Origin of the sequence: Nocardia sp. NRRL S-836, from assembly GCF_001279525.1 — a bacterium.
Lineage (GTDB): Bacteria > Actinomycetota > Actinomycetes > Mycobacteriales > Pseudonocardiaceae > Lentzea.
Map to the genome: position 1 here is coordinate 1 of NZ_LGDY01000137.1, position 40,828 is coordinate 40,828.

Annotated in this window: 34 protein-coding genes; 17 read left to right on the top strand and 17 right to left on the bottom strand. The window is 70.8% G+C overall.

Annotated features, from left to right (window positions below):
* Positions 1 to 209: 209 nt before the first annotated feature.
* Positions 210 to 1,217: a Gfo/Idh/MocA family oxidoreductase gene (locus tag ADL03_RS37360; RefSeq protein ID WP_053738355.1), complete on the bottom strand. Its 1,008-nt coding sequence runs from the start codon at positions 1,215 to 1,217 to the stop codon at positions 210 to 212.
* A gap of 195 nt (positions 1,218 to 1,412) precedes the next feature.
* Between ADL03_RS37360 and ADL03_RS37365 the strand changes: the two genes are divergently transcribed.
* Positions 1,413 to 2,699: a bifunctional o-acetylhomoserine/o-acetylserine sulfhydrylase gene (locus tag ADL03_RS37365; protein WP_053738356.1), complete on the top strand. Its 1,287-nt coding sequence runs from the start codon at positions 1,413 to 1,415 to the stop codon at positions 2,697 to 2,699.
* Entirely contained in the window at positions 2,699 to 3,709 is a 1,011-nt protein-coding gene (locus tag ADL03_RS37370; protein ID WP_053738357.1) for a homoserine O-acetyltransferase, read from the top strand. The genes ADL03_RS37365 and ADL03_RS37370 overlap by 1 nt, the downstream gene beginning before the upstream one ends.
* Here ADL03_RS37370 and ADL03_RS37375 read toward each other — a convergent pair.
* Positions 3,672 to 4,358 carry a TioE family transcriptional regulator gene (locus tag ADL03_RS37375; protein ID WP_053738358.1) on the bottom strand — a complete coding sequence of 229 codons (687 nt, stop codon included), beginning with the start codon at positions 4,356 to 4,358 and terminating at the stop codon, positions 3,672 to 3,674. The two genes, ADL03_RS37370 and ADL03_RS37375, sit on opposite strands and share 38 nt — an antisense overlap.
* A 79-nt stretch (positions 4,359 to 4,437) precedes the next feature.
* On the opposite strand from ADL03_RS37375, the gene ADL03_RS37380 reads away from it, so the two are divergent.
* Positions 4,438 to 5,544, top strand: a complete 1,107-nt coding sequence (locus ADL03_RS37380; RefSeq protein WP_053738359.1) for an erythromycin esterase family protein — start codon at positions 4,438 to 4,440, stop codon at positions 5,542 to 5,544.
* Here ADL03_RS37380 and ADL03_RS37385 read toward each other — a convergent pair.
* Positions 5,516 to 6,022, bottom strand: a complete 507-nt coding sequence (locus ADL03_RS37385) for a hypothetical protein (RefSeq protein WP_053738360.1) — start codon at positions 6,020 to 6,022, stop codon at positions 5,516 to 5,518. The two genes, ADL03_RS37380 and ADL03_RS37385, sit on opposite strands and share 29 nt — an antisense overlap.
* Positions 6,023 to 6,142: 120 nt before the next feature.
* On the opposite strand from ADL03_RS37385, the gene ADL03_RS37390 reads away from it, so the two are divergent.
* The 3 genes from ADL03_RS37390 (at position 6,143) to ADL03_RS37400 (ending at position 8,678) form a co-directional block, all read left to right on the top strand.
* On the top strand, positions 6,143 to 7,261 hold the full coding sequence (locus ADL03_RS37390; protein WP_053738386.1) for a sensor histidine kinase: 1,119 nt from the start codon (positions 6,143 to 6,145) through the stop codon (positions 7,259 to 7,261).
* On the top strand, positions 7,258 to 7,911 hold the full coding sequence (locus ADL03_RS37395) for a response regulator transcription factor (protein ID WP_082373803.1): 654 nt from the start codon (positions 7,258 to 7,260) through the stop codon (positions 7,909 to 7,911). The genes ADL03_RS37390 and ADL03_RS37395 overlap by 4 nt, the downstream gene beginning before the upstream one ends.
* 62 nt (positions 7,912 to 7,973) lie before the next feature.
* Positions 7,974 to 8,678, top strand: a complete 705-nt coding sequence (locus ADL03_RS37400) for an alpha/beta hydrolase (RefSeq protein ID WP_053738361.1) — start codon at positions 7,974 to 7,976, stop codon at positions 8,676 to 8,678.
* 450 nt (positions 8,679 to 9,128) lie between these two features.
* Here ADL03_RS37400 and ADL03_RS50005 read toward each other — a convergent pair whose 3' ends face one another.
* Positions 9,129 to 11,468, bottom strand: coding sequence for a phospholipase A2 (locus ADL03_RS50005; RefSeq protein ID WP_053738363.1), 2,340 nt, complete (start codon positions 11,466 to 11,468; stop codon positions 9,129 to 9,131).
* A gap of 57 nt (positions 11,469 to 11,525) precedes the next feature.
* Positions 11,526 to 12,101, bottom strand: coding sequence for a TetR/AcrR family transcriptional regulator (locus tag ADL03_RS37415; RefSeq protein ID WP_053738364.1), 576 nt, complete (start codon positions 12,099 to 12,101; stop codon positions 11,526 to 11,528).
* Positions 12,102 to 12,263: 162 nt separating this feature from the next.
* Here ADL03_RS37415 and ADL03_RS37420 point away from each other — a divergent pair, with 162 nt between their 5' ends.
* From ADL03_RS37420 to ADL03_RS37435, 4 genes are all read left to right on the top strand, one after another.
* Positions 12,264 to 13,049: an SGNH/GDSL hydrolase family protein gene (locus tag ADL03_RS37420; RefSeq protein ID WP_053738365.1), complete on the top strand. Its 786-nt coding sequence runs from the start codon at positions 12,264 to 12,266 to the stop codon at positions 13,047 to 13,049.
* A 139-nt stretch (positions 13,050 to 13,188) separates the two neighbouring features.
* On the top strand, positions 13,189 to 14,781 hold the full coding sequence (locus ADL03_RS37425; RefSeq protein ID WP_053738366.1) for a carboxyl transferase domain-containing protein: 1,593 nt from the start codon (positions 13,189 to 13,191) through the stop codon (positions 14,779 to 14,781).
* Positions 14,782 to 14,783: 2 nt separating this feature from the next.
* Positions 14,784 to 16,697, top strand: a complete 1,914-nt coding sequence (locus ADL03_RS37430; protein ID WP_053738388.1) for a biotin carboxylase N-terminal domain-containing protein — start codon at positions 14,784 to 14,786, stop codon at positions 16,695 to 16,697.
* A gap of 5 nt (positions 16,698 to 16,702) precedes the next feature.
* Complete coding sequence (locus ADL03_RS37435) at positions 16,703 to 17,854, top strand: acyl-CoA dehydrogenase family protein (RefSeq protein WP_053738367.1); 1,152 nt, start codon at positions 16,703 to 16,705, stop codon at positions 17,852 to 17,854.
* Between the two features lie 44 nt (positions 17,855 to 17,898).
* Here the strand turns inward: ADL03_RS37435 and ADL03_RS37440 are convergent, their stop codons facing one another.
* Complete coding sequence (locus ADL03_RS37440; protein ID WP_053738368.1) at positions 17,899 to 19,434, bottom strand: acyl-CoA dehydrogenase family protein; 1,536 nt, start codon at positions 19,432 to 19,434, stop codon at positions 17,899 to 17,901.
* Between the two features lie 214 nt (positions 19,435 to 19,648).
* Here ADL03_RS37440 and ADL03_RS37445 point away from each other — a divergent pair, with 214 nt between their 5' ends.
* Entirely contained in the window at positions 19,649 to 20,956 is a 1,308-nt protein-coding gene (locus tag ADL03_RS37445) for an FAD-binding oxidoreductase (RefSeq protein WP_053738369.1), read from the top strand.
* Positions 20,957 to 22,189 carry a cyclopropane-fatty-acyl-phospholipid synthase family protein gene (locus ADL03_RS37450; RefSeq protein ID WP_053738370.1) on the top strand — a complete coding sequence of 411 codons (1,233 nt, stop codon included), beginning with the start codon at positions 20,957 to 20,959 and terminating at the stop codon, positions 22,187 to 22,189.
* Between the two features lie 74 nt (positions 22,190 to 22,263).
* On the opposite strand, the gene ADL03_RS37455 is transcribed toward ADL03_RS37450, so the two are convergent.
* The 4 genes from ADL03_RS37455 to ADL03_RS37470 all read right to left on the bottom strand — a co-directional run bounded on the left by ADL03_RS37455 (position 22,264) and on the right by ADL03_RS37470 (position 26,989).
* Positions 22,264 to 23,097: a S1C family serine protease gene (locus tag ADL03_RS37455; protein WP_053738371.1), complete on the bottom strand. Its 834-nt coding sequence runs from the start codon at positions 23,095 to 23,097 to the stop codon at positions 22,264 to 22,266.
* A gap of 66 nt (positions 23,098 to 23,163) precedes the next feature.
* Positions 23,164 to 25,191 carry an EAL domain-containing protein gene (locus tag ADL03_RS37460; RefSeq protein WP_053738372.1) on the bottom strand — a complete coding sequence of 676 codons (2,028 nt, stop codon included), beginning with the start codon at positions 25,189 to 25,191 and terminating at the stop codon, positions 23,164 to 23,166.
* A 236-nt stretch (positions 25,192 to 25,427) separates the two neighbouring features.
* Complete coding sequence (locus ADL03_RS37465; RefSeq protein ID WP_053738373.1) at positions 25,428 to 25,895, bottom strand: GNAT family N-acetyltransferase; 468 nt, start codon at positions 25,893 to 25,895, stop codon at positions 25,428 to 25,430.
* A complete protein-coding gene (locus tag ADL03_RS37470; protein WP_053738374.1) occupies positions 25,892 to 26,989 on the bottom strand; it encodes an LLM class flavin-dependent oxidoreductase in 1,098 nt (365 codons plus the stop codon). The genes ADL03_RS37465 and ADL03_RS37470 overlap by 4 nt, the downstream gene beginning before the upstream one ends.
* 194 nt (positions 26,990 to 27,183) lie before the next feature.
* On the opposite strand from ADL03_RS37470, the gene ADL03_RS37475 reads away from it, so the two are divergent.
* Positions 27,184 to 28,884: an FAD/NAD(P)-binding domain-containing protein gene (locus tag ADL03_RS37475; RefSeq protein ID WP_053738389.1), complete on the top strand. Its 1,701-nt coding sequence runs from the start codon at positions 27,184 to 27,186 to the stop codon at positions 28,882 to 28,884.
* Here ADL03_RS37475 and ADL03_RS37480 read toward each other — a convergent pair.
* The 3 genes from ADL03_RS37480 to ADL03_RS37490 form a co-directional block, all read right to left on the bottom strand.
* Positions 28,873 to 29,340: a flavin reductase family protein gene (locus ADL03_RS37480; protein ID WP_053738375.1), complete on the bottom strand. Its 468-nt coding sequence runs from the start codon at positions 29,338 to 29,340 to the stop codon at positions 28,873 to 28,875. The two genes, ADL03_RS37475 and ADL03_RS37480, sit on opposite strands and share 12 nt — an antisense overlap.
* Positions 29,337 to 29,825, bottom strand: coding sequence for an NADPH-dependent FMN reductase (locus tag ADL03_RS37485; protein ID WP_053738376.1), 489 nt, complete (start codon positions 29,823 to 29,825; stop codon positions 29,337 to 29,339). The genes ADL03_RS37480 and ADL03_RS37485 overlap by 4 nt, the downstream gene beginning before the upstream one ends.
* Before the next feature lie 67 nt (positions 29,826 to 29,892).
* Positions 29,893 to 31,548, bottom strand: a complete 1,656-nt coding sequence (locus ADL03_RS37490; protein ID WP_053738377.1) for an FAD-binding dehydrogenase — start codon at positions 31,546 to 31,548, stop codon at positions 29,893 to 29,895.
* Positions 31,549 to 31,620: 72 nt separating this feature from the next.
* Here ADL03_RS37490 and ADL03_RS37495 point away from each other — a divergent pair, with 72 nt between their 5' ends.
* On the top strand, positions 31,621 to 31,917 hold the full coding sequence (locus ADL03_RS37495) for a hypothetical protein (RefSeq protein ID WP_053738378.1): 297 nt from the start codon (positions 31,621 to 31,623) through the stop codon (positions 31,915 to 31,917).
* Positions 31,918 to 32,219: 302 nt separating this feature from the next.
* Positions 32,220 to 32,663: a DUF6098 family protein gene (locus ADL03_RS37500; RefSeq protein ID WP_082373809.1), complete on the top strand. Its 444-nt coding sequence runs from the start codon at positions 32,220 to 32,222 to the stop codon at positions 32,661 to 32,663.
* On the opposite strand, the gene ADL03_RS37505 is transcribed toward ADL03_RS37500, so the two are convergent.
* Entirely contained in the window at positions 32,647 to 33,336 is a 690-nt protein-coding gene (locus ADL03_RS37505) for a hypothetical protein (protein ID WP_053738380.1), read from the bottom strand. The two genes, ADL03_RS37500 and ADL03_RS37505, sit on opposite strands and share 17 nt — an antisense overlap.
* A 100-nt stretch (positions 33,337 to 33,436) precedes the next feature.
* Here ADL03_RS37505 and ADL03_RS37510 point away from each other — a divergent pair, with 100 nt between their 5' ends.
* Positions 33,437 to 33,961 carry a hypothetical protein gene (locus ADL03_RS37510; protein ID WP_053738381.1) on the top strand — a complete coding sequence of 175 codons (525 nt, stop codon included), beginning with the start codon at positions 33,437 to 33,439 and terminating at the stop codon, positions 33,959 to 33,961.
* A gap of 246 nt (positions 33,962 to 34,207) precedes the next feature.
* Positions 34,208 to 37,444: a S8 family serine peptidase gene (locus ADL03_RS37515; protein ID WP_053738382.1), complete on the top strand. Its 3,237-nt coding sequence runs from the start codon at positions 34,208 to 34,210 to the stop codon at positions 37,442 to 37,444.
* 53 nt (positions 37,445 to 37,497) lie between these two features.
* Here ADL03_RS37515 and ADL03_RS37520 read toward each other — a convergent pair whose 3' ends face one another.
* The 3 genes from ADL03_RS37520 to ADL03_RS37530 form a co-directional block, all read right to left on the bottom strand.
* Positions 37,498 to 37,773: a hypothetical protein gene (locus tag ADL03_RS37520; protein ID WP_157529635.1), complete on the bottom strand. Its 276-nt coding sequence runs from the start codon at positions 37,771 to 37,773 to the stop codon at positions 37,498 to 37,500.
* Between the two features lie 100 nt (positions 37,774 to 37,873).
* Positions 37,874 to 39,220, bottom strand: coding sequence for an MFS transporter (locus ADL03_RS37525; RefSeq protein ID WP_053738384.1), 1,347 nt, complete (start codon positions 39,218 to 39,220; stop codon positions 37,874 to 37,876).
* An 88-nt stretch (positions 39,221 to 39,308) separates the two neighbouring features.
* Positions 39,309 to 40,388, bottom strand: coding sequence for a mechanosensitive ion channel family protein (locus ADL03_RS37530; RefSeq protein WP_197288990.1), 1,080 nt, complete (start codon positions 40,386 to 40,388; stop codon positions 39,309 to 39,311).
* Positions 40,389 to 40,828 lie beyond the last annotated feature (440 nt).

A 40,828-nucleotide genomic window follows, 5' to 3' on the forward strand; every position in this document is an offset into this window, starting at 1 on the left:
AGCAACGCCTTCGGCGTTTCGGGGGGACTCCGTCCCCCTCGACCCCCTGACAACTGATCAAAGACTGGCCAGCGCCGCGCGTGGGTAGATGGCACGCCTGGTGCTTTGGGCGGCTTGCTGTTGCGTTGGTGCTTGCGGGAGGTTCTTGTGAAAAGACGGCTCGGGCCTTCGGCCCTCGATACCTGGACAGCCGGGCCTTCGGCCCTCGGTTACAGGCGGACTGAGTCGCCGGTGATCGCGGACTGCTTGGCGGCCTCGATGACCTCCAGGCCTGTCACGGCGTCCTGCGGTGACACGGGGGCCACACCGGCTGCGATCGACGCGTAGAAGTGCTGGTACGCACCGGGTTCGGTGCGGTGGGGTTGGCCGCCGAGCGTGCCCCAGGCGGACTCCGGCTCCTCGCCCCAGCCTGGACCGCCAGGGGTCTCGCCCGCCTTCAGGCGCTCTTCCTGAGGATCCATGCCGTACTTCACGTACGCGGCGTCGTGGCCCAGGACGCGGAAGCGGGGGCCCTGGTCCGCGGCCAGGGCGCTCATCCACAGGTGGGAGCGGACCCCGGCCTCGTGGGTCAGGGCGAGGAAGACGTCGTCGTCGGCTTTGGCGCCGGGGCGGACGGTCGCGATCTCCGCGTGGACCGAGAGCGGGCGGCCGAACAGGGCCACGGACTGGTCGATCAGGTGGGTGCCCAGGTCGAAGAGGATGGAGCCGAGGTCGGCGGGGTCGCCGGACTCCTTCCACGACGACTTGATCTCGGGGCGGTAGCGCTCGAAGCGGGACTCGAAGCGGTGGACCTCGCCCAGGGCGTTGGTGGCCAGGAGGGATTTGACGGTGCGGAAGTCGCCGTCCCAGCGGCGGTTGTGGAACGGGACCAGCATCAGGTCGCGGGACGAGGCGATCGAGGCCAGGGCGCGGGCCTCGGCGGCTGAGGCGGCGAAGGGTTTGTCGACCACCACGTTCAGGCCGTGTTCCAGGACCTGGCGGGCGTGGGTGGCGTGGAAGCGGTTCGGGGTGGTGATGACCACCAGGTCGAACGCGCCGGACCAGACCTCGTCCAGTGACGACAGCAGGCGGGTGGAGGGGTAGCGGGAGCGCACCTCGGACTGGCGTTGCGGGTTGGCGGTGACGACGGCCGAGAGTTCCAGGCCCGGGGTGGTGGAGATGAACGGGGCGTGGAAAGCGGCCCCACCGAGTCCGTAGCCGACCAGAGCTGTGCGCATGTGATCAGCCTAAGCGGTCCCACCTGGTGGACGGGGTGTCGCGTGGGCCGAACGGACCCCTACGGTCAGCAACCATGACGCTGCTGCTCGTGAGGCGACGCCACGTGGACTACGTGCGCGTCACCAGCATGGCGTGTCGTCGCTCCGGCTGACCACGCCCACTCCCCCCGGCAACGAACCAACTGGAGCACAGCCATGTCCTGGTCATTCGAGACGACGCAGATCCACGCGGGCGCGGCGCCCGACCCGGCGACCGGTGCGCGGGCCACGCCGATCTACCAGACCACCTCCTACGTCTTCCGGGACACCCAGCACGGGGCCGACCTGTTCGCGCTGGCTGAGCCCGGCAACATCTACACGCGCATCAACAACCCCACGCAGGACGTGCTGGAGCAGCGCGTCGCGGCGCTCGAGGGCGGGATCGCGGCGGTCGCGTTCGCCTCCGGGCAGGCGGCGGAGACGGCGGCGATCCTCAACCTGGCCAAGGTCGGGGACCACCTCGTGTCGAGCGCGTCGCTCTACGGCGGCACGTACAACCTGTTCCACTACACGCTGCCCAAGCTCGGCATCGAGGTGTCCTTCGTGGAGGACCCCGACGACCTCGACGAGTGGCGGGCCAAGATCAGGCCGAACACGAAGCTGCTGTTCGGTGAGTCGCTGGCCAACCCGCGCAGCCACGTGCTCGACATCGAGGGGATCGCGGCGGTCGCGCACGAGAACGGCATCCCGCTGATCGTCGACAACACCGTGCCGACGCCCTACCTGCTCAGGCCGCTGGACCACGGCGCGGACATCGTCATCCACTCGGCCACGAAGTACCTGGGCGGGCACGGCACGGCCATCGCCGGTGTCGTGGTCGACGGCGGCAAGTTCGAGTACGGCCCGGAGAAGTTCCCCGACTTCCACGAGCCGGACCCCAGCTACCACGGGCTGCGGTACTGGCCGGTGCTCGGGCACGGGGCGTTCGCAGCGAAGCTGCGGGTGCAGGGGCTGCGCGACACCGGTGCGGCGATCGCGCCGTTGACGAGCTTCCTGGTGATCCAGGGGATCGAGACGCTGTCGCTGCGGATCGAGCGGCACGTGCAGAACGCGCAGGCGCTCGCCGAGTGGCTGGAGGAGCGGGACGAGGTCGCGAAGGTCCACTACGCGGGGCTGCCGTCGTCGCCGTTCCACGCCAACGCCACGAAGTACCTGCCCAAGGGTGCCGGCGCGGTGGTGAGCTTCGAGCTGCGCGGCGGGGTCGAGGCGGGACGGGCGTTCGTGGACGGGACGACGTTGTTCAGCCAGCTGGTGAACATCGGTGACGTGCGGTCGTTGATCGTGCACCCGGCCTCGACCACGCACAGCCAGCTCACGCCGGAGGAGCAGCTCGTCGCGGGCGTCACACCGGGGCTGGTGCGGCTGAGCGTCGGCCTGGAGGGGATCGCGGACCTCAAGGCGGACCTGGAGGCGGGCTTCACCGCGGCGAAGTCCGAGTTGTAGTGGGCGGCTGGCGCTTCGGCGACCCGAACGGGCGGCGGAAGTGGTTCAGCCACAGCGAACCGTTCGCCGGGTTGCCGGGTTTCCAGCTCGCGTACGAGACGTGGGGGACCTTGAACGCGGAGGCCTCCAACGCGGTGCTCGTGCTCCACGCCCTCACCGGGGACAGCCATGTCGCCGGGGGCGTGGAGCCGGGTCACCCCACGCCGGGCTGGTGGGACGCACTCGTCGAGCCGGGGCCGCTGGACGGGTGCTTCGTGGTGGCGCCCAACGTGCTCGGCGGGTGCCAGGGCAGCACCGGGCCGTGGCAGCACCCGGCGTTCCCGCGGATCACCATCCGCGACCAGGTCGCGGCGGAGGTGCTGCTGGCCGACCACCTGGGCATCGGGCAGTGGGCGGCGGTGCTCGGCGGGTCCATGGGCGGCATGCGCGCGGTCGAGTGGGCCGTGGGCGAACCGGACCGGGTGCGGTCGCTGCTCCTGCTGGCCACCACGGCGGCGGCGTCCGCCGAGCAGATCGGGCTCGCGTCGGCCCAGCTGCACGCGATCAGGGCCGATCCGCACGAGGGTCTCGGTGTGGCACGCAGGATCGCGCACCTCAGCTACCGCAGCGAGCAGGAGCTGCAGGCGCGGTTCGGCCGGGAGGTGCAGGAGGACGGCAGGTTCGCCATCGAGTCCTATTTGGACCACCACGCGCAGAAGCTGGTCCGGCGGTTCGACGCCGCCAGCTACGTCACGCTCACCGATGCGATGAACTCGCACGACGTGGGCCGCGGCCGGGGTGGCGTGCAAGCGGCGCTGCGCCGGGTGACGGCGCGGACCGTGGTGGCCGGTGTGGACTCGGACCGGCTGTACCCGCTGGCCCAGCAGGCGGAGCTGGCGGCGGGCATCCCCGGCGCCGACGACCTGCGGGTGATCACCTCGCCGTACGGGCACGACGCGTTCCTGATCGAGAGCGACCAGGTCGGCGCGCTCGTCAGCGAACTGGTGCCCGCGCGGTCAGGTAGTCGTTGAGCCGCGCGGAGGCGGCGAGCATCGCCAGCCCCCGCGCGGTCAGCCTGCTCCGCCAGTCGGTCAGCGCGGCGGCCACCGTGTCGGTGCCACCGGCCGTGCGGATCTGCCGCACCACCACCGCGATCCGCGCCAGCGGGTGACCGCCGCGGCGCAGCAGGTGGGCCAGCTCGGCGTCACGGACGTCGGCGGCGGAGAACACGCGGTAGCCGGTGGCCTCGCGGCGCGGCGTGAGGACGCCGGCCTCCTCCCACGCCCGCAGCGTCGCCGGGGTCACGCCGAGCCGGCGCGCCAGCTCACCGATCGAGCACGGCCGCGCGACCGGTTCCACGTCGGTCAGGTCGGCCACCGCGCGGCTCACCGAGTCGAGCGTCTCGCGGTCGCGCAACAGCCGGTGGTGGCCGCGGTCGAGGGTGGTCAGCACGTCGTCCAGCGAACCGGTGTGAACGGCGTTCATGATCTGCCCGGCCACGGCGTGACCGAACGCGGGGACCAGCGCGAGGAACGTGCGCAACGCCGCCGCGTGCACCTCGGTGTAGACGCGGTAGCCGGACTCGGTCCGGTCGGCTGCCGGGATGAACCCGTCGCGCTCGTAGTTGCGCACCGCCTGGGTCGAGATGCCGTGCTCGCGCGCTAGGTCGGCTGGACGCACGGTTGAGACTTTAGCGGGCCTTTGCAGCCGCTACCGCGGAAAAGTTTCAACAGAGGTTTCAAAGATACGATTGACCCACATGAGCCAGGACATCCGCGAGTTCATCCACCCCTTCACCGAGCTGCTGGCCTTCGGCGAGCCGACGCACCTGGAGCACGCCCACACCTGGATCCGCAACGAGCTCTTCGAGCAGCTGGCCGCCGCGGGCTTCCGCTCGATCGCGCTGGAGACCTGCCGGGTCAGGGGCCTGCTGGTCGACGACTACGTCAAGGGCGGTCCCGGTGACCTCGACACCGTCATGGAGGAGGGCTTCAGCCACCGCTTCGGCGAGTGGCCCGCCAACCGCGAGCTGGTCGCGTGGCTGCGCGAGTACAATCGGGACCGGCCGGCCGACGAGCAGCTCACGTTCCACGGCGCCGACTTCCCCGGCGAGACCACCAGCGTGCCCAGCCCGCGCCCGTACCTGGAGCACGCCCGCGACTACCTCGGCCTCGACGCGGACTTCAGCACCGACGACGAGAGGTGGAGCCGCGACGAGGCAGTGCTGGACCTGACGAGGTCACCCGGACAGTCCGAAGAGGCCGTCCGGTTCCGCGCGCTCGGCCAGGCCATGCTCGCCGAGCTGCACAACCGGCCGCACGACGAGGGCTGGCAACGCGCGGAGACCCACCTGACGGCCGCGCTGAGCCTCCTGCGCTACCACCGGGAGTGCGCGGAGCCCAACCCGCTGGGCGTGCGCCTGAACCGCCTGTGTCAGCAGCGGGACGGCGTGATGGCCCGCAACCTGCTGGAGATCCGCCGGATCGAGGCGGGCCGCGGCCCGACGTTCGTCTTCATGCACAACGCCCACCTGCAACGCACGAGCAGCTCGATGGAGATGGCGGGCGAGCGGATCGAGTGGCTCTCCGCGGGCGCGCTCGTGGCACCGGTCCTGGGTGACCAGTACACGGTCATCGCGGGCACCCTCGGCCGCAACGACACGTTCGGGCTCGGTGAACCGGACAAAGGCACCTTCGAAGGCTCGCTGCAGGACCGCTTCACCACCTGGGGCCTCGCGGACAAGCCCACCGGGACGGTGCGCGCGGACACCCGGCCGGAGATGGGCTACTTCCCCGTGGACCGGCACCTGCTCGACGGCGTGGACGCCGTGCTGCACGTCAGGGTTGGTCGTCCAGTGACGCGGTGATCCACGTCGCGACGGGCAGGTCGCGCGTCTCGCACTCGATCGCCAGCTTGAGGGTCCACCGCAGGGCTTGCAGCACCACGGTCGCGAGCTCCTGCGGTGCCCCGTTGGCCAGTGCGATCTCGATCTGCTCGGAGGCCGCGTCCTGGTCGCCGTGCACCTCGGCCAGCAACGCGCGGATCGCCGTGCGGACCGGCGGGTCGGCGTCGTCGATCTGGACCTCGCGGCCGTCCTCGTCGAAGACCTGCATCTTCACCGGTGTCGCGCCGCCGGAGCCGAGCGAGCCGACCATGGAGCTGCACTCGGCGAACAGGAGCAGCACGAGCTCGCGGATCTCCTCGTTGCCCTCCGGTGACCCGCTGAGATAGCCGGTCACGAGGTCCACCGCCACAGCGTCCTCACCGGCCCTGGCAGCCGCCAGCGCCTCGCCGGCCACGGCGGTCAGCCGTGCCCAGCGATCCGGGTCCTGTGGTGGTCTCACAGGTACTGCCTACCGCGCGGCCCAACACAATCGCAATGCCCCATCTTGATCAGAGTGCTACCGGGGTATGTCACTCCGCAGGTCAATGTGGTCGCGAGCGGCTGCACCTAGGCTCGGGTGGTGTTGCGCACGCTGTACCGCACCGTCTTCGGCATCGACCGCACCCGAGTGCTCGTGAAGGCACTGGGGCGGTTCCGCAAGCCGTTCCACGGGGCGCTGCTGGTCTACGCGCTCGTGTTCGCGGTCGTCGGTTCCGCCCGGTACGTTGCGCTGGAGGACCCGGACGGGTGGTGGCCGGCCGTCTTCGCGTCGGTGTTCCTGCCGTACGTGCTGCTGATCTGGTCGCCGCTCCACGCGTGGCGCCTCGCCGCGGCCACGCTGTTCCCGGTGGCCACGCTGATCGGCTGGACCGGCGTGGCGGACTTCCAGTACTGGACCCTGCTGCCACTGGTGGCGTGCGTCGCCGCGTTCTACTCGGGCGGGGTCACGGCGACCGCCACCGTGCTCACCATGGCGGCGGTGGGCTTCTCCGAGTCGCAGCACCACGACGCGGTCCTCGCCGTGCCGATCATCACCGGCGTGCTCTACCTCTTCGGTGCGCGCGGCCGTGCGGAACGCGAGCTGGAGGAACAACGCGGTGAGAAGGCCGCCCTCGAAGAACGTGCGCGCATCGCGAGGGAGATGCACGACGTGGTGGCCCACCACATGTCGATGGTGGTGGTGCGGTGCGAGACCGCGCCCTACCGCCTGCAGGGCCTCAACGAGGCCGCCCAGCGGGAGTTCGAGGAGGTCGGTCAGGTCGCCCGGGAGGCCATCGCCGACATGCAGCGGCTGCTCGGTGTGCTCAGGACGGACGGCCAGACGCCGGAGAAACAGCCGCAGCCGGGCATCAGCCGCATCCCGGAGCTGGCCAGGCCCGGAGACGAGGCCGAGGTCGACGTGGACGACGTGCCGGAGGCGGTCGGGCTGACCGCCTACCGGATCGTGCAGGAGGCGCTGACGAACGCGACCAGGCACGCGCCCGGCTCGAAGGCGTCCGTGCACGTGCACAAGAGAGACGGCCAGCTGGACGTGCTGGTGCGCAACACCGCGGGAGGACCGTCCAGGGGCGGTGGCAGTGGTCAGGGTCTGATAGGCATGCGTGAACGTGTGGCGGTGCACGGCGGCACGCTGACCGTGAAGTCGACCGACGACGGCGGGTTCATGGTGCGGGCGAGGATTCCGTTGGGGGACAAGTGATCAGGGTGGTCGTGGTGGACGACCAGGAGATGGTGCGCGAGGGTTTCTCCGCGCTGCTCGACGCACAGGACGACATCGAGGTGATCGGGTCGGCGGGCAACGGCGCGGACGGTGTCGCGCTGGCCCGCGGAACCGAACCGGACGTCGTGCTGATGGACATCCGCATGCCCGGGATGGACGGTCTGCACGCCACCCGCCTGCTGCTCGACGGCGGCAGCGAGTCGAAGGTGCTCGTGCTGACCACGTTCGACCTCGACGACTACGTCTACGAGGCGTTGCAGGCCGGTGCGAGCGGGTTCCTGCTCAAGCACTCACCGGCCCGTGAGCTGCTCAATGCCGTGCGCGTGGTGGCCGCGGGTGACGCGTTGCTGGCGCCGTCGATCACGAAACGCCTGATCGAGGACTTCGTGCGGGCCCGCCGCACCGACCGCGTCCGCCCGGCGCGGCTCGCCGTGCTGACCGAGCGGGAGACCGAGATCCTCGTGCTGGTCGCGCAGGGCCTGTCGAACGCCGAGATCGCCGCGCACCTCGTGCTCGCCGAGCAGACCGTCAAGACGCACGTGAGCCGCGTGCTGACCAAACTGGACCTGCGCGACCGGGCGCAGGCGGTCATCGCGGCCTACGAGAGCGGGCTCGTGGTACCGGGGTAGCACGCGGATTCGGCACGCCAGCGTGACGATCTCCGGCGGGTCGCCTCCCTAGTTTCGGGTCCATGCGCCGAAGCCTGCTGGTCCTCCTGCTGATCGTGATGCCGTCCGTCGCGCCGTCGACGGGCGAGTGGCGGTCGGACGTCGCCCGTCGCGTGGCGGTCGTCGGTGACCTGAGCACCGCGCGTGACGTCGTGGTGATCGTGCCGGGGTCCGACGTGGACGTCGACCGGTTCGACCGCACGATCGGCCGGAACGCGACCGACCTGTACGAGGCGGCCGGTCGCGACGACCTCGCCGTGATCGCGTGGCTCGGCTACGCCACGCCGCGGGGGCTCGGCGTGGACGCGGCCACGGGACGGCTGGCGCGAGCGGGTGCGGCCGCGCTCGTCGACTTCGTGCGCGCGTTGCGGACCAACGCGCGCATCCACGTCTTCGGCCACAGCTACGGCTCGGTCGTGGTGGCACTCGCCGCGCCCGAGCTCGACGTCGCCGACGTCGTGTTCAGCGGGAGCCCCGGCGTGCGGGCGGGGTCGGTCGCCGACCTGCGGACGAACGCCAAGGTGTGGGTGCTGCGCAACGCCGGTGACTGGATGCGGTTCGTGCCCGGCGTGCGGCTCTTCGACCTCGGCCATGGCACCGATCCGGCGTCGGACCGCTTCGGTGCCACGGTGCTGCGCTTCGCCGGCGGCACCCACGCGAGCTACTACGAGCCCGGCACCGGCACGCTGGCCGCGCTGGCCCGCATCGCCGTGGGGGAGCAGCCGTGAGCAGGAACCCGGTCGTCACGATCGCGCTGGCCGGTGTCGTGGCCGGTCATTGGCTCACGACGACGCTCGTCGACACGCCCACCGGGATGCTGATCGGGCGGCCGGTGTGGTCCCACTGGGCCGACCCGGTGCTGAACGCGTTGGTGCTGCTGGTGGTTGTGGGCGCTGCGGCGGTGCCGGTCCGGCGGCTCCTGGTGCAGGCGCTGGTGCTGCTGGGGTGCTGGGCCGCTGTCCTGTTCGGACTGGTGCTGCGCGGCGTCGACCAGGACACCGCGCACAGCATCGGTGTCCTGGTGGTCGAGCCGCTGTGGTTCGTCGGCGCCCACCTGGTCGTGGTGGCGCTGAAACCGTTGCTGCGCATACCGGTCGTGCGTGGCGGGTGGGTGAGCGAGAACGCGCTGGCGGTCCTGCTCGTGCACCAGAGCGCGCTGGTCACGGTGACGCTGGTGTTCAGCGCGTGGGGACCGCTGCCGGGACTCCAGGAACCACCGGCTGGTCAGGGCTGGCTGTGGCACCGGCTGCTGTGGCTGCCGGTGTGCGCGGCCGTGACCTGGGGATGGCTGCGAGCACTGCGAGCCCGATCGCCACGGCGTGCAGCACCACGACCGGCGGCGCCGGCTGCGGCGCCAGCATCGGCGGTACGCACGACAGAGCCGTGAGCAGCCACGGCAACCGCGTGTCACAGCTGCCCGTGCGGGCGGTGTGGATCAGGTACCAGCCGAGCAGCAGGTGCACGACGTTCTGCAACGGGTCCACCGGCAGCAGCACCAGCACACCGTCGCCGAGGAAGCCCGCCACGACGAACCCGAGCACGCCCAGCATCCCGAAGCTCACGCCCAGCACCGTGGCGAGCCGGGTCCGGTGCGACTCGTGGGACAGCCGCGGGAACCGGACCATCTCGCGCTCGAACCGGTGGAACAGCAGGGGCAGCGGCAGCAGCAGGAACACCAGCCAGCTCGGCGCGTGCGTGAGGCCGAGCAGCCCCACGACCGCGCCGACCGCGACGAGGTAGGCCAGGTACACGGTCATCGGTGCCCGGCGCGCGAAGCTCACGACGTGCCAGGCGCGGCCCTCCAGCCACACCGACACGTGCCCGCGGGCCAGCAGCGCGAGGCAGACCTGCGCGACCCCGAGCACCAGCACCGACCGCGGGTAGTCGCTGAAGAACACCAACGCGGGCAACGTGACCGCCCCCACCGCCGCCAGCACCCTGCCGGAGATCCGCTGCAACGTGCCGTCGGCGTAGAAGAACCCGACCTGCTGCATCAGCACCGCGCCGACGACCAGGTTCACGTACCCGCCGGTGCGCCAGTCCGTCGACGTGCGCGCGACCTCGACCGCCAGCGTCACCAGCGCGAGCACGAACGGCGTGGCGCGGCGGTGGTGGCGGTGCAACCAGGCGGCCGCCGGTGTCGCCGCGACCGCGAGCAGGTAGACCCCGAGGAACCACAACGGGTGCGTGATCAGCCTGCTGTAGGCCTCGACCCGCACGTCCAGCAGGTTCAGCGCCGTGAACAGCACCACCCACAGCAGCACGAACCCGAGCACCGGCCGCAGCAGCCACGACGTCCGGCTCGACACCCAGCACCCGAAGCCGCCCTCGTGCGCCTGCCACGACCGCAGGTTCGCGTGCCCGCCCGCGAAGAAGAACAACGGCACCGCCTGCAACGCCCACAGCCACGACGTGCCGGAGCCGCGCAGATGTGCCAGCGTCGCAACGGTTTCCCCGAGCACCAGCAACGCCAGGCTGAACAACCGCAGGAAGGTGGCGTACCGGTCTGTGTCCAATTGCCGCTGCTTCGCAGACGGCGGCGAGTTCGCCGGGAAGTCGGCCATCCGGCCGCCGCTCCACCGCGAATTGGGCTCCGCCGAATCCGCGGCGGAGGGGCGACCGGACGACCGACGCGAACTCGCGGATGCCGGGTCGGGTGCCAAGGCAGGCGCCGAGGTAGGTGTCGGGGCGGGTGCCAGCGCGGATGACGGGGCAGGCGCCGAGGTGGGTGTGAGGGCGGGTGCCAGCGCGGATGACGGGGCAGGCGCCGAGGTAGGTGTTGGGGCGGGTGCCAGCGCGGATGGCGGGGCAGGCGCCAAGGTGGGTGTGAGGGCGGGTGCCAAGGTGGGTGGCAGGGTGGGGTGGTCGTCGCGGCGGCGGCCGTGTAGCCGGGCGAGCAGCAGGAACACCACGATGGCGCTGCCGAACGCCCACGCCACAACGGGTTCGTGGCCCGGCGGGCCCCAGCGCTGCCGCCACGAGTTGAACCGCAGCCCCAGCGCGTAGGTCTCGGCGACCACGTGGCAGGTCGTCCTGGCGCCGCGCGGGTTGAGCTCGCACTGCGTGTGCAGGTCCGCCGTGAGCCGGTCGTCGAGCGCCCTGCGCGCCTGCGGCCCGAGCGCGTGGCCCTTGTGCTCCGCGTACCGCAGCAGGTCGTAGCCCATGTCGTGTGCGCGGCACGCGACGCTGAAGTCCCACTCGGTGTCACCGGCCGGGCCGGAGCAGCCGCCGGAGAGGTCGATCACGCGCAGCGTGCCGTCCGCCCCGCGGACGGTCCTGGGGTCGCGCACGATCTCCGCCGCGAAGTCGCCGGGCAGGTCGAGCCGGGGATCGTGGGTCGCGGACGGTTCGGTGAGCGAGCGCACCGCGCCGGCCGCCGCCACGACGTCACCGCCGGGTGTGCCGCCGTCCCCGGTCGCCGGGCGCGACGCGACCACCCCGACGACGAACACGGCGAGGGTGATGACCGTGAACCGGAACCAGGCCGGCAGCCGGAGGAGGAGTGTGCGGGCGCCCATTGTCGCGCCAGGTTACGGAACGGTCTCGGCTGATCGCCAGTCCGCCAGGTCAGGCGGCTACGGCGAGTTGACCGCCGCGGGCGTGAGCGACGCGAGTGCCATGCGCGACAACAGGGCGGCCATCTGGTCGCGGTCGAGGTGGGCGCTGTGCGGGGTCGAGTTGATGAGCCCGAACACCGCGTGCGCCGCGGCACGGGCGGTCGGCTCGTCGAACTCCGGCACGGTCCGCCGGATCGTCTCCACCCACACCTCGACGTAACGGCGTTGCAGCGCGCGCACCCGCCGGCGGTCCGGGTCGGTGAGGTTCGCGAGGTTGCGCATCTGCACGGTGATCAGCGCCGGGTCGTCCAGCGCGAAGTCGACGTGCCAGCCGACCAGGTCGCGCAACGCCTCCTCGGCGTTGGCCGCGGCGTCGACGCGGGACTGGCCGCCGTCGAGCAGGCGCTCCGAGATCGACGTCAGCATCTCGCCGAGCATGGCGTCCTTGCTGCGGAAGTGCCGGTACAGCGCGGGCCCCGAGATGCCGACGGCCGCGCCGATGTCGTCGATGCCCACGCCGTGGAAGCCGTGCCGCGCGAACAGTTCCGCGGCGGCGGTGAGGATCTGGTCCCGACGTGAGGGTTTCTCGGCCACGCCGGAAGGTTAGCAGTCGTTCACTTTTACGTCTGATGGGTGAAATTCACGCGGCTAGCGGAGCCAATTGTTGACTATTGACCAATACTTCACAGGGGCCTTACCCGTAAGTAACCATTGCCGTGCACAGCATCACCCCTGCGGCCCCTTCGGGAGTCTTCGATGCGTCCTGCTCACCTCATCGCCTCGGTCGTCACCGCCGCCGCGGCAGTCATCGCGCTCGCGAACCCCGCCAGCGCCGCCCCGGTCAACTACGTCGCGCTCGGCGACTCGTACGCCTCGGGCCTGGGAACCGGCACCTACGACGGCGCGAGCGGCAGCTGCAAGCGCGGCCCGCTCGCGTACCCGGCCCTGTGGGCGGCGGCCACAGCCCCGGCGTCGTTCCGCTCGGTCGCCTGCTCCGGCGCCCGCACCGGCGACGTCATCAGCCAGGCGGCGGCGGTCACCACGGCCACCAACCTCGTCACCGTGCAGGTCGGCGGCAACGACGCCGGCTTCACCGACGTGATCACCACGTGCACGTTCGGCTCGGACACCGACTGCGTGAACCGGGTGAACCAGGCCAAGACCTACGCCGCCACCACGCTCCCCGGCCTGCTCACGAACGTGTACAGCACCATCAGGTCGAAGTCCCCGTCGGCACGCGTCGTCGTGCTCGGCTACCCGCGCATGTACAAGGTGCCCGGCACCTGCAACGTCGGGCTGAGCGACACCAAGCGGGCCGCGATCAACACCGGTTCCGACGCGCTGCACAACACCATCAGCGCACGGGCCGCGGCGGCCGGGTTCACCTACGTCGACGTGCGCGGGGCGTTCACCGGGCACGAGATCTGCTCGTCGAGCTGGTGGCTGAACAGCCTGAGCTGGCCGGTCGAGGAGTCGTACCACCCGAACCGGGCCGGTCACGCGAGCGGCTACCTGCCCGCACTGCGGTCGGTCATCGGCTAGCCGAATTCCGGTGCGTGGGAGTGCCGTAAGTGGGCGGTGACCTGCCCTCCGGCCGCTCCCCACCCGCCGTGGTGGACCGTGAGGTGAGCGGGCGTTAACATGGCCGTGTTAACGCCCGCTAACCTGAGGTCTGGGGAGCATGGACGCACCGGTCCTGCGCAGCGCCGCCGAGCCATCGGACCGCTACGCCAAGGAGCACGCCGCGCTCGTCGACGAGCTGCGCGGCAAGCTCGCCACCGCCGCCCTCGGCGGCCCGGAGAAGGCACGTCAGCGCCACGTCGACCGCGGCAAGCTGTTGCCGCGCGAGCGGGTGGACACGCTGGTGGACCCCGGCTCGCCGTTCCTGGAGCTGTCGCCGCTGGCCGCGAACGGCATGTACGGCGACGAGGCACCGGCCGCCGGCATCATCACCGGCGTCGGCAGGGTGTCCGGCCGGGAGTGCGTGATCGTCGCGAACGACGCCACGGTCAAGGGTGGCACCTACTACCCGATCACGGTCAAGAAGCACCTGCGCGCGCAGGAAGTGGCGCTGCAGAACAACCTCCCGTGCGTCTACCTGGTCGACTCCGGTGGCGCGTTCCTGCCGAAGCAGGACGACGTGTTCCCCGACCGCGAGCACTTCGGCCGGATCTTCTACAACCAGGCCACGATGTCGGCCAGGGGCATCCCGCAGATCGCCGCCGTCCTGGGCTCGTGCACCGCGGGTGGCGCGTACGTGCCCGCGATGAGCGACGAGGCGATCATCGTGCGGAACCAGGGCACGATCTTCCTCGGCGGTCCGCCGCTGGTGAAGGCCGCGACCGGTGAGGTCGTCAGCGCCGAGGACCTCGGTGGCGGCGAGCTGCACTCGCGCACGTCCGGCGTGACCGACCACCTCGCGGAGAACGACGCGCACGCGCTGCGGATGGTCCGCTCGATCATCTCCACGCTCGGGCCGCGCGCGCAGCGCCCGTGGGACGTCGCGCCGGTCGAGGCACCCGCGGTGGACCCCGGCGACCTCTACGGCGTGGTGCCGACCGACTCCCGGACGCCCTACGACGTGCGCGAGGTGATCGCGCGGATCGTCGACGGGTCGAGGTTCCAGGAGTTCAAGAAGGAGTACGGCGCCACGCTGGTCACCGGCTTCGCGCGCATCCACGGCCACCCGGTCGGGATCGTCGCGAACAACGGCATCCTGTTCGGCGAGTCCGCCGTCAAGGGCGCGCACTTCATCCAGCTGTGCGACAAGCGGTCCATCCCGCTGGTGTTCCTGCAGAACATCACCGGGTTCATGGTCGGCCGCGAGTACGAGGCCGGTGGCATCGCCAAGCACGGCGCCAAGATGGTGACCGCGGTGGCGTGTGCTCGGGTCCCGAAGTTCACCGTGATCATCGGCGGCTCGTTCGGTGCCGGCAACTACTCGATGTGCGGGCGGGCGTACTCGCCGCGGTTCCTGTGGATGTGGCCGAACGCGCGGATCTCCGTGATGGGCGGCGAGCAGGCGGCCTCGGTGCTGGCGACGGTCCGGCGCGGCCAGCTCGGTGACGAGTGGTCGGCGGAGGACGAGGAGGCGTTCAAGGCGCCCATCCGCCAGCAGTACGAGGACCAGGGCAACCCGTACTACTCGACCGCGCGGCTGTGGGACGACGGCGTGATCGACCCGCGTGACACGCGCACGGTGCTCGGGCTGGCGTTGTCCACCGCGGCGAACGCCCCCATCGACGATGTTTCCTACGGCGTCTTCCGGATGTGATGATGTTCGACAGCGTGCTGGTGGCGAACCGCGGGGAGATCGCGGTCAGGGTGATCCGCGCGTTGCGGTCGCTCGGGATCCGTTCCGTCGCCGTGTACTCCGACGCGGACGCCGAGGCGTTGCACGTCCGGATGGCCGACGAGGCCGTGCGGATCGGGCCGGCGGCGGCCCGCGAGAGCTACCTCTCCATCGAGAAGATCGTCCAAGCCGCCGTCTCCGGCGGCGCGCAGGCGATCCACCCCGGCTACGGCTTCCTGGCGGAGAACACGGCGTTCGCGGCGGCCTGTGCCGAGGCGGGCATCGTGTTCGTCGGACCGCCCGCGGCGGCGATCGACGCGATGGGCGACAAGATCCGCGCGAAGCTGACCGTGTCGGCGGCGGGCGTGCCAGTGGTGCCCGGCCGCACCCAGGCGGGCATGACGGACGACGAGATCGTCGACGCGGCACTGGAGATCGGTTTCCCGGTGCTGCTCAAGCCGTCCGCGGGCGGTGGCGGCAAGGGCATGCGGCTCGTGCACGAGGAGTCCGCGCTGCGCGAGGCGATCGAGTCGGCACGGCGGGAGGCACGCGGGTCGTTCGGCGACGACACGCTGCTGATCGAGCGGTTCGTCACGAACCCGCGGCACATCGAGATCCAGGTCCTCGCCGACACCCACGGCAACGTGATCCACCTCGGTGAACGCGAGTGCAGCCTCCAGCGGCGGCACCAGAAGATCATCGAGGAGGCGCCGTCGCCGTTGCTCACGCCGGAGCTGCGCGAGGCGATGGGCGCCGCGGCCGTCGACGCCGCGCGGTCCTGCGGGTACGTCGGCGCGGGCACGGTCGAGTTCATCGTGGACGGTGCGTCCGGCGACTACTTCTTCATGGAGATGAACACCCGGCTGCAGGTCGAGCACCCGGTGACCGAGGAGGTCACGGGCGTCGACCTGGTCGAGTGGCAGCTGCGCGTCGCGTCCGGCGAGGTGCTGGACGTCGCCGTCGAGCTGACCGGGCACTCGGTCGAGGCCCGCGTCTACGCCGAGGACCCGGCGCGCGGCTTCCTGCCGACCGGTGGCCGGGTGCTGGCACTGCGCGAGCCCACGTCGGTGCGCGTCGACTCCGGGCTGTACGAGGGACTCGTCGTCGGCTCCGACTACGACCCGATGCTCGCCAAGGTGATCGCGCACGGCCGCACGCGCGAGGAGGCGTTGCGCCGCCTGGACCACGCGCTCGGTCAGATGGTGCTGCTCGGCGTCACGACGAACATCCCGTTCCTGAGGGCGTTGCTGCGTGATGAGGACGTGCGGTCCGGCGCGCTCGACACCGGTCTGGTCGAACGCAAGCTGGACGCGCTGACGTCGCAGGACGTCCCGGACGACGTGTACGTGGCGGCCGGCCTGGAGCGCTCGCTCGATCCGCGTGGCGACGACCCGTGGGACCAGCTGTCCGGCTGGCGCGTCGGCGAGCACGCCTGGACGACGTGGCGGATCAACGACGTCGACGTGCGCGTGCGCGGCGACGAGGTCGTGGTGGGCGCCGGGGAACCGGTCAGGGCACGGGCCCGCAGGGACGGCGCCGACCTGCTCGTCGGCTCGCGCCGGTACGCGGTCGCCCGTGACGGCGACGTGCTGTGGCTGGGCCACGACGGCGCGTCCTGGGCGTTGACCGAGGCCGAGTTCCTGGTGGGGGCGTCCGGCGGCGCCGCTGCCTCCGGCGGCCCGGTGAAGTCGCCGATGCCGGGAACCGTGCTGGTCGTGCGCGCCCAGCAGGGCGAGGAAGTGACCGCCGGGCAGGCGTTGTTCGTGGTCGAGGCCATGAAGATGGAGCACACCGTCACCGCACCGGTCGACGGCGTGCTCGCCGAGGTGAACGTGCAAGCAGGTCAGCAGGTCGCACTCGACCAGGTGCTGGCCACCGTCGTCTCTCACGAGGAGTGACACCCATGTTGGACTTCAGGCTCCCGAGCGAGTACGAGGACCTGCGCAAAACCGTCGAGGAGTTCGCCCGCGACGAGGTGGCCCCGGTCATCGGCGACTACTACGAGCGCGGCGAGTTCCCGTACCCCGTCGTCGCGAAGATGGGCGCGATGGGCCTGCTCGGCCTGCCGTTCCCCGAGGAGCACGGCGGGATGGGCGGCGACTACTTCGCGCTGTGCCTGACGCTGGAGGAGCTCGCGCGGGTCGACTCGTCCGTCGCGATCACGGTCGAGGCGGCCACCTCGCTGGGCGCCATGCCGATCTACCGCTTCGGCACCGACGAGCAGAAGGCGGAGTGGCTGCCGTCGCTCACGTCGGGCCAGAAGCTCGGCGCGTTCGGCCTCACCGAGCCCGGCAGCGGTTCGGACGCGGGCGCGCTCGCGACCACCGCGCGGCTCGACGGCGACGAGTGGGTCATCAACGGCACCAAGGCGTTCATCACGAACTCCGGCACCGACATCACCGGCCTGGTGACGGTGGCCGCGGTGACGGGCACGCTGCCCGACGGCCGCAAGGAGATCTCCTCGATCATCGTCCCGTCCGGTACCCCGGGCTTCACGGTGTCGAAGAAGTACTCGAAGGTCGGCTGGTGCGCCTCGGACACGCGCGAGCTGTCGTTCTCCGACTGCCGGGTGCCCGCGGCGAACCTGCTGGGCACCCGCGGCCGCGGGTTCGCGCAGTTCCTGCGGACGCTGGACGAGGGCCGCGTCGCCATCGCCGCGCTGTCGGTGGGCCTGGCCCAAGGCTGTGTCGACGAGTCGGTGAAGTACGCCCACGAGCGTGAGACGTTCGGCGCGAAGATCGGGACGTACCAGGCGATCCAGTTCAAGATCGCCGAGATGGAGGCACGCGTGCACACGGCGCGGCTGGCCTACTACGAGGCCGCGTCCCGGATGCTGCGCGGGGAGCCGTTCAAGAAGCAGGCAGCCATCGCGAAGCTCGTGTCGTCGGAGGCGGCGATGGACAACGCCCGTGACGCCACGCAGATCTTCGGCGGCTACGGCTTCATGAACGAGTACCCGGTGGGCCGGTTCTACCGCGACGCCAAGATCCTGGAGATCGGCGAGGGCACCTCCGAGGTGCAGAAGATGCTGATCGCCCGCGAGCTCGGCCTCTGACGCCCGGCCGGCGCGGTCGCCGACCGCGCCGGCACCCGGTCCCGTCAGAGCTTCGGCACCGCCCGCTCGACGATCGAGGCGAAGTCGGTGTTCCTGGGCAGCGTGCCGAAGGCCACGCCCCAGTCGCCGCCGAGCCGGGAGCTGATGAACGCGTCCGCGACCGCGGGGTGTCCGTGCTTGACCAGCAGTGCGCCCTGCAGGACCAGCGCCATGCGTTCCACGACGCGGCGCGCCTGCGACTGGTCCACATCGGACAGCGTCCCGCCGAGCTCGTTGAGCGCCTTGTCGATGCGCGGGTCGACCCCGCTGACGACGCCCAGGAACTCCTGCACCGACTCGGGTTCCCTGCTCATCGCCCGCAGCACGTCGAGCGCGGCGACGTTGCCGGAGCCCTCCCAGATCGACATCAGCGGCGACTCGCGGAACAGCCGCGGCATCCCGCTGTCCTCGATGTAACCGTTGCCGCCCAGGCACTCCAGCGCCTCGGCCGCGTGCACCGGCCCGCGCTTGCACACCCAGTACTTGGTCACGGCGAGCCCGAGCCGCGGCCGGTGCCGCGCGAGCCACATCGCCGCCGTGGTCGCCGCCTCCGACTCCACGGCCAGGTCCGCGAGCACGTTGCGCATCGCCGGCTGGTCGACCAGGTACTGCCCGAACGCCTTGCGGTGCGCCGCGTGGTGCGCCGCCTGCCGCAGCCCGGCCCGCATCCCGGCCGCCGACCCCAGCACGCAGTCCAGGCGGGTCGTGTTGACCATCTCGATGATCGTCCGCACGCCCCGGCCCTCGTCGCCGACCCGCCACGCGAACGCCTCGTCGTACTCGACCTCCGCCGAGGCGTTGGACTTGTTGCCGAGCTTGTCCTTGAGCCGCTGCAGGAAGAACCGGTTGCGGGTGCCGTCCGGCAGCACGCGCGGCACCAGGAAGCACGTCAGCCCGCCGGGTGCCTGCGCCAGCGTCAGGAACACGTCCGACATCGGCGCCGACGTGAACCACTTGTGCCCGGTGAGCACGTAGCCGTCGGTGACCGGACGCGCGACCGTGGTGTTGGCGCGGACGTCCGACCCGCCCTGCTTCTCGGTCATCGACATGCCCGCGATCAGGCCGCGCTTGCCCAGCGGCGCCTTCAGGCCGAAGTCGTACTCGCGCGAGGTCAGCAGCGGCTCGTAGACCTCCGCCAGCTCCGGTGCCACGCGCAGGGCGGGCACGGCGGCGTAGGTCATCGAGACCGGGCAGCCGTGGCCCGCCTCGGCCTGCGACCACACGTAGAACCGGGCCGCGCGCTCCAGGTGAGCGCCGTCGACGTAGGCGTGCAGGCCGTGGCTCACGGCGACGCCCATCAGGTCGTGCCACGCCGGGTGGAACTCGACCTCGTCGATCCGGTGCCCGTACCGGTCGTGCGTGTGCAGCACCGGCGGGTGGGTGTTCGCGAGCCGGCCGCGCTCCTGCCACTCGGCACTGCCCGCGAGCCGGCCCAGCTCGTGCAGCTCGGCGTCGTCGGCCCAGCCCAGCAGCGCGGGGTCGTCCGCGACGTCGTGACCGGTCAGCGGGGGAACCTGGTTGGTCACCTCGTGCGTAGCCATGCCCCGCACGGTACTACTCGGCAGTAACTTTGGGCAGTCCCGCGAGCGGCACGCCCGCCGACCACATGCCGGGACGCCGCACCGCGTCCCGTGCCCCGGTCATGTCCGGATGATCCCCTCATCGGTGACTTTCGGCGCCCTCCCGTGGAAGATCACTGGCCCATTGGCGTAATTGGGCGTGCCAACGGCGCTGACGAGGAATAACGTCCACGTCGTGAGTGACCATGGGCACAGCTCGGCCGTGGCTGCGTTGACAGCGCAGTACGCCGCGATGCGCGAAGGTGCGCCGGTGCGGCTCGCGAAGAAGACGTCGAACCTGTTCCGGTTCCGCGCGGACCAGTCCGGCGGGCTGGACGTCGGCAGGTTCGACCGGGTGCTGTCGGTGGACCCGGTCGGACGCACCGCTCAGGTGCAGGGCATGACCACCTACGAGGACCTCGTCGCCGCGACGCTGCCGCACGGCCTCATGCCGCTGGTGGTGCCGCAGCTCAAGACCATCACGATCGGCGGGGCGGTGGCGGGGCTGGGCATCGAGTCCACGTCCTTCCGCAACGGCCTGCCGCACGAGTCGGTGCGCGAGCTGGAGATCCTCACCGGCGACGGTGAGGTCGTGGTGGCGAAACCGGACGACGACCTGTTCCGGGCGTTCCCGAACTCCTACGGCACGCTCGGCTACGCGCTGCGGCTGGAGATCGAGCTCGAACCGGTGCGGCAGTACGTGCGGTTGCGGCACGTGCCGTTCGGGTCGTTCGAGGAGTGCGCGGCGGTGATCGAGGAGGTCTGCGCGGACGGTTCGGCGGACTTCGTCGACGGCACCGTGTTCTCCCGCGGGGAGATGTACCTGACGCTGGGGCACTTCGTCGACATCGCGCCGTACACGTCGGACTACACCGGCAACCAGATCTACTACCGCTCCATCCAGCAGCGGCGGACCGACCACCTGACGATCCACGACTACCTGTGGCGCTGGGACACCGACTGGTTCTGGTGCTCACGGGCGTTCGGCGCGCAGAACCCGGTGGTCCGGCGCCTGTGGCCGAAGCGGTACCTGCGTTCGGACGTCTACCGCAAGCTCGTGGCCAAGCACCGGCAGCTCAGGCCACGGGTCGACGTCGAGCCGGTGATCCAGGACGTGGAGATCCCGGTGTCCACGCTGCCCGCGTTCCTCGACTTCTTCGACCGCGAGATCGGCATCTCGCCGGTGTGGCTGTGCCCCGTGCGCCTGCGCGACACCACGGGCTGGCCGCTGTACCCGATGGACCCGGACGTGCTGTACGTCAACGTCGGGTTCTGGTCGGAGGTCCCGGTGCGCCCGGGAGAACGGATGGGTGACCGCAACCGGCTCATCGAGCGCGAGGTGGCGCGGCTGGGCGGCCACAAGTCGCTGTACTCCGACTCCTACTACGAGGAGGACGAGTTCTGGCGGCACTACAACGGTTCGCACTACCGGTCCGTGAAGTCGCGGTACGACCGGACGAACCGCCTGCCTGATCTGTACGCCAAGTGTGTCAGGGGACGATGAATGCGGTTGGCCTCTCTCTTTCAGCGCATCACCGGCGGCAACGACGTCCGCTTCCAGGCCTACGACGGCAGCACCGCCGGCCCGGCGTCCGCCTCGGTGTCCATCGACGTGAAAACGCCGGAAGCCCTGTCCTACCTGGCTTCCGCACCCGGTGAGCTCGGTCTGGCCCGCGCCTACGTGACCGGCCACCTGGAGATCCTCGGCGACGTGCACGCGGGCCTGTCGCAGCTCTCCGAGCTGTCGTTGCGGGAGGTCCCCTGGGTGCAGCGGGTCGAGCTGCTGCGGCTGCTCGGCAAGGTCCGGCTGTCGCACCGCGTGGCCCCGCCGCCGCAGGAGACCCGCCTGCACGGCCTGCGCCACTCCAAGGCCCGCGACCAGCAGGCCATCGCCCACCACTACGACGTCTCGAACCAGTTCTACGAGTGGATCCTCGGCCCGTCGATGGCCTACACCTGTGCCGTCTACCCGACCGCGGAGTCCACTTTGGAACAAGCCCAGTTCGCCAAGCACGACCTGGTGGCGCGCAAGCTCGGGCTGAAGCCGGGCATGCGCTTGCTCGACGTCGGCTGCGGCTGGGGCGGCATGGTCATGCACGCCGCACGCGAGTACGGGGTGCGCGCGATCGGCGTCACGCTGTCGCGCAACCAGGCGGAGTGGGCGCAGAAGGCCATCGTCGAGGCCGGGCTGTCCGACCTCGCCGAGGTGCGCCACCTCGACTACCGCGACGTGCGGGAGTCCGGGTTCGACGCGGTGTCGTCCATCGGCCTGACCGAGCACATCGGCAAGGCGAAGCTGCCGGCGTACTTCTCGTCGCTGTACCGCAAGCTCAAGCCGGGCGGGCGGATGCTGAACCACTGCATCACCCGGCCGGACAACAAGCAGCGGGCGCTGTCGGGGCCGTTCATCAACCGGTACGTGTTCCCGGACGGCGAGCTGGTCGGGCCGGGGCACCTCGTGTCGCTGATGCACGACACCGGCTTCGAGGTGCGGCACGAGGAGAACCTGCGCGAGCACTACTCGTTGACGCTCGCCGCCTGGGGCCGCAACCTCGACGAGCACTGGGACGAGGCCGTGGACGAGGTGGGCGAGGCGCGGGCCCGGGTCTGGCGGCTGTACCTGGCCGCGTCCCGGCTGGGCTTCGACCGCAACAACATCCAGCTGCACCAGGTGCTCGGGGTGAGGCTGGACGGGACGAACGCGCACATGCCGTTGCGGCCCGACTGGCTGTCCTGATCCCGGACACGGGCCCAGGCCGCGGAAGCCGGTGCTTCCGCGGCCTGGGACCTCCCGGCCTGGACTCCGGGTCGTCAGCCGAGCTTGCCGACGATGGTCTTCGCCGTGTTGGACGGGATCGCGAACCCGATGCCGACGCTGCCGGCCGCACCGCTGCTCGACGCCGGCGAGTAGATCGCCGAGTTGATCCCGACCAGCTCGCCGGCGGCGTTCACGAGCGCGCCACCGGAGTTGCCGGGGTTGATCGACGCGTCGGTCTGGATCGCCTGGTACGACACGGAAGCCGCCCGGCGGCCCTCACCGGGCACGGTCACCTTGCGGTCCAGCGCGGAGACGATGCCGGTGGTCACGGTGCCCTGCAGGCCCGACGGCGAACCGATGGCCATCACGCCGTCACCGATCTTCACGTCGTCGGAGTCCGCCCACGTGATCGGCGTCAGGCCGGACACCCCGGAGGCCTGCAGCACGGCGAGGTCGGAGGACGGGTCGGTCGAGACGACGGTGGCGGGCACCTCGCGGCCGTCGTTCAGCGTCACCGTGACCGAGCCGCCGGCGGAGGCGACGACGTGGTTGTTGGTGAGGATCCGGCCGTCGGCGGTGAGGATCACGCCGGAGCCGAGGCCGTTGCCGACGTTGACCTGCACGACGGACGGCAGGACCTTGGCGGCGACGGAGCTCCAGTCCGTTGTGGACTGGTTGGCGACCGTCTGCGCCACGACGGAGGGCGGTGCCTGCGGGCTGTCCGGCGAGGCGATCACCGCACCGGTGACACCTCCGAACAACCCGGCGACGAGTGCCGCCGCGGTCAGTGCCGGGGCCGTGCGGCGCCAGAACTTCGGCGCCGGCGCAACGGCTGGCTGCGGCTGAACCAGTGTCCCGCTCATAGCGGGGAAGCTCTGCTCGGTCATGACCTGAGAATGGACCGCGATCATGTGAGCAACCTGTGCGGAAACCCGTGCTGTTGCTGATAAGAATTATGTGAGAAGGAGCTGGGAGACCTCGTCGGCGGTCAGCGTCGGCCCGAGGTGCGGTCCCTGCCCGCCGGTCACGCCCAGCTCGGCCAGCCGCGCCGCCTCGAACGGTGTGCGCACGCCGTCCGCGTGCAGCGGCACGTCGAGGATCGAAGCCCACCGCAGCAGCGTCACCGACGCGCTCTCCTCGACCCGGTTCGCGTCCTCGGCCAGGCCGTGCACCACGGCGCCGGCGAACTTCACGCCGCTCAACGGGATCAGCCGCAGCCGGTCGATACCGCCGTTGACCTCGTCGAGCACCAGCCCGGTGCCGCGTTCGGCGAGGATGGTCAGCTCTTCCAGCTGCTCGTCGGTCAGCGCGGCGGGCAGGCGTTCGTTCAGCTCGAAGCGCAGCTGCGTCGCGGGCAGCCCGGTGCGTTCCAGCACCCGTGCCACCTCGGCCACCAGCTCCGGTTCCTGGCACAGCCGCAGCGGCAGGTCGATCGTCAGCACCGGCGCCTGCGCGCCCAGCTCCGCGTACCAGCGCCCGGCCTGCCCGCAGGCCTCCTCCAGCGCCCAGCGCACCAGCCGCACGATCATGCCGTTCTCGGAGCTCTGGTCCACGAACGTGTCCGGGCACAGCAGGCCGTGCACCGGGTGGTCCCAGACGATCTTCGCTTCGAGCGCGAGCACCGAGCCGTCGGCCAGCGAGCGGACCGGCAGGTAGTCGACCCGGAACCGGCCCTCCTCCAGCGCGCCGGGGATCGACGCGGCCAGCGCGTACCGCTCCTTGTCGCGCAGGTCGCGTTCGCGGTCGTACAACGCCCACTGCGCCTTGCCGTCGCGCTTGGCCCAGCCGACCGTCACGTCCGCGGCCCGCAGCAGGTCCGCCGCGTCACCGCCGCGCGCCGCCCGTGCCACGACACCGACGCTGCACGTGACGCCCACGCCGTGCGCGCCGATCCAGGTCGGCTCCTCCAGCCGTGCGGTGAACTCCTCGACCAGCGCGACCACGCCCGCCACGTCCCGCGGGTCCTTGATCAGCACGCCGAACTCGTCCTCGCCGATCCGCGCGACCTTGCCGACCCCGTCGAACACCGCCCGCAGGTGCGCGGCGACGCCCATCAGCACCCGGTTGCCCGCCTCGTGGCCGAACGCGTCGTTCACGCCGCGGAACCCATCGACGTCGACCTGCACGAGCGCGAGGGCCTCGGGACCCTTCGTGCCGGCCGCGCCCTCCAGCCAGCCGAGGAACTGCGCCCGGTTCGGCAGGCCGGTCTGCATGTCGTTGAGGCTCTGCCGGACGAGCTGCGTCTGGAGCGCGCGCATCTCGTTCATGTTCTCGATCATCGTGACGAAATACGGCGGCGACTCGTCGTTCTCTCGCACCAGCGAGATCGCCATGTGCGTCTGGATCGTCTCGCCGTCGCTGCGCACCATCCGCTTCTCGACCACGACGTGGTCGAGCTCGGTCTGCAGCAGCCGCTGGCCGATCTCGCGCAGCGCCGCGCGGTCGTCCGGGTGGGCCAGCTCGCGGCCGGTCATCCCGAGCAGCTCGTCGCGCTGGTAGCCCAGCATGGTCTGCGCGGCCTCGTTGACGTCCGCCACGAGGCCGTCGAGGTTCACGACCACGATCGGGAACGCGGAACCGCGGAAGATCGCCCGGAACTTCGCCTCGCTCGCCCGCACGGCGCTCTCCGCGCGGTGCATCGCGTTGAGCGCGGCCGTGCGCGTGAGCTCCTGCTGGTCGAGGGTGCGGTCGCGCAGGCCCTCCGCGAAGCCGGCGGCCAGCGCGCCGAGCTGCGCCGGGGTCACGGGCGTGTGCTCGCCGAGGTGGGTGAGCGTCAGCTCCAGCGTGGTCGAGGAGATCAGGTCGTTCGCCACCATGGAGCGCCCGATCCGGCGGGCGTCGTCGACATCACCGGTGAGCAACCGCTCGACGTACCCGCCGAGCAGTCGCACGAGCTTCTCGCGCGTGAGGTTCGCGAGAAGGGTGGTGGAGATCGCCGCCGCCCAGCGAGCGGCGGGCTCTCGGCTGTCGACCGTGTTCATTCCGCTCAGGTGGCCATTCGTGGGGACCGGTGTGATCTGGTGATCGATCGTCGGGCGCCGATCGACACGCCGCGCAACCCACTTCCGTCGGATTCGGTCGAACGGGTGAAGCTTCGTTCATCACCACTACCGGGCGTGGGTCCGACGTGCAAGCTTACTGATCACTTGGAGCGTGTCCAACTGAACCGCGAGTTTCGGTCGGAGTACCGCGAATTCACTCGTTCGAACTAACGAAATCATCCGAGCGGCTTTTCGAACGCCAGGTGGCTCATTGTCAGGGGGTCTGTCGCAAGATCGAACAACGGTGTGTAACCGGTCGCCAGGTACAGCCCCTTCGCCTCCGGCTGGAGCGGCCCGGTCGTGAGGTAGATCCGCCGGTAGCCGAACGCCAGCGCCTCGTTCTCCAGCTCCACCAGCACCCGGCGCGCGAGCCCGCGCCTGCGGTGCCGCTCGTGCGTCCAGATCCGCTTCAGCTCGGCGGTCTCGTCGTCGAACCGCTTGAACGCGCCGCCCGCGACCGCCTCACCGGCCTCGACCAGCAGCAGGAACTGCCCGTTCGGCGGCTCGAACACGTCCGCCGGCCGTTGCATCTCCTCGGCACCAGACGGCCCGTACCGCGTCGTGTACTCGTGCGTCAGCCCGGCCACCAACGGCGCCGCGTCCGGGTCCCACTGCCGGACGCGGCGCACTTCGAGGGTGGTCATGCGGCCTTGGCCCGATCACGCTTCGCGACCTCTTCGCGCACCAGCGGGATGACGTACCGGCCGAAGTCGATGGCGTCGCCGAGCAGGTCGTAGCCGCGCGCCGACAGGATGTCCACGCCCAGGTCGTAGTAGTCGAGCAACGCCTGCGCGACCGTCTCCGGCGTGCCCACCAGCGCGTTCGAGTTGCCCGCGCCACCGGTGGCCTTCGCGGTGGGCGTCCACAGTGCGCGGTCGAACCGCTCACCGCGCTCGGCGACCGCGAGCAGCCGCTGCGACCCGGTGTTCTCCGGGCTCGTCAGCGAGTGCCTGCGGCTGAGCGGGCCGCCGGCCTTGCGGGCCTCGATGCGCGCGACCGTGCGGTGCGCCTTCTCCCACGCCAGCTCCTCGGTCGGCGCGATGATCGGCCGGAACGCCACCTGGATCCGCGGCACGTCGGTGCGGCCCGCGTCCTTCGCGGCCTGCTTGACCGCCTCGATCTGCTGCGCGGTCTCGGCCAGCGGCTCACCCCACAGGCAGAAGATGTCCGCTTCCGCCCCGCCCGCGGCGTAGGCGGCGGGGGAGGAGCCGCCGAACGACACGTTCGGCCGCGGCTGCTGCACCGGGAACACGTCGCTCACGAAGTCGGCGAAGCGGTAGTGCTCGCCCTCGTGGTCGAACGCCTCCCGGCTCGTCCAGGCCTTCTTGACGATCCGGATGTACTCGCGGGTCCGGCCGTAGCGCTCGTCCTTGGTCAGGTAGTCGCCCTCGCGCTGCTGCTCGTGGTCGGTGCCGCCGGTGATGAAGTGCACGGTCAGCCGGCCGTCGCTGATCTGGTCGAGCGTCGCGAACGTCTTGGCCGCGAACGTCGGGTAGGACACGTTCGGCCGGTGCGCCAGCAGGATCTGCAGCCGGTCGAGCTTGCTCGCCAGGTAGGCCGCCGCGGCCGCCGGTTCCGGCGCACCCGAGCCGTACGCGAACAGCACCCGGTCCCAGCCGTGGTCCTCGTGCGCCCGCGCGAGCCTGATCGTGTAGTCCTTGTCGAACGCGAGGCCGTCGCGCGGTGTCGTCTCCGACCCGTTGTTCGTGGCGGCGATCCCGAGAAACTCAACTGGCATGGCCGATTCCCCAGAGCTGGTAGTGGTTTCCTGAGCACGCGTTGAGGGAGACGCCCTTCGAGACAAGCACCGCGGCCGGTGATCGGCAACGGTGTCCACAGAGCGGGATTTGCTTGCACACGCGGGGTACCGTGGTGGTGTTCGCGTTGAGGGGCGCGGTCTGCATCTCGTTGCCCTTCAACGGAAAGACGCGCATGCGCTCACTCGTCGTCATCGGCGGCGGCCCCCGTGCCGCCGGCCTGCTCGAACGCATCGCCGCCCACGCCCCGGCGCTGGAGCTGGTCGTGCACGTGGTCGACCCGTTCCCCGCCGGAGCCGGCCGGGTGTGGCGGCACGCCCAGTCACCGTTGCTGCGGATGAACTCCATGGCCGAGGACGTGACGGTGTTCACCGACGCGAGCTTCACCGGGCTCGGCCCCGTGCGGGAGGGTCCGTCGCTGGCGCAGTGGGGTGACGTCGACCCGACCTCGTTCCCGTCGCGGCAGGTGCAGAGCGGCTACCTGGAGTGGTTCTTCCGGCACGCCGTCGCGTCGTTGCCGTCCAACGTCACCGTGCGGGAGCACCGGGCGCGGGCGGTGCGGGTCACCGGCCGCACCGTCGACCTGGACGACGGGTCGTCGCTGTCCGCCGACGTGCTCGTGCTCGCACTCGGGCACCTCGACGCCGAACCCGAACCCGAGCACCGCAAGCTCGCCGAGCACGCGTCGGCCCACGGCCTGGTCTACGTGCCGCCGCTGTACTCGGCCGACGCCGACCTGTCCGAGGTGACCGGCGACGTGCTGCTGCGCGGGTTCGGGCTGGCGTTCATCGACCTCATGGTGCTGCTGACCGAGGGCCGCGGCGGCCGGTTCACCGGCTCCGGCGCCGATCTCCGTTACGTGCCCTCGGGTGCGGAACCGCGGCTGTTCGTGGGATCGCGGCGCGGTGTGCCGTACCACTCGAAGACCGGCTACCGGTTGCAGGGCGAACGCCCGGTGCTGCCGCGGTTCTTCACGGCCGCGGCGCTGGAGGGCAGGAGCTGGGACTTCCGCACCGACGTCTGGCCGTTGATCGCCAAGGAGGTCGCCTGGGGCCACTACCACGAGCTCGGCACCGGTCACCCCGACCGGCTGCGGCTGCCGTTCGCGCAGTTCGCTGCCGCCTTCGCCGCCCTGCCCTGGTACAGCAGGGAGATGCGCGAGCTGGAGGCCCGTGCCGTCCCCGATCCGGCCGACCGCATCGACTTCGAACGCCTGGACCGCCCGCTGGCCGGCGTGACCTTCGAGACCGGCGAGGAGCTCCAGGAGCACCTGCGCTCCTACATCGCCGCCGACGTGGCCCGCCGCTCCGACCCCCGGCACAGCGCGGACCTGGGCGCGTTCCTGGCGCTGCTCTCGGTCTACGGCCAGCTCCCCGACGTGCGGCTGCGCGACGCCGACCCGTGGTGGCACGGCTACTTCAGCTACCTCGCGTCCGGCCCGCCACCCGACCGGCTGGAGGAGCTGCTCGCCCTGTCGCGGGCGGGGATCGTGCGCTTCGTGGGGGCCGACATGTGGGTCGAGGCCGTCGACGGCGCGTTCCTCGCGGGCAGCGCGACCACGCCGGAGGTGGTGCGCGCCAACGGTCTGGTGGAGGCCCGCCTGCCCGGCCACACCCTGTCCCGCACGGCCGACCCGGTGCTGAAGTCGTTGCGCGCCAACGGTGCCGTGTCCGAAGACGGCGATGGCTTCGTGCGGGTGACGGCGGAGGGCCGGCTGATCGGCGAGGACGGCGCGGTGGACCCGGCCCGGTTCGCCGTCGGTCCCTACGCCGCGGGCCGCACGTTCGCGGCGTTCGCACGGCCCAACACGAACGCGCCGGCGTTCCGGCAGAACGACGTGATCGCGCGGACCGTGCTGCGGCAGCTAGGCGACTGACGTGTAGCGCCCCTGGTGCCGCACCAGGGGCGCGGCGAGGTCGGAGTGCGTGATGCCCAGCGGTTCCCCGACCAGCGCCACGTGGTCACCGACCACGATCCGCCGTGACGTCCGGCAGCGCAGCCGCACCGGCGCGTCCAGCAGCCACGGCACGCCGTCGTCGTCCGCCCTCCACCGCGTGCCCGCGCCGAACCGGTCGACACCCTTGGTGGCGAACAGATCCGCGAGGCCGGTCTGGGACGCGTCGAGCAGGTGCACGGCGAACAGCGGTGCCGTCCTCAGCACCGGCCACACCGAGGCGCCCTCGCCGATCCACACCACGACCAGCGGCGGCTCGAACGACGCCGACGTGAACGAGCTGACCGTCGTTCCGACCGGCCCGGCCGATCCCTGGGCCGTCACGATCGTGACGGCCTGCGCGTGGTGGCGCAACGCGGTGCGCAGCTGCTCCTTCACCGGACCAGCGCCTTCAGCACGTCCGAGTCCAGTGCGAAGTCGGCGGGCTGCGCGGGAAGCGCGTTCTCGTTGAGGAACAACGCCTGCGGCACCAGCGCGCCGAGCTCGGTCAGCACCGGCCGCAGGTGCACCTCGACGGCCAGCGCGTGCCGGTCCGACGCCGCGATCTGCAACGGCAGCACGACCTTGCCGCGCAACCACCCCGACGGTGCCTGGTCCAGCACCGCCTTCAGCAGCCCGGTGTAGGCGGCCTTGTACGTCGGTGTCGCCACCACGAGCACCTCGGCCGCACCCAGCTCCGTCAGCGCCGCCTTGACCGCGTCGGCGTCGGTGAACACCGCGGGCGCCAGCACGGCGGCGTCGACCACCGGCCCGTCGACGGGCACGCCCAGCACGCCCGCCAGTGCCTCGCGGAGGGTGAGCGCCGCCTGCAACGTGCGCGAGGCGGGCCGCGGGTTGCCGGCCAGAACACCGATCTGCGTCATGCCCTCAGCACAGCCGCAAGCCGGGGGACCGTCAACCCGCGTCCACCACGCGGGATCGGTTGCGCCGCTACGACACCGCGTCCGCCGCGGCCCGGCCGGCCACGCGTCCGGAGAAGATGCAGCCGCCGAGGAACGTCCCCTCCAGCGCGCGGTACCCGTGCACGCCACCGCCGCCGAACCCGGCCGCCTCGCCCGCCGCGTAGAGCCCCGGCAACGGCTGCCCGTCCTCGCCGAGCACCCGCGACGACAGGTCGGTGTGCAGGCCGCCCAGCGTCTTGCGGGTGATCACCGACAGCCGCACGGCGATCAGCGGTCCCGCCTTGGGGTCGAGCAGCCGGTGCGGCTCGACCACGCGGATCAGCTTGTCGGTCAGGAAGTGCCGGGCCGCGCGGATCGCGTTGACCTGCATGTCCTTGCCCAGCCCCGAGGTCACCTGCCGGTCGCGCTCGACGATGACCTTCTCCAGCGCCGCGGCGTCGATGCGCGAGTCGCCGGTCAGCGCGTTCATGCCGCGCGCCAGGTCCGCGACCGTGCCGGCCTGGATGAACTCCTTGGAGCGCTTGGCGAACTCCTCGACCGGCGCCACCGCACCGGGCAGCGCGCGCTTGAGCACCGCGCGGGTGTCCCTGCCGGTCAGGTCCGGGTTCTGCTCGGAGCCCGACAGCGCGAACTCCTTGCCGATGATCTTCTTGTTCAGCACGAACCACGAGTGCTCGTGGCCGTGGGAGGTGATGTGCTGCAACGCTCCCAGCGCGTCGAAGCCGGGGAACAGCGGGATCGGCAGCCGCTTGCCGTCCGCGTCGAGCCACAGCGGCGACGGGCCGGGCAGGATGCGGATGCCGTGCCGCGACCACACCGGCGCGTAGTTCGCGATGCCCTCGGGGTAGTGCCACATGCGGTCGGCGTTGATGATCGCGCCGCCGGCCTTCTGGGTGATCTCCAGCAGGTGCCCGTCGACGAAGTCCGGCACACCCGCGAGCATGAACTTCGGCGGCGTGCCCATCCGCTCCGGCCAGTTGCGCCGCACGAGGTCGTGGTTGCCGCCGATGCCACCGGACGTGACGACGACGGCCTGGGCGGACAGCGAGAAGTCACCGACGACCGTCCGCGACGACGGCTGCGCGCGTTCCACCGACGACGGCTCCAGCACCTCGCCGGACACGCCGTCGCACACGCCGTTCGTGACCGACAGCCCGGTCACCCGGTGGCGGAACCGCAGCGTCACGAGTCCTTTCGCGACACCCTCGCGCACCCGGCGCTCGAACGGCTCCACCACGCCCGGCCCGGTGCCCCAGGTGACGTGGAAGCGCGGCACCGAGTTGCCGTGCCCGTCGGACAGGTAGCCGCCGCGCTCCGCCCACTGCACGAACGGGAACCAGCGCATCCCCATGCCGTGCAGCCACGAGCGCTTCTCGCCGGCGGCGAAGTCCACATAGGCCTGCGCCCACAGCCGCGGCCAGTGGTCGCTGTCCCGGTCGAACGCCGCGGAGCCCAGCCAGTCCTGCAGCGCCAGGTCGTGGGAGTCCTTGACCCGCAGCCGGCGCTGCTCGGGGCTGTCGACCAGGAACAACCCGCCGAACGACCACCACGCCTGACCGCCGATCGACGCCTCCGGCTCCTGGTCGAGGAGGATGACCTTGCGCCCCGCGTCGGCGAGCTCCGCTGTCGCGACGAGACCAGCGAGGCCCGCGCCGACGACGATGACATCCGCGTCATGTGCCATCGGGCGAGTCTAGATCCACCGCTGGTGGGGCACGAGACCTGAATCAAGTTCACTTTATGGTGGGGTAGGACGATGAGCTTCCGGCCGGCTTCCGAAGTCGGTTTCACCACGAAGAGCACGCGTTTCGTCGCGCCGGGGTCGGTGACGAACGGCGAGTTCGGCCTGTTCGAGTGGCGGATGGGCCCGCGTCAGCCCGGTGCCCGCCCGCACGCGTTCCGCAACGACTCCGACGCCGACGTTCGCATGCTGATCCTCTTCTCGCCCGGCATCGCGCGCGAGAACTTCTTCCTGGAGGTCGGCGCGGCCAAGGACCTGTCACCGGAAGACCTGAAAGCGTTTTACGAACGGCACGACCAGTACAACCTGTGAAGTGCGGTGCCCTGGGGGGAAGGGCACCGCACTTTCCGGATGCCGCCGACCGCCACTACCGGTGAGGGGGGTTTCCGGTGTGCCGGCCGACGGCGGGTTGACCGCGGCGCGAGCGCACAACGCCTGCGGAAAGGCTTTTCCGGCCTGGGGGTGCCGGATCGCCCTGGCGCGGACTCAAGCGTCCGCGGCCAACCACATTGTTGAACGTACAACCGGGGGCACGTGTTCCGGTCGCGTTTCAATGTGACCGGGCTCAAATCCTTCAGGTTCCCTTCAGGTTGTTCGCGGGTACGTCACCGGATGTGACTGCAGAACTTCCGACGATCACGGACGTCGCCGAGCTGGTGGGCCTGCTCGGTGACGACGTCTACGTGCGCTGGTCCAAGGGCCCGGACGCGGACGCCGCCTCGACCTCCCGCGACTCGCTGACCGGGGTCGAGCTGCCGGGCCTGTCGGCCAGCCCGCTGCGCGTGGAGCCCTGGTGGGGGGACCGCCCGCGCGAGCTGTGGGTCGCTCGCCGGCTGTACGACTACCGCCACCTGCGCGACCTGCGCGGGGCGGACGTGCGGGCCTGGGTGCTGCGCGGCGAGGAGGTCGGCCGGGGCCCGGACAACGAGCCGCTGGTGCGCTGCCAGGAGCCCGTGGCGTGGGTCGACGACAGCGTGCTCACGGCCTGTGAGGCCCTCGTCGCCGCTCAGCGTTCACCCGAATGGGGCCCGTTGGACCGGTCTAGCTCAGGTCGTTGAGCCGTTTCTCCGCAGCCTTGCGCGCCTTTTCGGCCGCCGCCGTGACCCGCTTGGCGTCCTCCAGTCGTTCCGCCGCCCGGTCGAACGCCCGTTGCGCCGCCAGCTGGTCGGCCTGCGCCTCCCCGAGGGTCTGCTCCGCCTCGTCCAGCGCCTGCTGGGCCTCCGCGCGCTTGCGCTCCTGCCGCTCCCGCCGCTTGCGGGCCAGCGCGTCCTCACCGTCGTCCTGAGCGGGCTCCGGCACGGGCACCGCGAACCCGAACCCCGAGTACTCCAGCCCCTTCGTCAGGTGCCCTTCGCGCACCTGCTCGGCCGACTCCGGGTCCGACATGGCCGCGGTGAGCGTGTTGCGCACCTGCGTGACCGCGTCGTCGGTGATCGGCCCGGTCAGCTCCAGGGTCCGGTAGACCAGCGCCTCCAGCAGCTCCTTGCGCTTGCGTCCCAGCTCCCGCATGGTCAGCTGCGCCGTGGACAGCCCCAGCGCCTCCCGCAGCGCCGGTGGGGCGTCCCGCACCAGCCGGTTCACCGCCCACGCGCCCACCGTGGGCTTGCGCAGGTCGGCGATGGCCTTCGCGAGGTCCTTGTCGTCCGCCTGCTTGGCCGCGGCGTTCCTGGCCGCGGTGAACTCCTTCGGCGTCAGCCCGTAGAGCTCGTCGGCGACCGGCTTGAGGTCCATGGCGGCAAGGTAGCGCTTGATCAGCCGTCAGTCGTGCCGAACGACCCGACGCCGTGCCCCGCCGCATGAACCGGGCGAATCCGGTACACCTGGAGGGGAGATGCACACCAGGTGGAGATGGGTTCTCTTCGGGCTCGGCGCCGCGGTCGCCGCGTGCGGACCGGTCGCTGCGGCGGGCGGCCCGTGGTACGGCTACGTCTTCGGCGGCCTGTGGTTCCTCATGGGCGCAACCGTCGCGTGGCGCAGCTTCGGCATGGGCACGAAGCTCACCGAGCAGGGCATCCAGTCGCACGGCATCGACCACGTCAGCGCCATCCAGTGGTGCGACGTGCAGGCGATCGAACCGGAGCGCAGGCGCAACCTGGTCGTGTTCCACACCATCGCGCCCGCGGTGCAGGCGGCGGGCCGGAAACGCGCGCTGTCCGAGCTGTCGTTGCTGTCGGTCAAGAAGGACGCCGTGCCCGAACGGACCCTCAAGCAGATCGCCGAGCTCGAAAAGGCGCTCGCCGAACACCGCGCCGGTTGCACGGCGTGCGGAGCGCAGCCGAAAGCGCCGGAACAGCGGGGCCTGGTGGCCCGACTCCGCCGCGCGATTTCTCGGAAACAACATCGCTCCGCGCGGTGATCCCGTTACACGCCAAGCGCATTCACCGTTGACAGACGCTTGACATTCCCCTCCATCAGCTCTTGACTAAAAGGCATCTGCTCGTTCCACGGCTGAAATGAAACGCGCAGCACCTCAAGCGTGCCACCGCAAGACGCCGAACAGTCCAATGTGGAACTCGACAATGCTCCACTGAACCTATTGCCCACCGCTGTGGGAAGAGATGTGCTTCCACACACTCTTTACCCCACGAAGGGCACATGCGCCGTGAAGAACTGGAGACGCCGCACCGGAACGGTCTTGTTGACCGCGGTGCTGGGCACTGCCGGGCTCGGCTTCGCCGCCACCCCCGCTGCCACCGCGCAGCAGCAGAACCCGACGACCGAGGCTCCCAAGCAGCTCGACAAGACCGACCGCGAGCTGGTCGACAAGGCCGCCGCCGAGGGCAAGCCGACGGTCGACCTGCTGGTCGCCGCCGAGAACGGCAAGACCGACGCCGCCGTCAGCGAGCTGAAGGCGCTCGGCGCCACGGTCCAGAAGACCGAGAAGGACGTCGACTACGTCAAGGTGACCATCCCGCGTGACAACGCGGAGAAGGCCGCCAAGCTGGCGTCCGTCAGCACGGTGGACGTCGACGGGCTGATCCAGCTCGACGACCCGCGGCCGCAGGGCATGGAGCAGCCGGCCCCGCAGAAGGCACCGGACGCGTCGACCCCGCGCACCAACCCGTACATGCCGACGCAGGACACGCAGGCGGCGCAGTTCGCCACCGCGCACCCGAAGTGGGACGGCCGCGGCACCACGATCGCCGTGATCGACTCGGGCATCGACCTCGACACGCCCTCGCTGCAGACGACCAGCACCGGTGAGCGCAAGATCATCGACTGGTACAACGCGAACGCCACGAACTCCGGCGACGGCACCTGGGTCACCATGACCAAGACCGGCCGCGTCGGCAAGTTCACCGACGGCGGCCGCGAGTGGACCGCGCCCGCGACCGGCGGCCCGTACTCGTTCGGCCTCTTCCGCGAGACGGCGCAGGACCTCGGCACCGCGGCCAGTGAGACCGGCGGCGACATCAACCGCGACGGCGACCGCGCCGACGCGTTCGGTGTCATCCAGGACATCACGACGAAGGAAGTCTTCGTCGACACCGACGGCGACGGCGACTTCACCAACAACGCCCGCATGATCGACTACAAGGTCAAGAAGGACGTCGGCTACTTCGGCACCGACAACCCCGCGACCCCCGTCGTCGACCGCGTCGCGTTCGTCGTGCAGACCGACCGCTCGGTCTACGACAACGCGGGCACGCCGTACGTCAACCTCGGCATCGCGGGCGCCGCGCACGGCACCCACGTCGCCGGCATCACCTCGGCGCACAAGCTGTTCGACGGCAAGATGGCCGGTGCCGCGCCCGGTGCGAAGCTGATGGCCATCAAGGCCTGCCTCTCCACCCCGTCGTGCACCAGCTCCGGCCTCATCGACGGTGTCCTCTACGCCGCGCGCAACGGCGCCGACGTCGTGAACATCTCCATCGGTGGCCTCCCGGCGCTCAACGACGGCAACAACGCGCGCGCCGAGCTCTACAACCGCACCATCAACGAGTACAACGTCCAGCTGTTCATCTCGGCGGGCAACTCGGGTGCGGGCGCGAACACCGTCGGTGACCCCTCGGTCGCGACGGACGCCGTGAGCGTCGGCTCGTACATCACCAAGGAGACCTGGCTCTCCAACTACGGCTCGAAGACCGAGCAGAAGCAGGGCCTGCACGGCTTCTCGTCGCGCGGTCCCGCCGAGGACGGCGGCTTCAAGCCGAACATCATCGCCCCCGGCTCGGCGATCTCCACCACGCCGCGCTGGCAGGCCCCCGGTCCCGTGGCGGGCACCTACGCCCTCCCGGCCGGCTACGCGATGTTCAACGGCACCTCGATGGCCGCCCCGCAGGCGACCGGTGCCGCCGCGCTGCTCGTGAGCGCCTACAAGGCCGAGCACAACGGTGAGCGTCCGACCAGCGCCGAGCTGCGGTACGCGATCCAGCGCAGCGCCACGTTCGTCAAGACCCTCGGCGCCTACGAGCAGGGCGCAGGCCTGTTCAACACCAACGCCGCGTGGTCCCTGCTGGACAAGCACGGCAAGCCGAACAAGCTCAAGGTCTCCGTGCCGGTCAACACCGTCCTCAGCGGACTGCTGGCCACCCCGAACGTCGGTGTCGGCATCCACGACCGCGAGGGCGTGACCGTCGGCCAGGAGTACACCCGCGTCTACACCCTCACCCGCACCACCGGTGAGGACCACGTCGAGGGCTGGCGCGTCACCTGGAAGGGCGACGACGGCACGTTCCGCGCCGACGGCTGGGTGTTCCTGCCGCTGAACACGCCGGTGCAGTTCCCGGTCACGGTCAAGGCCAAGACCGCAGGCGTGCACAGCGCCGTGCTGCAGCTCGACGACGTGGAGACCCCCGGCGTCGACGTGCAGACCCTGAACACCGTGTTCGCGGCACAGAAGTTCAGCGCCGCCAACAAGTTCGCGGTCACCAAGTCGGGCACCATCGCCCGCAACCAGTCGACCAGCCTCTTCGTGGACGTGCCCAAGGGCACGAGCGCGCTGAAGGTCGACATGACCGCCGGTGGCACCGAGGCCGGCAAGGGCCAGGTCCGCTTCCTGCGCTACACCCCGCAGGGCGTCGGCTTCGACTCCAACACCTCGACGAACTGCTACAACCCGGACGCGGGCGCCGGCTGTGCCGGTGGCAGCCCCACCAGCCGCACGGTGACCAACCCGATGGCCGGTGTCTGGGAGATCGTCGTCGAGGCCCGCCGCACGTCCGACGCCGACGTGGCGCCGTACTCGGTGACCGCCTCCGTGCTGGGCACGTCGATCAGCCCGAACCCGGACGTCATCGCGTCCGCGGCCCTCGGCACGCCGGTGCAGCGCAGCTACACCGTCACGAACACGCAGGCCGTGTTCAACGGCCGCCTCGCCGCCGGTGCGGTGGGCAGCGCGAAGCAGGACCGCCCGACGATCGCCAACCTGGAGACCAAGTTCTACGACATCCAGGTCCAGCCGGGCTCGTCGCAGCTCACGGCCACCATCGGCAACACCGCCGACCTGGCCGCCGACCTCGACCTGACCGTGCTGAACTGCACCACGGGCACGTGCGTGGCCGCCGGTTCGTCGGCGGACGCGGACTCCGAGGAGTCGGTGACGCTCGCCAACCCGGCCGCCGGTCTGTGGCGCGTCCAGGTCGACGGCTACTCGGTGCCCTCGGGCACCACGGCGTACGACTACTTCGACGTCTACACCTCGGCCGCGCTGGGCACGCTCACCGTGTCCGACAGCAACGCCGACCGCGCCGCCGGTGCGTCGTGGAACGCCACGGGCGTCATCACGCCGCTCAGCCAGCCGGGTGCCGGCCGCGTCCTGCGCGGTGAGCTCGAGGTGCGCACGGCGGACGAGAACGTCGTCGGCCGCGGTGCCGTGATCGTCCAGTCGGTCAGCTGACACACCGCTGAACGACCAGGGAAGCCCCAGGACCCACGTGGTCCTGGGGCTTCCTACGGTTCGGGGAGCCGGTTGCCGAGCGGTTCGTCCACATCCACTTTGGACACACCGGTGATCCGGTACGCGTCCTCCACCTTGTCGACCGGCATCTCGGCCCGCAGGTAACCGATCCTGGGATCACGCGCCTCGACGGCCGCGCCCAGCGCCACCAGCGCCCGCTCGACCTCCTCGTCGCGTCCCGGCTGCACGGAGATCATCAGTGGCACGGTGGGGTGGCCGTCGCGCTTCGCCTGCTCGATCCGGTTCTTGTCCGGCACTGCTGAGGACACGGTCGGCACCTCCGCCAACGACACGGCTGGAACCCCGTTCGTACCACAGCCACCGAGAGCCAGCGCGCAAAACGCGACGGCGAGCGGTCTTCTCATGTGCCTAGGACGGAACGGCCTCCGCGAGCGGTTGCATCCGCGTCTCGGGCACCACGAACATCATCACGACCACCGCCGCCACCACCAGCACGCCGATCACCGCGAACGTCCAGGCCAGCCCCAGCAACGGCCACAGCAGCGCTCCGAACAGGACCGGCACGAACCCCGCCCCGACCCGGCTGACCGTCGACGCCCAGCCGAACCCGCTGGCCCGCAGGTGCGTCGGGTAGAGCTCCGGCGCGAACGCGTACAGCGCCGGGACCGTAACCTGGATCAGCATCCCGAAGACCGTGATCCACGTCTTCGCGGCCCCGCCCACGTCGAGCTGCACCGCGAACAGCACCAGCGCGGCCGCCGCCAGCGGGGCGCTGACCGCGATCACCCACTTGCGCCCGAACACGTCCACGAGCCACGCGCTGACCAGCGCGCTCACGATGCCCACCGCCACCGTCAGCGTCGTGACCATGAACGCCGCGTACGTGCCGTAGCCCTGCGCCTTCAGGATCGTCGGCAGCCACGTGACGGCGCCGTAGTAGAGCAGGAACACCGCGAGGAACAGCACCCACAGCGCCGCCGTGCGCTTCGGGTCGTACCGCCAGATGTCCTTGAGCTGCGTGACCATCGCCCTGGCCGACAGCCGCTGCACCTGCTGCGGCTCCGGCAGCCGCCACTCCTCGCGCGGCGCGCCCGTCCTCGCGACGAGGTCGTCGACGACCTTCTTGGCCTCCGCCGGCTTGCCCTTGGCCACGAGGAACATCGGCGACTCGGGCACCGCCCGCCGGATCCAGAACAGCAGCAGTGCCGGCAGCACCATCGTGAGCATCAGCACCCGCCAGCTGCCCAGCCCGGTCAGGAACGCCGCCGTGAGCCCGCACAGCGTCGCCCCGAGCGGCCAGAACGCGTCCATCGCCGCCAGCACCCGCCCCCGCACCTTCGCCGGCGTGAACTCGCCGACCAGCGCATAGTCGACCGGGATGCACCCGCCGAGCCCCACCCCGGCCAGGAACCGGAACACGCAGAACGTGACGAAGTCCGGCGACGCCGCGCCCGCGACCGTGAACACGGAGAACATCAGGATGGTGAGGCTGAACGCCTTCTTGCGGCCGATGGTGTCCGCGACCGCACCCCACGCGAACGCCCCGACCGCCATGCCGATCAGGTTCGCCGTGCCGACCCAGCCCCGTTCGGCCAGGCTGAGCCCCCACTCGGCGCTGACCAGCGGGATCAGGAAGGCGTTGAGCGTCACGTCCCACGCGTCGAACAGGAACCCGAGCCCGCCGATCACGAAGATCGTGCCCTGCGCGCGCCACCGCCACGGCAGCCCCTGAACGACCTGGTCACCGGTTTTCATGCGTCCAGTGTGGTGGATCTCCCCGCGGTGGTCGCGCCGGATTCACCGTGTTTTCGTCAGCGCCGTGCAGCTTGGGGCATCGCGGACGCTACTTGGGCCCCGCAAACGCTTGCTCCCGCTGCGCGCCGTCCAGGCTCTCCCCGAACACCCGCGCGTCGGTGTGCTGGTCGCTCTGCGGCCGCACCCGCTTGACCCCGCTGACCGCACGGGTCCTGATCTGCGGCAACGCACTGTCGTGCTGCCGCTGCACCCAGTCGACCAGGTGCTCCCGCACCAGGCACCGCAGGTCCCAGAGCTTGCCCGCGTCCGCCGCACTGACCAGCGCCCTGACCCGCACGAACCCCTGCGTGGCCTGGGTGACCTGCAACACCGACACCCGCCCGTCCCACAGGTCGCTGCCCTCCAGCATGGACCGCATCTCGTGCCGCATCGCCTCGACCGGCACCGTCCAGTCCAGGTCCATCTCCACGGTGCCGAGCAACGCCGACTGCGTCCGCGTCCAGTTCTCGAACGGCGTCTTCAAGAAGTACGAGGTCGGCAACACCAGCCGCCGGTCGTCCCACAGGTGCAGCACCACGTACGTCAACGTGATGTCCTCGACCCGCCCCCACTCACCTTCGACCACCACGACGTCATCGAGCCGCACCGCATCGCTGAACGCGATCTGCAACCCCGAGATCAGGTTGCCCAGCAACGACTGCGCCGAGAACGCCGCCACCGCACCGATCACAGCCGCCGACGCCAGCACCGTCGACCCCACGGCCCGCGCACCGGGGAACGTCATGAGGATCGCCCCCACCGCCAGCACCCCGATGACCACCAGCACCAGCCGCCTGACCAGCGTGATCTGCGTGTGCACCCGCCGCGCGTGCCGGTTGTCCGTGACATCGGTCCGAATCCGCGACAGCGAGACGTCCACAAGGGTGCTGATGAACGCCGACAGCAACCACGCCCCGGCCAGGATCAACGCGATCCCCAACGCGTGCAGCGTGATGGGAGCGTCAACGGGGTAGACGCTCAGGCTTATCTGCGCGGCCAGCAACGCCCCGAACAACTGCCCAGGCCGGTACATCTTGCCGCTGTGCGTGAACCGGCGCACCAACCGGTGCACCACCTCCACCACCAGCAACGCGAAGACCACCGAACAGCCGAGCACAACGAACAGCACTACTACTCCTCCTCCTGTTCCGATTCGGTTACCCGGCGGCCCGCGACGGGGACACCATGAGCCATCTCACTCGGACGGGTGAACGTTGTCCGGATCTGGCCGTGGGGGCGTCTGTTGGTTGTCCGGAAGGGAGGGTGCTGATCGTCCGCAATAGAAGGAAACGCGGGTGGGGCGCGGCGAGTGGCTGGGACGCGGCTTCCGTCGGCCCGTGGTGGCTCGGGATGGTGTCGGCTGCCGGTCGTGGTAGGTGGCGGTGCCGGGAGGTGGATGGGCCGTGCGGGCCTGGCTGTCGCGCCCGCGCGCCGTGGCCGCCCAGGCGCCGCGGCACGCCCGCGCGCAGGGCCTGCCCACGTGCCGTGCCTGCCCACGTGCCGTGCCTGCCCACGTGCCGTGCCTGCCCACGTGCCGTGCCTGCCCACGTGCCGTGCCTGCCCACGTGC

What these genes read in the sequence shown, in the direction of transcription:
- ADL03_RS37495 (WP_053738378.1), top strand. Translation starts at nt 31,621, where the DNA reads ATGAGCTTCCGGCCGGCTTCCGAAGTCGGTTTCACCACGAAGAGCACG.
- ADL03_RS37505 (WP_053738380.1), bottom strand. Translation starts at nt 33,336, where the DNA reads ATGGACCTCAAGCCGGTCGCCGACGAGCTCTACGGGCTGACGCCGAAG.
- ADL03_RS37450 (WP_053738370.1), top strand. Translation starts at nt 20,957, where the DNA reads ATGCGGTTGGCCTCTCTCTTTCAGCGCATCACCGGCGGCAACGACGTC.
- ADL03_RS37490 (WP_053738377.1), bottom strand. Translation starts at nt 31,548, where the DNA reads ATGGCACATGACGCGGATGTCATCGTCGTCGGCGCGGGCCTCGCTGGT.
- ADL03_RS37400 (WP_053738361.1), top strand. Translation starts at nt 7,974, where the DNA reads ATGCGCCGAAGCCTGCTGGTCCTCCTGCTGATCGTGATGCCGTCCGTC.
- ADL03_RS37485 (WP_053738376.1), bottom strand. Translation starts at nt 29,825, where the DNA reads ATGACGCAGATCGGTGTTCTGGCCGGCAACCCGCGGCCCGCCTCGCGC.
- ADL03_RS37380 (WP_053738359.1), top strand. Translation starts at nt 4,438, where the DNA reads ATGAGCCAGGACATCCGCGAGTTCATCCACCCCTTCACCGAGCTGCTG.
- ADL03_RS37460 (WP_053738372.1), bottom strand. Translation starts at nt 25,191, where the DNA reads ATGAACACGGTCGACAGCCGAGAGCCCGCCGCTCGCTGGGCGGCGGCG.
- ADL03_RS37430 (WP_053738388.1), top strand. Translation starts at nt 14,784, where the DNA reads ATGTTCGACAGCGTGCTGGTGGCGAACCGCGGGGAGATCGCGGTCAGG.
- ADL03_RS37435 (WP_053738367.1), top strand. Translation starts at nt 16,703, where the DNA reads ATGTTGGACTTCAGGCTCCCGAGCGAGTACGAGGACCTGCGCAAAACC.
- ADL03_RS37360 (WP_053738355.1), bottom strand. Translation starts at nt 1,217, where the DNA reads ATGCGCACAGCTCTGGTCGGCTACGGACTCGGTGGGGCCGCTTTCCAC.
- ADL03_RS37475 (WP_053738389.1), top strand. Translation starts at nt 27,184, where the DNA reads ATGCGCTCACTCGTCGTCATCGGCGGCGGCCCCCGTGCCGCCGGCCTG.
- ADL03_RS37425 (WP_053738366.1), top strand. Translation starts at nt 13,189, where the DNA reads ATGGACGCACCGGTCCTGCGCAGCGCCGCCGAGCCATCGGACCGCTAC.
- ADL03_RS37455 (WP_053738371.1), bottom strand. Translation starts at nt 23,097, where the DNA reads ATGACCGAGCAGAGCTTCCCCGCTATGAGCGGGACACTGGTTCAGCCG.
- ADL03_RS37525 (WP_053738384.1), bottom strand. Translation starts at nt 39,220, where the DNA reads ATGAAAACCGGTGACCAGGTCGTTCAGGGGCTGCCGTGGCGGTGGCGC.
- ADL03_RS37365 (WP_053738356.1), top strand. Translation starts at nt 1,413, where the DNA reads ATGTCCTGGTCATTCGAGACGACGCAGATCCACGCGGGCGCGGCGCCC.
- ADL03_RS37440 (WP_053738368.1), bottom strand. Translation starts at nt 19,434, where the DNA reads ATGGCTACGCACGAGGTGACCAACCAGGTTCCCCCGCTGACCGGTCAC.
- ADL03_RS37420 (WP_053738365.1), top strand. Translation starts at nt 12,264, where the DNA reads ATGCGTCCTGCTCACCTCATCGCCTCGGTCGTCACCGCCGCCGCGGCA.
- ADL03_RS37465 (WP_053738373.1), bottom strand. Translation starts at nt 25,895, where the DNA reads ATGACCACCCTCGAAGTGCGCCGCGTCCGGCAGTGGGACCCGGACGCG.
- ADL03_RS37470 (WP_053738374.1), bottom strand. Translation starts at nt 26,989, where the DNA reads ATGCCAGTTGAGTTTCTCGGGATCGCCGCCACGAACAACGGGTCGGAG.
- ADL03_RS50005 (WP_053738363.1), bottom strand. Translation starts at nt 11,468, where the DNA reads ATGGGCGCCCGCACACTCCTCCTCCGGCTGCCGGCCTGGTTCCGGTTC.
- ADL03_RS37510 (WP_053738381.1), top strand. Translation starts at nt 33,437, where the DNA reads ATGCACACCAGGTGGAGATGGGTTCTCTTCGGGCTCGGCGCCGCGGTC.